Below are 57,058 nucleotides of genomic sequence, written 5' to 3' on the forward strand. Positions count from 1 at the left end.
CCGCGCCGACGGGGTGACGGTGATCGACGACGCCTATAACGCCAACCCGGAGTCGATGCGCGCCGGGTTGCAGGCCCTGGCCTGGATCGCTCACCGGGCCGGGCGCCCGCGACGCAGCTGGGCAGTGCTGGGGCAGATGGCCGAGCTCGGCGACGACGCGATAACCGAGCACGATCGCATCGGCCGGCTGGCGGTGCGCTTAGATGTGTCTCGACTGGTTGTCGTGGGAACCGGGAGGCTTATGAATGCCATGCACCACGCCGCGGTGACGGCGGGCCCGTGGGGCGGCAAGGCTACCGTCGTCGCCGGCGCCGACGCCGCCCTGGCGCTGTTGCGGGCCGAACTGCAGCCCGGGGATGTGGTGCTGGTTAAGGCGTCCAACGCGGCCGGTCTGGGAGCACTGGCTGACGCGCTGATTGCCGACGGCACCGGCTGAGGCATTCGGCGATGATTCAGATTCTCATCGCCGTCGCCATCGCGCTGACGGTGTCCATCCTGCTGACCCCGGTGTTGATCCGGCTGTTCACGAGGCAGGGATTCGGCCACGAGATCCGCGAAGACGGTCCGCCCAGCCACCGCACCAAGCGCGGCACGCCCTCGATGGGCGGGGTGGCGATCCTGGCCGGCGTCTGGGCCGGCTATGCGGGCACCCATCTCGCGGGCCTGGCCTTCGGGGGCGCGGGACCTTCGGCGTCGGGTCTGCTGGTGCTGCTTTTGGCGAGCGCTTTGGGCGCCGTTGGCTTCGTCGATGACCTGATCAAAATCCGCAGGGCCCGCAACCTGGGCCTGAGCAAAACCGCCAAGACGGCCGGCCAGATCACGGCCGCGGTGGTCTTCGGTGTGCTGGTGCTGCAATTCCGCAATGCCGCCGGGTTGACACCGGGCAGCCCCGAACTGTCCTATGTGCGTGAAATCGCCACCGTCACACTGGCTCCGGCGCTGTTCGTGTTGTTCTGCGTGGTCATCGTCTACGCCTGGTCGAACGCGGTCAACTTCACCGACGGCCTGGACGGCCTGGCCGGTGGCAGCATGGCGATGGTGACCGCCGCCTACGTGCTGATCACCTTCTGGCAGTACCGCAACGCGTGCGTCACCGCACCGGGCGTGGGGTGCTACCACGTGCGCGACCCACTGGACCTGGCGCTGGTCGCGGCCGCGACGGCGGGCGCTTGCATCGGTTTTCTGTGGTGGAACGCCGCGCCGGCCAGAATCTTCATGGGCGACACCGGATCGCTGGCGCTGGGCGGCATCATTGCGGGGCTGTCGGTGACCAGCAGCACCGAGCTGCTCGCTATCGTGCTGGGTTCGCTGTTCGTCGCGGAGATCACCTCGGTGGTGCTGCAGATCTTGACCTTTCGCACCACCGGGCGGCGGATGTTTCGGATGGCGCCCTTCCACCACCATTTCGAGTTGGTCGGCTGGGCCGAAACCACGGTGATCATCCGGTTCTGGCTCCTCACCGCGATCGCGTGCGGCCTGGGCGTGGCGCTGTTCTACGCCGAGTGGCTGGCCGCCATCGGTGATCGACCGTGAGCCCGCACGCCGCCCGCGGGGCCCCGGCGCTGGAGTCGCTGCCGCCCGGCGCCACCGTGCTGGTTGCCGGTGGCGGGGTCACCGGGCGGTCGGCGCTGGCAGCGCTGGCTGGCGTGGGGGTAAGCGCGACGGTGTGCGACGACGACCCCGCCGTCCGGCACCGGCACGCCGAGGCCGGGGTGGCGACCGTGCACCCGGCAACCGCGACGGCCCGGATCGCCGACTACGCCCTGGTGCTCACCAGCCCCGGGTTCCCGCCGAACGCGCCCGTGCTGGCGGCCGCCGCGGCGGCGGGCGTGCCGATCTGGGGTGATGTCGAGCTGGCCTGGCGGCTGGACACCTCGGGCCGCTGCGGGCCGCCGCGGCGGTGGCTGGCCGTCACCGGCACCAACGGCAAAACCACCACCGCCGCGATGCTGCATGCCATGCTGACCGCCGCGGAGCGGCGCAGCCGGCTCTGCGGCAACATCGGCAGCCCGGTGCTCGACGCCCTGTGCGAGCCCGCCGACCTGCTGGTCGTCGAGCTCTCCAGTTTCCAGCTGCACTGGGCGCCGTCGCTGCGCCCGGACGCCGGCGCGGTGCTCAACATCGCCGAAGATCACCTGGATTGGCATGCCTCGATGGCCAACTACACGGCGGCGAAGGCGCGGGTGCTGACCGGGCGGGTAGCCGTGGCCGGGCTGGACGACGCCCGCGCGGCCGCGCTGCTGGACACCGCGGCTGCCCCGGTTCGGGTGGGTTTCCGGCTGGGCGAGCCGGCGCCGGGGGAGCTGGGGGTGCGCGGCGGCTGGCTCGTCGACCGCGCCTTTTCCGGTGGCCTGGCACTGGCCCCGGTCGCGGCGATCCCGGTGCCGGGCCCGGTCGGGGTGCTCGACGCGCTGGGCGCCGCGGCGCTGGCCCGCAGCGTTGGGGTGCCCGCCGCGGCCATCGCCAGCGCGCTGGCATCGTTCAAGGCCGGCCGGCACCGCGGGGAGGTGGTGGCCGTCGCCGAGGGGATCCGCTACGTCGATGATTCCAAGGCCACCAATCCGCACGCCGCCGAGGCCTCGGTGCTGGCCTACCCGCGGGTGGTGTGGCTGGCCGGCGGCCTGCTCAAGGGCGCATCCATCGACGCGACGGTGGCCCGGATCGCATCCCGGCTGGCGGCGGTGGTGCTGATCGGGCGGGATCGCGGCGAGGTTGCCCGGGCGTTATCGCGACACGCGCCCGATGTCCCCGTCGTCCAAGTTGTGACGCGCGAGGATGACGATATGGATGCTACTTGCGTGGCATATGTTTCAGATGTGATCAAAGTTGTCTGTGAGCCAGGCAAGACTCGCGGTGCGTGTGTGATGAGTGCGGCCGTCGCCGCGGCTCGAGAGCTGGCGGCGCCGGGCGACACCGTGCTGCTGGCGCCGGCGGGCGCGTCGTTCGACCAATTCACCGGCTACGCCGACCGGGGCGATGCGTTTGCGGCCGCCGTGCGCGCGGCGATCGGTTAGACGCGGTGGCCGGCATGCTGACCCGGTTGCTGCGCCGGAACCCGGAGGTTGCGCGGACCGCCGAAGCGGCCTCGGGTGGTGCCGCGGCGGCGGCCGCCATCCCGACGGACGCCGCCGCGGCGGTGCGGCCGCCCGTGGGCATGGTCACGGGCGGGCCACGCACCCGTTTCGGCGCCTGGCTGGGACGGCCTATGACATCGTTTCATCTCATCATCGCCGAGGCGGCGTTGTTGACGACGCTGGGTCTGATCATGGTGCTCTCGGCCTCCGGGGTGCGCTCCTATGACGACGATGGATCGCCGTGGGTGATCTTCGGCCGGCAGGTGCTCTGGACCCTCGTCGGGCTGGTGGCGTGCTATCTGGCGCTGCGCGTGCGGGTGCGCGTCATGCGGCGGCTGGCCTTTCCGGGTTTCGCGGCGACGGTCGGCATGCTGGTTTTGGTGCTGATCCCCGGAATTGGCAAGGAGGCCAACGGTTCTCGTGGGTGGTTTGTGATCGCCGGCTTTTCGATGCAGCCTTCCGAGTTGGCTAAGATCACCTTCGCCATCTGGGGCGCGCATCTGCTGGCGGCCCGCCGCATGGAACGGGCATCGCTGCGAGAGATGCTGATCCCGCTGGTGCCCGCCGCCGTCATCGCGCTGGCCCTGATCGTCGCCCAGCCGGACCTCGGACAGACGGTGTCGCTGGGAATTATCCTGTTGGGTTTGCTGTGGTATGCCGGCCTGCCGTTGCGCGTCTTCTTGAGCTCGCTGTTCGCCGTGATCGTTTCGGCGGCAATCCTCGCGGTGTCCGCGGGCTACCGCTCCGACCGGGTGCGGTCCTGGCTGAATCCGGGAGCCGACCCGCAAGACACCGGCTATCAGGCCCGCCAGGCCCGTTTTGCGCTGGCTAACGGCGGCATCTTCGGCGACGGCCTGGGTCAGGGCACCGCGAAGTGGAACTACCTGCCCAATGCCCACAACGACTTCATCTTCGCGATCCTCGGCGAGGAGCTCGGCTTCATCGGGGCGGTCGCGCTGCTGGCGTTGTTCGGGCTGTTCGCCTACACCGGGATGCGGATCGCGCGCCGCTCCGTCGACCCATTCCTGCGGCTGCTGACCGCCACCACCACGACGTGGGTGCTGGGCCAGACATTTATCAACGTTGGCTATGTGATCGGCCTGCTGCCGGTCACCGGGCTACAGCTGCCACTCATCTCCGCTGGCGGAACAGCCACAGCCACAACACTTCTGATGATTGGCATGATGGCGAACGCAGCCCGCCACGAACCGGAGGCGGTGGCTGCGCTGCGGGCCGGCCGGGGCGACCGGATGAACCGGCTGCTACGCCTGCCGCTGCCGGATCCCTACTTGCCGACTCGTGCGCAGGCGCTGCGCGACCGGTGGCGCAGCGGCGCGCAATCGGTCAGGCCCCGGCGCGTGGCGGAGCGCGCGGTCAGCCCGGCTGCGCGCGCGGCACGACCTCCTCAGACCGATCGGGGCCGCTCAGGGCATCATGGAGCTGGTCGGCGCCCGGTGCGGCGCGCCCGCGCAGCGGAAGGTCAGCGTTACGGGTGAACGACGTGGTCCACAACTCAGCCGACGGTGCCGCGGTATCGGTCGTCCTGGCCGGCGGTGGCACCGCCGGCCATGTTGAGCCGGCCATGGCCGTCGCCGACGCGCTGTGTGCTTTGCAGCCACAGGTGCGGGTCACCGCGCTGGGCACCCCTCGTGGCCTGGAGACCGAACTCGTCCCCGGGCGCGGCTACCATCTCGAGCTGATCACGCCGGTGCCGCTGCCCCGCAGGCTCAGCGCGGATCTGGCGCGGCTGCCGCCGCGAATCTGGCGTGCGGTCCGGCAAGCCCGCGGTGTGCTCGACGCCGTCGGCGCCGACGTGGTGATCGGCTTCGGCGGCTACGTCGCGCTGCCGGCTTACCTGGCCGCACGCGGCATCCCGGGGTGGCGGCGGCGCGTCCCGGTGGTGGTCCACGAGGCCAACGCCAGCGCCGGGCTGGCCAACCGGGTCGGCGCCCGAGCGGCGGCCCGGGTGCTCTCGGCGGTAGCGGATCCCGGGTTGCGCCGCGCCGAGGTGGTGGGCGTGCCGGTGCGGGCGGCGATCACCACGCTCGACCGTGCGGCGTTGCGGGCGGTGGCGCGCGCCCATTTCGGCTTCGCCGACAACGCGCGGGTGTTGCTGGTGTTCGGTGGGTCACAAGGCGCGGTCTCCCTCAACCGGGCGGTCGCCGGGGCGGCGGGTGACCTGGCTGCCGCAGGTGTGTCGGTGCTGCACGCCTACGGCGCCAAGAACACCCTCGAGTTGCGCACCCCCGACCCCGGTGATCCGCCCTATGTGGCGGTGCCCTATCTGGATCGGATGGATCTCGCCTACGCCGCGGCCGACCTGGTGATCTGTCGAGCCGGGGCGATGACGGTCGCCGAGGTGTCGGCCGTCGGGCTGCCGGCAATCTATGTGCCGCTGCCCATCGGCAACGGGGAACAACGGCTCAATGCGCTGCCGGTGGTCACTGCCGGTGGTGGCCTGTTGGTTGCCGACGCCGAGCTGACACCGGGTCTGGTGGCGGCGCAGGTGTGCGGCCTGTTCGCCGACCCTCCGCGGCTGGCGGCGATGACGGCGGCCGCCGCGCGGGCGGGACACCCCGACGCAGCGCAGCGGGTAGCCCAGGTGGCGCTCGACGTGGCAAGAAAAGCAAAAAAAGCACAAAGCGGGGTGCGCGGGGCGCGTGACGGTCAACGCGCCAACAGCCGCTGGAGTGCGCTCGGCGTCGACCCCGGTCATCGCGCGGCACCGCTGAAGCCCGGAGAGCGACGGTGACCGCCGAGCAGTTGCCGCTCGAGCTGCGGCGGGTCCACCTGGTGGGCATCGGGGGAGCGGGCATGTCGGGCATTGCCCGCATTCTGCTGGACCGCGGCGCGCTGGTGTCGGGATCCGACGCCAAAGACTCCCGCGGCGTCCGCGCCCTGCGTGCCCGCGGCGCGCTGATCCGGATCGGGCACGACGCGGCGGCGCTGGATCTGCTGCCGGGCGGCGCGACCGCCGTCATCACCACCCGCGCCGCCATTCCCAAGACCAATCCCGAGCTGGTGGAGGCCCGCCGGCGCGGCATCCCGGTGCTGCTGCGCCCGGCGGTGCTGGCAAAGCTGATGGCCGGGCGGACCACGTTGATGGTCACCGGCACCCACGGGAAGACGACGACGACGTCGATGCTGATTGTGGCGCTACAGCACTGCGGACGAGACCCCTCCTTCGCGGTCGGCGGCGAGCTGGGGGAGGCGGGCACCAACGCGCACCATGGCAGCGGTGGCTGCTTTATCGCCGAGGCCGACGAGAGCGACGGCTCGCTGCTGGAATACACCCCGAACGTCGCGGTGGTCACCAACATCGAGTCCGATCACCTGGACTTCTTCGGCAGCGCGGGCGCCTATGCCGCCGTTTTCGACGCCTTTGTGGAGCGGCTCGCGCCCGGCGGCGCGCTGGTGGTTTGCGTGGACGACGCCGGAGCGGCCGCACTGGCGGAACGCAGCGCGGCACTCGGGATTCGGGTGCTGCGCTACGGCAGCCTGCCGGCCGAAAGGCTGACCGGCACCCTGCTGTCGTGGGAGCAGGAGGGCACCGGCGCGATCGCACACATCCACTTGGACGGCGAACGCTACCCGCGGGTGCTGCGGCTATCGGTGCCCGGACGCCATATGGCGCTCAACGCGCTGGGGGCGTTGTTGGCCGCCATCGAGGTCGGCGCACCCGTAGATGCCGTGCTCGACGGGCTGGCCGGTTTTGAAGGCGTGCGCCGGCGACTCGAACTGGTGGGGACCGCCGCATCGGTGCGGGTGTTCGATGACTACGCCCACCATCCCACGGAAATCAGCGCGACACTGGCCGCGCTGCGCCCGCTGCTGGACCAGGACGGCGGGGGCCGATTATTGGTCGTGTTTCAGCCCCATTTATATTCGCGCACACAGGCTTTTGCCGCCGAGTTCGGTCGTGCGCTGGACGCCGCCGACGAGGTGTTCGTGCTCGACGTCTACGGCGCTCGCGAACAACCCCTCGCCGGCGTGAGTGGGGCCAGCGTCGCCGAGCAGGTGAGCGTGCCCGCGCACTACGTGCCGGACTTCGCTGCGGTGCCGGCCGCGGTGGCGGCGGTTACCGGCCCGGGTGACATCGTCGTCACGATGGGCGCCGGCGACGTGACCATGCTCGCTCCAGAGATCATGACCGCGCTGCGGGCGCGGGCCAACCGCAGCGTGCCCGGGCGGTCGGAGGGGTGGCGGTGATGCAACCGGCCGCCGCGCCGGATCAACTCGGCGATGTGGAGGGGCCCCGCCGGCGGGCCCGCCGGGAACGCGCCGAGCGGCGCGCCGTGCAGGCCCGCGCCCGGGCGATCGAACACGCCCGCCGCGAGGCCCGGCGCAGGGCCCGCAGCGGCCCCGCCACCGAGCCCAAAGCCGTTCCCCGCGGCGCGGTGCCCGGCCTGACGATGATGCTGAGCATGGTTGTGCTGGCCGTGGTTGCGGTTGCGCTCGGGGCGATCCTCTACTTCACCCCGGTGATGTCCGCGCGCGGCATCGTCGTCACCGGGAATCAAGCGGTCACCCGCGACGAGGTGCTGGACGCGGCGCGGGTGCGCCCGGGCACACCGCTGCTGCAAATCGACACCGGCGAGGTCGCCGACCGGGTCGCGGCAATCCGCCGGGTAGCCAGCGCGCGAGTGCAGCGGCAGTACCCGTCGACGCTGCGGATCACCATCGTGGAGCGAATCCCATTGGTGGTAAAGGATTTTCCGGACGGTCCGCACCTTTACGACCGCGACGGGGTCGACTTCGCGACCGCCCCGCCACCACCGTCGCTGCCCTACATCGACGTCGATGATCCGGCACCGGCCGATCCGGCGACCAAAGCGGCGTTGGCAGTGCTCACCGCACTGCGTCCGGAAATTGCCGGGCAGGTGGGCCGCATTGCCGCCCCATCGGTGGCCGCCATCACCCTGACACTCGTCGACGGGCGCACGGTGATCTGGGGGACCACCGACCGCAACGCGGAAAAGGCCGAAAAGCTCGCAGCGCTATTGACTCAACCGGCACACACCTACGACGTGTCCAGTCCGGACCTGCCCACCGTCAAATAGAAATTGGCCGAAATTCGCCCGCCACGTGTCGGCGCGCCTGCACGCCTAGGGCGCGCCATGGCCATACCGTTCTGGTTGCGCAGAACTACTTGACATAACTCTAAGCCTCTGGTTGAGGTTGAGGGTTTGCCAACGATCGTGAAGGGTTGTTTACGTTTGGCCGACAGACCCGAGTCAAAAACGACGTCAGTCCCACCAGGGAGGAAGACGAATGATGACCCCCCCGCATAACTACCTGGCCGTCATCAAAGTCGTGGGGATCGGCGGCGGCGGCGTCAACGCCGTCAACCGGATGATCGAGCAAGGCCTCAAGGGCGTGGAGTTCATCGCGATCAACACCGATGCGCAGGCGCTGCTGATGAGCGATGCGGACGTCAAGCTCGATGTCGGGCGGGATTCCACCCGGGGACTGGGCGCCGGCGCCGACCCGGAGGTTGGGCGCAAGGCCGCCGAGGATGCCAAGGACGAGATCGAAGAACTGCTGCGCGGCGCGGACATGGTGTTCGTCACCGCTGGCGAAGGGGGCGGAACCGGCACCGGCGGGGCGCCGGTGGTGGCCACCATCGCCCGCAAGCTCGGCGCGCTGACCGTGGGCGTGGTCACCCGGCCGTTCTCGTTTGAGGGCAAGCGGCGCAGTCAGCAGGCCGAAGCCGGCATCGCCGCGCTGCGGGAAAGCTGCGACACCTTGATCGTGATCCCCAATGATCGCCTGCTGCAGATGGGAGATGCCGCGGTCTCTTTGATGGACGCGTTTCGCAGCGCCGACGAGGTGCTGCTCAACGGTGTGCAGGGCATCACCGATTTGATCACCACCCCGGGTCTGATCAACGTCGACTTCGCCGACGTCAAGGGCATCATGTCCGGTGCCGGCACCGCGCTGATGGGCATCGGCTCGGCCCGCGGTGAGGGCCGCGCCATCAAAGCTGCCGAGATCGCGATCAATTCCCCGCTGCTGGAAGCCTCCATGGAGGGCGCGCAGGGTGTGCTGATGTCGGTCGCCGGCGGCAGCGACCTGGGTTTGTTCGAGATCAACGAGGCGGCCTCGCTGGTGCAAGAGGCCGCCCACCCGGACGCCAACATCATTTTCGGAACCGTCATCGACGACTCGCTGGGCGACGAGGTGCGCGTCACGGTCATCGCGGCGGGCTTCGCGGCCAGCGGGCCGGGCCGCACCCCGATCCTCGGTGGTGGTTCGGGCCAGACCATCGCCTCGGGCAGGGCCGGCAAGCTCACCTCGACATTGTTCGAGCCCGCCGACGCCGTCAGCGTGCCGCTGCCCACCAACGGCTCGACGCTCAGCATCGGCGGCGAGGACGACGATGACGTCGACGTGCCACCCTTCATGCGCCGCTAGCCGCGGTGGCAACCAGACCGGATACTGGGCCGGTGGGGTATCGCATTCGCCGGGTGACGACCACGCGAGCCGGCGGGGTTTCGGCGCCGCCGTTTGACACGTTCAACTTGGGCGATCACGTCGGAGACGATCCGGCCGCGGTGGCGGCCAACCGGGCGCGGCTGGCCGCCACCGTGGGCCTGCCTCCCGCGAGGCTGGTGTGGATGAACCAGGTTCACGGCGATCACGTCGAGGTGGTCGAGGAGCCGCGCAGCGCGGCGCTCGACGCCACCGACGCCCTGGTGACCCGTGCCCCCCGCCTGGCGCTGGCAGTGGTGTCCGCGGACTGTGTGCCGGTGTTGCTGGCCGACGCCCGCGCCGGTGTGGTGGCGGCCGTGCACGCCGGCCGGGTGGGCGCGCAGCGGGGTGTGGTGGCCCGCGCCCTGGAGGTGATGCTGGCCGTGGGCGCGCACGTTCGCGATATCTCGGCTTTGCTGGGCCCGGCGGTCAGCGGGCGCAACTACGAGGTGCCCGCGGCAATGGCTGATGAGGTCGAGGCGGCGCTACCTGGCAGCCGCACCACCACGTCTGTTGGCACGCCCGCGCTGGATCTGCGCGCCGGAATCGCGCGTCAGCTCGTCGATTTGGGGGTCAGCGCCATCGATATCGACCCCCGCTGCACGGTCGCAGACCCCAGCCTTTTTTCCCATCGCCGTGACGCGCTGACCGGTCGGCTGGCGTCGCTGGTGTGGATGGAATGAGCGCGCCATGAGCCCGGCAATCGAGCGTCTAACGCGGGAATCCGAATTGTCCCGCGCCCTGGCGTCGGTGCACGCGCGGCTCGCCGCCGCCGCGCAGGCGGCAGGCCGCGCCGTCGACGAGATTGAGCTTTTGCCCGTTACTAAATTTTTTCCGGCGACCGATGTTGCGATTTTGGTGCGGTTGGGCTGCCACTCGATTGGCGAATCTCGCGAGCAGGAGGCGTGGGCGAAGATCGGTGAGCTCGCCGCGCTGCTGGGCCCCGAAGCGCAGCAGGTGCGCTGGCATATGGTGGGCCGGATTCAACGCAACAAGGTTCCCCGGCTGGCCCGCTGGGCGCACACCGTGCACTCCGTCGATAGCTTGCGCGTGGTGACCGCGCTCGACCGGGCGGTCGGCGCGGCCCTTGCCGACGGCCATCGCAGTGCCCCACTGCGGGTCTACGTCCAGATCAGCCTCGACGGGGATCCGGCTCGCGGCGGGGTAGACATTTCGCTGCCCCGCGCGGTGGACGCCATCTGCGCCGGGGTGGCGGCGTCGCAGACGCTGGAATTGGCTGGGCTGATGGGTATTCCGCCGTTGAGCTGGGACCCGGAGAAGGCCTTCGCGCGGCTGCACGCCGAGCACCGCCGGGTGCTCGAGTCGTACCCGAACGCCGTGGGGCTCTCGGCCGGCATGTCCGATGACTTCGAAATCGCCGTCAAACACGGTTCAACCTGTGTGCGTGTCGGTACCGCGTTATTGGGTCCGCGACCGCTACGGTCACCGTGAGCAGTCACTGTAGTCACACCTTCATCACAGACACCAAACTCCAGAAGGGGTCACGCGATGAGCACACTGCACAAGGTCAAGGCCTACTTCGGTATGGCTCCGATGGAGGACTACGACGACGAGTACTACGACGACCGCGCTCCCTCGCAACACGGTTACCCGCGTCACCGGTTCGACGATGGCTACGGCCGCTACGACGGGCGCGACTACGACGATCCGCGCGGCGAACCGGGCGACTACCCGCCGGGCAGCTATCGTGGCGGCTACGGTGACGAGCACCGGTTCCGGCCCCGCGACTTCGGCCGAGCCGAGTTGGCCCGGCCCCGATTCGGCCTGTTGCGCGGGTCTACCCGCGGCGCGCTGGCGATGGATCCCCGCCGGATGGCGATGATGTTCGACGAGGGCAGCCCGCTGTCGAAGATCACCACGCTGCGCCCGAAGGACTACAGCGAGGCCCGGACCATCGGGGAGCGCTTCCGGGACGGCACCCCGGTGATCATGGATTTGGTGTCGATGGATAACGCCGACGCCAAACGGCTGGTGGACTTCGCGGCCGGGCTGGCCTTTGCGCTGCGCGGCTCGTTCGACAAAGTGGCGACCAAGGTGTTTCTGCTGTCACCCGCCGACGTCGACGTATCCCCGGAGGACCGGCGCCGGATCGCCGAAACCGGCTTTTACGCCTACCAGTAGTCGCCACCGTGCTAGCAGTGAGCGCCTCGGCGGTAGTGCCCCGCTCTCTTGCGCCGGTAACGAGCGTGCACGTCGGCCACCCGAGTCGGTAGGCTGGCCATCGTCGCGCTAGGGCGCGGCGATGTCATCAAGCTCACATCGGTAAGGTCAGGCTTCAGGTGGCGCTGTTCTTTCAGGTCCTTGGCTTCGCGCTGTTCATGTTCTGGTTGCTGCTGATCGCGCGGATCGTCGTCGAATTCATCCGATCGTTCAGCCGTGATTGGCGGCCCCGCGGTGCCACCGTGGTCGTCCTCGAGGCCATCATGTCCATCACCGATCCGCCGGTGAAGCTGCTGCGTCGGCTGATACCGCAGCTCACCATCGGCGCGGTTCGCCTCGACCTCTCCATCATGGTGTTGCTGCTGGTGGCGTTCATCGGCATGCAACTGGCTTTTCAGGCCGCGGTTTAGGCGGTATGGGGGGCTGGGGCCCCACTCACATGTAAACGTGGGTTGCCGACAGGGTGGTCCTGGCCGGTAGAGCCACAAGATGTGGGAGGCCCCAGTGAAGCGTCAGCGTACGAGTGTTGGGTTGGATGTGCACGCGCGATCGGTTGTCGCGTGCGGGTTGGACGCTGAAACCGGAGAGTTATTCGAACGCCGGTTGACGCCAGATCATAGCGAGATCACGGGATGGATTCAGGCTCTGCCGGGGCCGGTGGCGGTGGCCTATGAGGCCGGCCCGACCGGGTTCGGGTGGGCGCGGTTTTTGCTGGCGGCCGGCATTGACTGCGTGGTGGCTGCGCGTCGAAGCTGCAGCGCCCGTCGGGGGACCGGATCAAGGCCGACGCCCATGATGCCCGGCATCTGGCGAGGTTGCTGCACTTGAATCAGGTCGCGGCGGTGGCGATTCCCAGCATTGAGCAGGAGGCGGCGCGGGATTTGGCGCGGGCGCGTGAGCACTGCCGCGGGGATTTGATGAGCGCGAGGCACCGGCTGTGAAAGCTGCTGTTGCGCCACGGGATCGTGTACTACAGCGGGGCTGCCTGGACGGCTAAACACGAGCTGTGGCTGCGCGGCCAGCCTTCGACGCGCCCGGTTTACAGTTGGCCTACGATGCCGCCTTCGATGCGATGCTGGCTTGCGTCGATCGTCGGGATCGGCTGGATCGGGCGATCTCAGCGATGGCCGCCGACTCGATGTTCACCCCGGTGGTGACCCGGCTGGGATGCCTGCGGGGGGTGTCCACGCTGACCGCGTTCGGGCTGGCCGTCGAGATCGGCGATTGGCGCCGTTTGACCGGCCGCTCGATCGGCGCCTACCTGGGGTTGGTGCCCACCGAGCACTCCTCGGGTGCCACCCGCAGCCAGGGCGGGGTCACCAAGACCGGCAACGGCCACGCCCGCCGGCTGCTGGTCGAGGCAGCCTGGCATCACCGCCCTCGGTACCGGCCCGGAGTCGACTTGCGGCGCCGCTGGGATATCGCCTCGCCGGCCGCTCGGGCCCGGGGCCAGGCCGCCAACCGGCGGCTGCACGCCCGCTGGGTCGGTTTCGACGAGCGCAAGAAACGCCCGGTGGTCGCCAACGCGGCGATCGCGCGGGAACTGGCCGGCTGGTGCTGGTCGCTGGCCGTCCTCGACGAGGACTGAACATCGCATAAACGCCCGGATGACAACCCGCCGGTGTCGGCAAGCGCCTGGCAGCGACCCGCGTTCCGCCTATGAGCAATCATGTTGCAGCGCAACTGATTATGCTCGACTTTAGACAAGCGGTCCGCTGCGACTCGAAAACCCGTCATTGCGGTAACCAACCCGCGTATATCAGAGTTGACCCGCGTCGATTACGACACGCTCGACACCCCCGCGAACTCATCCGGCCAACGAAGCGGCGGCCACGGCGACGGTCGTGGCCGCCGCTTCACCCTGCCAACTTGACAAACTTCACCCCATATCAGGCGGGGTTAGGCGGGCTTAGGCGGCTTAGGCGGGCTTAGGCGGCTTAGGCGGGCTTAGGCGGGTTAGGTAACCGCCCGGCGCACTCCCGCGCACCGGGCAGCCGAGGCCGCCCCGTTGGCCGATGGTTGCCGGCGTCGTTGCCGGGGAACCTGCCCCCCGGCGTCGGCTCACGATGGTTTGTCCCGGCCATTTCCGGAATCCCGCTGACGGCATTTGAGGTGCTCTTAAAATATCTTAAAATATGAAATTCCCTCTTAATTCTCGGGCTAATGGGCAACGGGCGGGTCTGATGTGACAGGATGGGCCACGGTTGCAGTGCAGCTACCGCAACGTCCTACACTTTGCAGACCGGTTTGACTCTCCAGACTCGAGGGGGCACCCAGAATGCCGCTTACACCAGCAGACGTCCACAATGTGGCGTTCAGTAAGCCGCCGATTGGCAAGCGAGGATACAACGAGGATGAGGTCGACGCCTTCCTCGACCTGGTGGAAAGTGAGCTGACCCGGCTTATCGAAGAGAATTCGGATCTTCGCCAGCGGGTCAAGGAGCTGGATCAGGAACTGGCCAGCGCCCGCGCGAGTGGCGGTGCCCAGCCCACCGAAGCCATACCGCTCTACGAACCACCGCGGGAAGTGCCCGCCCCCGCCCCCGCCGCGGAGCTGAGCGAGGAGCAGACCATCAAGGCGGCCAGGGTGCTGAGCCTGGCTCAGGACACCGCCGATCGACTTACCAGCACCGCTAAAGCCGAGTCGGAGAAGATGCTGGCCGATGCCCGCGCCAATGCCGACCAGATCCTCAGCGAGGCTCGGCGCGAGGCCGAAACGACGGTCTCCGAGGCCCGCCAGCGCGCCGACGCGATGCTGGCCGATGCGCAATCCCGATCGGAGGCGCAGCTGCGCCAGGCCCAGGAGAAGGCCGACGCGTTGCAGGCCGACGCCGAGCGCAAGCATTCCGAGATCATGGGCACCATCAACCAGCAGCGAACGGTCCTTGAAGGCCGCCTCGAGCAACTGCGCACCTTCGAGCGTGAGTACCGTACCCGGCTCAAAACCTACCTGGAGTCCCAGCTGGAGGAACTCGGCCAGCGCGGTTCGGCGGCACCGGTCGACTCTAGCGCAGAAAGCGGCGGGTTCAACCAATTCCACCGGGGCAGTAACTAGCCGGGCAGGGGACGAGTCGAGTAGGGCCCGGGTCCGTCACACAGAAAGCCACCGAGCAATTCTGGCGGTCCCGCCGGTGTGGCTGAAGGGTTACCGATGCTGATTATCGCGTTGGTGTTAGCGCTGATAGGCCTGGCCGCGCTGGTGTTCGCGGTCGTCACCAGCAACGAGTTGGTGGCATGGGTCTGCATCGTTGCGAGCGCCCTGGGGGTGGTGCTGCTGATCATCGACGCGCTGCAGGAACGCCGGGGCCGGGACAGCCGCGGGAACGCCGGGCGGCCGGTGGACGCTACGTCGCCGGTTGGCCAAGACACGGCACACGCCTCCGGGGCGGGCGCGAGCGCCACCGACACGGCCATAGACGCCGATACCGTCGACACCGGCACCGATGAGACGCCGGCACGAAAACCGGGTGCCGTCGCCGACGAGTGATTGATTGCTGCGTTACCGCGGGCCCCGTCGAATACCCCGTCTAGCCGTCGTCTAGCCGTCCCCCGTTGGTGTGGCCAAAAGCTCGCGGACCTCCTCATCGGTGACCTGATGAAAGTCCGCGTAGACCTGCCCCACCGCCTCGAATGCCGGAGGCATGGTGGCGCACACGACATCATCGGCTTCTTGCGCGAGCAGTTCACAGCCCGCGGGCGGCCCCACCGGGACGGCGACGACGATCGAGTGCGGATCCGCGGTTCGCACCGCGCGCACGGCCACCAGCATGCTGGCGCCAGTGGCGATTCCGTCGTCGACGAGGATCACGGTCTTGCCGGCCGGATCGGTGAGCGGCCGGCCACCGCGGTATGCCCGCTCGCGCCGGCTCAGCTCCGCCGTCTCCCGATCGATCACCGCATGCAACTGTTCCTCGCTGATCCGCAGGCTGGACACCACGTTGTCATTGATCACCACCCCGCCGCCGCTGGCCAGCGCGCCCATCGCGAGCTCGCTCCACTGCGGCACACCCAGCTTGCGAACCAAAAACACATCTAGCGGCGCATGAAGTGCGCGAGCAACCTCCCAGGCGACGGGCACACCGCCGCGGGCCAGCCCCCACACGAGCAGCCCCTCCGTACCGCGGTAGGGCGCCAGTTCGTGGGCCAGCACCCGGCCGGCGTCGTGGCGGTCGCGGAAGGTGCGGGCCGCGGTGCCCCGGAGAAAGCCACCCGATCGGTTCATTGGTGCCACCTCGCTACTGGCTATCCCAAGCCTACGACCGCAGGTGGGCCCCGGCTTGGCGGCGCTGCCCGCGCCGAGCACCGCCATCCCGGCCGGCACCGGGTGTCCGAGGGGGGACTTGAACCCCCACGCCCACTAATAGGGCACTAGCACCTCAAGCTAGCGCGTCTGCCATTCCGCCACTCGGACAACTCAACCAGGGGCTGGCAGCTAAGGCTATCGGATTGGCCGGCGCGGACCCAAACACCATGCACGCCTTCCCCACGGCCTTCCCAATGGTAGGAAAGGGGCCCAAGGGTAGGAAAGGGGCCCAAGGGGCCCAATGGTAGGAAAGGTGACGGTGACGCTTCCAGGTGAAGTCCCAGTCGACGAGGTGGTGGACGTCGTCAGCAGGCTGATCCAATTTGATACCACCAACACCGGCGAACCCGATAGCACCAAAGGCGAGGCCGAATGCGCGGGCTGGGTGGCGGCGCAGCTGGAGCAGGCCGGCTACCAGATCGACTACGTTGAGTCCGGCGCGCCCGGCCGGGGCAATGTGTTCGCCCGGCTGGCGGGCGCGGACAGTTCCCGCGGCGCGCTGCTGATTCACGGTCACCTCGACGTGGTGCCGGCCGAGGCGGCCGATTGGAGCGTGCACCCGTTCTCCGGCGCGATCGAAGACGGCTATGTGTGGGGCCGCGGCGCGGTCGACATGAAAAACATGCTGGGCATGATGATTGTGGTGGCCCGGTATTTCCGGCGTGCCGGGATCGTGCCGCCCCGCGATGTGCTGTTTGCGTTCCTCGCCGACGAAGAACACGGCGGCATATGCGGATCGCAGTGGCTGGTCGACAACCGGCCCGACCTGTTCGACGGTGTCAGCGAGGCGATCGGCGAGGTCGGCGGGTTTTCACTGACTGTGCCGTGCCGCACCGGCGGCGAACGTCGCCTCTATCTGATCGAGACCGCCGAGAAGGGGGTGCAGTGGATGCGGCTGACCGCGCGCGGGCGGGCCGGCCACGGCTCGATGGTGCACGACCACAATGCGGTCACCTCCCTCGCCGAGGCGGTAGCCCGGCTGGGCCGGCACCGATTCCCGCTGGTGGTCACCGAGCCCGTTGTCCGGTTCCTGGCTGCGGTCAGCGAGGAAACGGGTTACGCCTTCGATGCCGCGGCGCCAGACCTGGAAGGGGCATTGGACAAGCTCGGCCCGATAGCCCGCATCGTGAAGGCCACTCTGCGCGACACCGCCAACCCGACCATGCTCAGGGCCGGGTATAAGGCCAATGTTGTTCCCGCGACGGCGGAAGCGGTGCTGGACTGCCGCGTGCTTCCCGGTCGGCAAGCGGCCTTCGAGGCCGAGGTCGACGAGTTGATCGGCCCCGATGTGAGCCGGGAATGGATCGCCAACCTGCCGCCGTATGAGACCGGATTCGACGGCGATCTAGTCGACGCCATGAACGCCGCGCTGCGCGCGGTAGACCCCGATGCCCGTACGGTACCCTACATGCTTTCCGGCGGAACAGACGCGAAAGCCTTTGCGCGCTTGGGTATTCGCTGTTTCGGTTTCATCCCCCTGCGGTTGCCCCCGGAATTGGATTTCGCGGCGTTGTTTCACGGCGTGGACGAGCGGGTACCCATCGACGGGCTCAAGTTCGGTACCCGGGTGCTGGCACACTTTTTAACACACTGCTGATCGACACGAGAGGACCGAGGATGATCACCCGACCCGACCCGTATGCCGCGCTGCCCAAGTTGCCGTCGTTCACCCTGACGTCGAAGTCGATCACCGACGGGCAGCCGCTGGCCACCGCCCAGATCAGCGGGATCCTCGGTGCCGGGGGCCAGGACCGCAGTCCGCAACTGAGCTGGTCCGGGTTTCCCGCGGACACCCGCAGCTTTGCGGTCACCGTCTACGACCCCGACGCCCCGACGATGTCGGGATTTTGGCACTGGGCGGTGGCCAACCTGCCCGCTTCGGTCACCGAGTTACCCGAAGGCGTGGGCGATGGCCGTCAGCTGCCGGGCAACGCGCTGACCCTGGTCAACGACGCCGGAATGCGCCGTTACGTCGGGGCTGCGCCACCCCCCGGTCATGGTCCGCACCGCTACTACGTCACGGTGCATGCCGTCAACGTTGAGAGGCTCGACCTCAACGAGGACGCCAGCCCCGCGTTTCTCGGATTCCAGCTGTTCCAGCACGCGATCGCACGGGCATTCATTCACGGCACCTACGAGCAGCCGTCGGACTGATCGCCCCCGGGACCAAACGAAACGGGGCGGCGCGTACCCGGCCGCTCACCGTCTACGAGCAGCCGTCGGACTGATCGCCCCCGGGACCCGGTTAACGTGCGGTGGATCTTGCCCACTGTGGTTGCGCTCGGGTGGCCCCTAGGGTCGGGCCGCTGCGGACCCGACGGCCTCGCGCAGCGACGCGAAGCCGCCGTCATGCAGCCTGTGGGCGATCCCGTCGTGAATGTGTTTGGCCCACAAAACCCCTCCGTAGACGAAGCCGGTGTAGCCCTGCAGCAGCGACGCGCCTGAGGTGATTCGCTCCCATGCATCCTCGGGTGTTTCGATGCCGCCGACGCTGATCAGGGTCAACCGATCGCCGGCCCTGCGGTAGAGCCGGCGCAGCACCGCGGTGGCCCGGGGTGCCAGCGGCGGCCCCGAGACGCCGCCCGCGCCGAACTTGTCGACCCCAGGGGTGCGCAGACCGTCGCGGCAGGCCGTGGTGTTGGTGGCGACGATGCCCGACAGCCCCAATTCGACCGCCAGGTCAGCGATGTCGTCGATATCGGTGTCGGCGAGATCGGGCGCGATCTTCACCGCCACCGGCGTTGAGGTCTCGGCCAGCACGGCCGACAGGATCGGCTTCAGGGACTCCACGGCCTGCAGATCCCTCAACCCCGGCGTATTCGGTGAGCTCACATTGACCACCAGATACGCTGCCAGCGGGCCGAGCAGGCGGGCGCTGGCGCGGTAGTCGTCGGCTGCCTGTGCCAACGGGGTTGATTTCGTCTTGCCGATGTTGACCCCGATCGGTATGTCGGGGCGGTGACGGGCCAGGCGCCTTGCCAGCGCGGCGGCCCCGTTGTTGTTGAACCCCATTCGGTTCAGCAGCGCGCGATCGGCGGGCAGCCGGAAAAGCCGCGGGGGCGGATTGCCGGGCTGGGGGTGCGCGGTAACGGTGCCCAACTCGGCGTAGCCGAAACCCAGCGCGCCCCAGGTGTTGAGCCCGGCACCATTTTTGTCGAAACCGGCGGCCAGCCCGAGGGGCCCCGGGAAGCGCACCCCGAACACCGTGTTGGTCAGCACCGGGTCGCTGGGCGCCAACAGCCGCCGAAGCAACCCGCGCAGCGGGGCGGGTCCGGTGACACCGCGCAGCACCGCGAAAACCATCGTGTGCGCGTACTCCGGCGGCACCAGAAACAGCACCCGGCGCGCCAAATCATAGATCCGATGCCGACCGTCGCGGGGGCCGCTGGCCCTCACAGTTGCGGCCGGTCGGGTGGCTGGCCGACCGGCGACTTCTTGCGGCGCAGCAGCACTCGCCTGCTGCCATCGGTGTACAGGCGCACCCGGGTCAACTCCCAGCCGCGGTACTCCGCCTCGATGGACAGCCGGGTGGAGGCGCTGACCCTGGTCACCTCGGGCGGCAAGTGCAGCGGTACCCACTCGTAGTCGTCGGACATCTCGGAGTCCCACCCCGCGGGCAGCTGCCGCCACCGGGGCGCAGTCAACGGGAACCCGCCGTGTGGCCGATGACCCGGGCACCGGCGCTGGATCCCGGCTCAGAACGTGACCCGCGCGAGGCTTTCTCGGCGGCCGGCGCGTTAGTGTGCCGCACGGTTGGGTACCGTACCTTCTTCACGGGGACTGCGGTGACCAAATGGTAACCATTGAGCATATGCGCCGTGGTCGGGGATGCCTAGCCGGCGTGTGGTGTTTACTACCCCGACAACAACAAGGGCGCGCTCGACCGCCCACACGGGATGGGTCGAACGGCGGCGCGGGTCCGCACCGTGGTGGGGCGCAACCCGGGTATACTGCGCCGTCTCGCCGGCCCGCCGGAGTATTGTGCCCGTGTGACCGTCACCGAAGACCGTTTCGCCGACCCGAATTTCGCGATCGAAGACATGTGGATCGAGGTCTTTTCCAGCAGGGTGTGCGCCAGTGGCTTCGGGCAGGTCGGTGACGGCCGCAGTTTCGCTTTCCGAGTCGAACGCCGGCGGCTTGAGGTGGAGATCTACCGTCCCCGGATAACCGGGCCGGTGCCCCAGCCTGAGGACGTGGTCGCGACATCGAGCCGCGACCTCGTCAACGTCGACTTCATCGACGAACGCAGCCTCACCGCAGCCGTCCGGGATGCGGTTGCGGTGGCCGTGCCGGTTTGCCGGTAGTTCTCCGCGGATCCGGCCGTGCCGGAGGGCTCGACAAGCCGCGCGTGCTGGCGCGTCCGCTGCGTCAATTCGGTACGGTCGTCGTCGTGACCGTGCCCGCAGCGATGTCCTGGTGGCAGGTCGTCGACCTGGCCGTGGTGCAGGGTCTCACCGAATTTCTGCCGGTGTCCTCCTCCGGGCACCTGGCGATCACCTCGCGGGTGCTCTTCGGCGGCGACGCCGGCGCCTCGTTTACCGCGGTCACCCAGCTGGGCACCGAGGCGGCCGTCCTGGCCTACTTCGCACGAGACATTGCGCGGATCGTCACTGCCTGGTGCCGCGGCCTGGGCGGGGGCCCGGTCTCGGCGTGGCGGCGCAGCGCCGACTACCGGCTGGGCTGGTACGTCATCATCGGAAGCACCCCGATCGGCGTCGCGGGCCTGGCGTTCACCGATCAGATCCGCTCGGACGCCCGCAACCTCTGGGTGGTGGCGACGGCACTGGTGGTGTTCTCGGTGGTGATCGCCCTCGCCGAGCGCCTCGGCCGCCAGCGTCGTGGGACCGAGGAGCTGACCTGGCGTGACGCGGTCATCGTGGGCCTGGCTCAGACACTGGCGCTCATCCCGGGTGTTTCGCGGTCCGGAGCGACCATCAGCGCCGGGCTGTCCCTCGGCTTGCACCGCGAGCCGGCGGCTCGATTCGGCTTTCTGCTGGCCATCCCGGCGGTGTTCGCGTCCGGGCTGTTTTCGTTGCCGGACGCCTTTCACCCGATCCGCGAGGGCATGAGCGCCACCGGGCCCCAGCTGCTGGTGGCCACGCTGATCGCGTTCGTCGTCGGGTTCGCCACGGTGGCCTGGTTCCTCCGGTTTCTGGTGCGCCACAGCATGTACTGGTTCGTGGGCTATCGGATGGCGGCCGGCATTGGAGTCCTGATTCTGTTGGCCACCGGGGGGGTGGCGGCGACATGACCGTCATCTTGCTACGACATTGCCGGTCCGTCTCGAATACCGCGCACATCCTGGCCGGGCGCTCCGCGGGGGTCGACCTCGACGACACCGGCCGCAAGCAAGCCGCCGAGCTCGTGGACCGCATCGGCGAACTGCCGATCCGCGCCGTGGTGTGCTCGCCGCTGCTGCGGTGCCGGCGCACCGTCGAGCCGCTCACCGCCGCGCTGGGCCTTGAGCTCATCGTCGACGAGCGGCTCTCGGAAGTCGACTACGGCGAGTGGACCGGCCGCAAAATCGCCGAGCTAGTCGAGGAGCCGCTGTGGGCGGTCGTGCAGGCCCACCCCAGTGCGGCGGTGTTTCCCGGGGGCGAGGGCTTGGCGCAGGTGCAGTCGCGGGCCGTGGCGACCGTCCGCGAACACGACAGCCTGCTGGCCGATCAACACGGCTCCGGCGCGTTGTGGCTGGCGTGCACCCACGGCGATGTCATCAAGGCCTTGGTCGCGGATGCGCTCGGCATGCATCTGGACAGCTTTCAGCGTGTCACCGTGGATCCCGGATCGATGAGCGTGATCCGCTACACGCGGCTGCGGCCGTTTGTGTTGCACGTCAACCACACCGGTGAACGGCTGGCGCCCACGCTGGTGGAGCCCTCACCGGATGGCCCCTCACCGGATGGCGAGCTGCCGCCCGGGGACGCGGTGGTCGGCGGATCTTCGGGCTGACGTGCCCGCCGGTGTTATCGGCGCGCATCCTCGCGGTGAAACGGGTACAACTAAAGAATTACGAAGCACACGGCAACTGCCGGTATTTTGGAGATGCCATGCCTCGCGCCATCCATGTTTTCCGCTCACCCGACCGGTTCGTGGCCGGGACGGTGGGCGAACCCGGAAATCGCACGTTTTACCTGCAGGCCGTGCACGAGTCTCGCGTGGTCTCGGTGGTGCTGGAAAAGCAGCAGGTCGCGGTGCTTGCCGAGCGTATCGGCGCGCTATTGTACGAGGTGCACCGCAGGTTCGGCACCCCGCTGCCGCCGGAGACGGCCGAAGTCGAGGATCTCAGCCCGCTGATCACCCCGCTCGACGCCGAGTTTCGCGTGGGCACCATGGGGCTCGGCTGGGATTCGGAGGCCCAGACCGTCGTGGTCGAGCTGCTGGCCGCCACCGACCACGAGTTCGACGCGTCGGTGGTGCTCGACGACACCGAGGAGGGGCCCGACGCGGTGCGGGTGTTTTTAACGCCGGAGTCGGCGCGCCAGTTCGCGAGTCGCTCCTACCGGGTCATCGCCGCGGGCCGCCCGCCGTGTCCGCTGTGCGACGAGCCGCTGGACCCCGAGGGACACATCTGCGCACGCACCAACGGCTATCGGCGCAGGGCGTTGCTCGGGTCCGACGATGATATCGGGGCCTGACGATCGCGAGGTGTTGCGGCGCGGCGAGCTGACGGTGCTCGGACGCATTCGCTCGGCGAGTAACGCCACATTTTTGTGCGAGTCGACGCTGGGTGGGCGCCGGGTGCACTGCGTGTACAAACCGATCGCGGGGGAGCAGCCGCTGTGGGATTTTCCCGGTGGGACCCTAGCCGGCAGGGAACTGGGCGCCTACCTGGTGTCGACGCAGCTGGGCTGGGATATTGTGCCCTATACCATAATCCGTGACGGCCCGGCCGGCGCCGGCATGCTGCAGCTGTGGGTGGACCAGCCCGGCGATGCCGCGGACTCGCAGCGCAAGCCGGGGCCCGACCTCGTCGATGTGTTTCCCGCCGGCAAGGTGCCCGCAGGCTATCTACCGGTTCTGCGGGCCTATGACTACGCCGGCGACGAGGTCACGTTGAGCCACGCCGACGACGTCCGGCTGCGGCGGATGGCGGTGTTCGACGTGCTGGTCAACAACGCGGACCGTAAGGGCGGCCACATCCTGCTCGGTGCCGACGGGCACGTGTACGGCATCGACCATGGGGTGTGTCTGCATGTCGAGGACAAGTTGCGCACGGTGCTATGGGGCTGGGCCGGCAAACCCATCGACGCCGAGACGCTAGCGGCGGTCGCCGGGCTTGCCGACGCGCTCGGCGGCCCGCTCACCGACGCGCTGGCCGGCCAGATCAGCCGCCGCGAGATCGCGGCGTTACGCCGGCGTGTGCAGGCGCTGCTGGACCACCCGGTGATGCCGTGCCCGAATCGGCATCGGCCCATCCCCTGGCCGGCGTTCTAATGCGGCTGGGCTCGGATCGCCGAGGTGGGTGGTACCGGGATCTCAGGCTCCTAAAACAGATATGGCGTCGCTGCGCCTATCATCGGGCGTCTGCAAACAAGGGGGTCTTCATCACACCGGCACGCCTGCCGCTACACGCCGCTATACACCGCACTGCTATACACCGCACTGTGATACGTGTACCTCTTGGTGTGTCATCGCTGGTTGTACCTAAGTACCTAAGGGCATTACCCCAGATCCTGGGGTCGATATTGGCAAGTAGTCTACCGCATGTATGGTAGGACCACAGGAGCTGAGGGAGTGGCGAGGGCTTACTCATGACAGAATTTGGAGGATCTGGGGCGCCCATATCCCCGATCCGGGTGTTGCTTGCCAAGGTCGGCTTGGATGGCCATGACCGGGGCGTCAAAATCGTGGCCCGTGTACTGCGCGATGCGGGGATGGAAGTGATCTACACCGGCCTGCACAAGACGCCGGAAGAAGTCATCGAGGCGGCATTGCAGGAAGATGTCGACGTCCTCGGCGTGAGCTTGCTCTCCGGGGCGCACATGCCCATTTTCGAACGGATTTTCGAACTGATCGATGAGCTGCCCGAACCACCAGGATTCGCGCTGGTGGCTGGCGGAGTGATGCCCGAAGAGGATGAGGAGGAACTGCTGCGCCGGGGGGTGGCGGCGGTCCTGGGGCAGGATAGCTCACCCGAGCTCATCATCGAGACCATTCGCGCGGTTGCGCGCACGGCGGAACCTAGACGATGAGCCGGGTCGACAGGGCGGACAGCATGGAGTGCTGGAACTGGCCCCCGAGATACCCGCGTTCTTACCGGCCGGCGAACGGGCAGACTCATTGGTTCCCGGTACGGGAGACGATGGATCCAGACGACCGGGAACAGCGGATCCTTGAGCGCATTCAGCAAGTGATGGCCTACGCCTGGCAGCGCTCCCCGTTTTACCGGCGGAAGTGGAAGGCAGCCGGATTGGAACCCGGCGACATCCGGACGCTGGAGGATTTTGATCGCGTCCCCGTGGTGGTGAAGGAGGAACTCCGGCGTGATCAGGAAGAGAACGCGCCGTTCGGCAGCTATCTTTGTGTTGGCCAGGAGCAGGTTGCGCACATCCACGGCACGTCGGGCACAACCGGACGGCCGACCGTGTTCGGCATCAGCGCCGCTGACTGGGAGGCAGTGGCAAATGCCCATGCCAGGGTGATGTGGGCGATGGGCATCCGGCCCTCGGACATGGTCCTCATCGGCTCACCGCTCAGCCTGTACTTGGGCTCATGGGGGGCTTACATCGGTGCGCAGCGACTGGGTGCCACCGTCTTCCCATTCGGTGCCGGCATCAGTGGCCAGGCCCTGCGCACCCTGCACTGGATGCGGCAGGTTCACGCCACCGTCTTCTACGGTACGCCGTCATATGCGCTGCGGCTGGCGGAAGTGGCTGCGGAAAATGGCATCGACACTCGCACCCTGGGCCTGCGCATAATGTTCTTCTCCGGTGAGCCCGGCGCCAGCATTCCCGCCATCAGAGAACGGATCACGGATGCGTTCGGCGCCAAGGTGTATGACTCGGGCAGTATGGCCGAGGTTACCCCCTGGATGGCAGTGAGCTCAGATGCTAACCAGCCAGGCATGCTGTGCTGGCAGGACCTGGTCTACACACAGGTGTGTGATCCGGTGACGCTGCGGCGGCTGCCCTACGGCTCGGAAGGCACCCCGGTTTACACAACACTCGAGCGGCTCAGCCAGCCGATGGTCAGGCTGCTGTCGGGCGATTTGACCACGTGGGAGGCGCCGTCGGCGGATCGCGGCAGAACCTATCCGTTCCTGCCCCGAGGAGTTTACAGCCGGATCGACGACATGTTTATAGTCCGCGGCGAGAACATCTATCCGAGCGCGATCGATGACGTGGTGATGCAGGCACCGGGATACGCCGGCGAACACCGCACCATCATCACCCGGGAAACCGCTATGGACATGCTGGTCGTGCAGGTCGAACACGAAGGCGCGTCCCCGTCCGGGCATGGGCTTGAGGACTGGTCCGAGCAGCTTGCTGAGCGGCTGCGCACGGTGCTCGGCGTCGGCGCGGTGGTGGTGCCTGTCCCGCGTAACACCTTCGACCGGACCGACTTCAAAAGCCGCCGGGTGATCGATGACCGTCAGCTACTGCACCATCTGGCGAACAGGGCAGGCCGGACATGACCGGTGCAAAGGAGAGCCGCATTCACGTGACCGATGCCGATGACGAACTGCACCGGCGGGTGCGGGCAGGCGACCACGTGGCGGTCGCGCGGGCCCTCACCCGGATCGAGCGCTCTGGCAACAGCGCCGAAGGGCTAATCGCCCGCTTCCTTGCTGACCCTGGACAGGCTCGGGTTATCGGCATCACTGGTGCGGCAGGAAGCGGCAAGAGCACGCTGGTAGCGGCGCTGACTGCGGTATACCGAAGGCGTGGCGCCAGCGTCGGCATTCTGGCCGTTGACCCATCAAGTTCCTCGTCGGGGGGCGCCATACTGGGCGACCGGATCAGGATGTCATCGCTTGCGGGAGACAGCGGTGTGTTTATCAGATCCTTTGCTACGCGTGGTGCGCAGGGCGGGCTCTCCCGCGCGGTGTTCGGCGGGATCGCAATTCTCGACGCGGCCGGGCTGGATGTCATCATCATCGAGACGGTTGGCGGCGGCCAAGCCGATGTGGACGTTGCCGCCCTCGCGCAGAGTGTCGCGGTGCTCAGCGTGCCTGGGATGGGCGATGCTCTCCAGGCCATGAAGGCTGGGATGCTCGAAATCGCCGACATTCACGTGGTGAACAAAGCCGATCGGCCGGGAGCCGACGTCGCTATAGCGCAGATCCGCGAGGTGCTCCGGCTGGCTAAGCGCAAGCCACGCCAGTGGAACGTGCCAATCCAGCCAACGGTCGCGACAACGGGAGCCGGGATCGAAGAACTTGCGGACCTGCTCGCAGCTCACCAAGCCTGGCTGGCCGAATACGGCGACAGCGACGCGCGTGTTAGGCGTAACGCGGCGACCCGGATCCGGTGGGCCGCCGAGGAGCTGATGATGGCCAGGCTGCGGCCAGGTGTCCCGGAGTTCGAGCACGCCGTCGGACAAGTGGCCAGCCACGACACAGACCCCGCCACCGCGGCCCGCCGTCTCCTCAAGGGTGGTTAGGCCTGTTCACCGAGCAAAGGACCCGGGATGACTAGATCGACTAACACACAATCCGATGACAAGACCGGCATCCTGGCCGGCGATGAGCTGGTCCGGAAGGTTCTCGCCGACATCGCCGACTGGGAGTCCGCCGAACTCGCTGAGTTCACCGCCAGGCAGCCGGAGGCGAAAAGTGAGTACTACAGCGGCAGCGGATTGCCACTCAAGCGCGTCTACACTCCCGCCGACCTGCCGGAGAGCTGGGACGAGATCGGCCTGCCGGGGAGGTTTCCCTTCACCCGCGGCCCATATCCGACAATGTATCGCGGCCGGGTCTGGACTATGCGCCAGATCGCGGGTTTTGGGCAGGCTGAAGAAACCAACAAGCGGTTCAAATACCTGATAGCCCAGGGGCAGACCGGGCTGTCCGTGGACTTTGACATGCCCACGTTGATGGGGCTGGACAGCGACCACCCGATGTGCCGAGGCGAGGTCGGTCGGGAGGGGGTGGCCATTGACGTTCTGCCGGACATGGCCGCGCTCTTCGAGGGCATCGACTTGGAAAAGATCAGCGTGTCCATGACCATAAATCCGTCGGCCTGGATCCTTCTCGCGATGTACATCGCCGTTGCGCAGGACCGTGGCTTCGATCTCGGAAAATTGTCGGGGACCATCCAAAACGACATCCTCAAAGAGTTCGTTGCGCAAAAGGAATGGGTGTTCCCAATCCGCCCGAGCATGCGGATCGTTCGCGATTGCATCGCATACTGCGCCAGCCACATGCCGCGGTATAACCCGGTCAACATCAGCGGTTATCACATCAGCGAAGCAGGTGCGAACGCCGTGCAGGAAGTGGCTTTCACAATGGCGATCACCCGTGCCTACGTGCAGGATGCTATTGCGGCCGGCCTGGACGTCGACTCCTTCGCGCCTCGGCTGTCGTTCTTCTTCGTCAGCCAAGCCGACTTCTTCGAGGAGATCGCCAAATTCCGCGCGGTCCGCAGGTTCTACGCGAAGATGATGCGCGACGAGTTCGGCGCCAAAGAGCCCAACTCGATGCGGTTGCGATTCCATGCGCAGACGGCGGCGGCGACACTGACCAAACCGCAACCCATGAACAACATCATCCGCACTACACTGCAGGCCCTCTCGGCCGTGCTCGGCGGTGCCCAATCATTGCACACCAACGGGTTGGATGAGGCCTACACCATCCCCAGCGAAGCTGCGGCCCGAATCGCACTGCGCACCCAGCAGGTGATCGCCGATGAGACCAACGTGACCAGCGTGATCGACCCGCTCGGCGGATCCTACTACGTGGAGTCGCTGACCACCCAGATCGAACAGGGAATCCGTGACTATCTGCGGCGGATCGACGACATGGGCGGCGTGGTGGCAGCTATCGAACAGGGCTTCCTGCAGCGGGAGATCGCGAATTCAGCCTATGATTTCGCGTTGCGCAAGGCAAGTGGCGAGCGAACCGTGATAGGCGTCAACAAATACGTCGATGACGGCGAGCAGGAGAAAATCGAAACTCATAAGCTCGATCCGGAGTCCGAAGGTCGGCAAATCCGGCGAGTCAAGGCGGTCCGCGAGGCGCGAGACCCCGTCAGGGCACACGCCGCCCTTGCCCAGTTGCAGCGCACCGCTCGTGACCCGCACGCGAATCTAATGCCGGCGACGATTGAAGCCGTCCGCGCCCACCTGTCAGTTGGCGAGATCACTGGCGCGCTAAAGGAGGTCTTCGGCACCTACACCGAGGTGCCGGTCTTCTGAGACCGCTCCTGGCAGAAGCACGACGCGAGCTAGGCTCGCTTGGGTATCGTGTGGGTGTTGTGATGAATTATCCGCAGACCATGGGGCCTATGGTCGCAGGGCATGCGCACGTGGGGCGAACCCTGGCCCGAGGGAGGCGCCGGCATCTGGCAGCGGTGCCGGGTCTTGAAAGCACGTGACTAGGCTTCGTGCCCATGAGCGCGTACTAGCCCACATAGAGGAGCAGATCGTGCAGGGCCGGCTGCGGCCCGGTGATCATCTACCCGGCGAGCGCCAGCTTGCCGAGGCCCTGGGGGTCAGCAGAGGCGCGGTCCGCGAGGCGTTGCGGGTCCTGAAGTCGATGGGCGTGGTCATGGCTGGGCCGGGATCGGGGCAGACCGCTGGATCAATCATCGTCGGACAAGGAACGACGGCGCTTGCTAACATTCTCCGACTGCACCTCGCGCTGGCCACATTCAGCCGTAGGGAGCTTATCGAGGTGCGCACTCAACTTGAGGTGTGGGCCGCACACGAGGCCGCCCAGCATGCGACCGATATGGACTTCCGCGCTCTGCGCGGCATCGTAAACCGGATGCGCGAGCCCGGACTGGCACATGCCAAGTTCAACGAACTCGACACCGAGTTTCATGTCACCGTCGCCACCATGTCAAGCAATAGCTTGCTTGCTCTGCTGATGCGCGCCCTGCGCGATGCCATTCACCGGGAGATAGTCGCTGTCTTTGAGACGATACCCGATCCGACCGCTGTGGTCGAGGGCTTGTGCAGCCAGCACGCGGCCATCCTGGCCGCGCTTGAACATCGCGATGGCGAAGGTGCGGCCAGACTGGTTCGAGACCACATTGATCGCTTCTACGGGGATATCGCGGGCGGCGACTGGGTTGGCCAATCCCACCCTGCCTGATTTCCGGCGCCGAGGGGCCGGCTACAGCGTCAGGCCCATTATCGGTGGGCTCTCATGCCCGACCGCAGATCCTGGACAGGTAGTGCGGTAGCGCACCGTCGTGCCACGTAGCCGCTGCGCGGAGTTTTAATGTCAACGCCTTGTTACGACGGATGTATCCAGCTATGGTTCGACCATATAGCATACCGGCCCTCAGATCAGCTTGACGGAGATCAGCGTGCTGCTCAAAGTTCTTCCGGGAAAAGGGGGTTGGGGCAGGTCTTGTCGGAGCGTTTCGATAGGGCGTCGCCCCAGCGCGCCGAGCAGCGACCACGGATATCAGTAGCGAGGTGACATGCGAAAGATACAGACTTCTGGGCGACGCCGGCGGGCCCTTAACCTCGGCCCGGTGCTTTCGGTCATCGACTGGAGCAATGTTGAGTTTCTTCAACGAATCCCTAACCGCACCCTCGGAGTGGGGTGCGGCGCGCCTGTCAAAGGGTCCTATCTGACCGGCGCCGGGATATGCCCCCACCGTGCCACCGGACCGTCATCCTCCACTTGAATATTGGGACCGAGGCAGAGCTGAACCGGGAAACTGACATGACAGACGCTCCACGATCGTCGCAAAGCGAGGTGCCGATTGTCGTCACGGACCCACGGCGCGGATGGGCCAAGACCAAGGCACGGCTTGGCGGCAACGCTATCCCCGTCGAGTTCGACGAGCTACAGAAAAACGTCATCAACGCCATCGCCGACGAGATTATCCCGCCCGCGCCCGGCTGGCCCGCGCCGAGTCAGGTGCGGATCGTGGACTTCGTCGCCCGCTACGTGACTCCCGCGGGTGAACCGGCCAGGTACTATCCATTTGCTGGCGAGGATCAGTTCAAACGCGACCTCGACGAACTTGGGCAGGCGTTCGTCGTCGCGTCGCGAAACGAGAAAGTGGCCAGGCTAAGGGAACTAGAGGCAAACGGCTCCGAGTTCTTCGGCCAGATAAAAGCTCTAACCTACTACGGCTATTACGCACAGGCTGAAGTCGTCAAGGCAATCAGGGAAAATCTCTCAGCCGGGCGGGACTACCACGGCCCACCACAGCCGTACGGCTACCTGGATGTCACCGAAGAGTGGGGAGATACCGCATTCCCGCATGGCCGGGGTTCGTACGTGCCCACCGATCAAGTGCGCGCGGTGGCAATCCCGGAGAGTCTGCGCGTGCTGTACACATCAACCGATGGCGGGTACCGCCGGTGAGCACGGTGCGCGCCGTGGAGACCGACGTCTTGGTCATCGGATCAGGTATGGGCGGGGCTGCGGTGTCCAAGCGGCTCGTCGACGCCGGATTCGCGGTGACGTGCCTGGAACAAGGCACGTGGATACACCCGGTGGAATACCCCCACTTCCATGCGGAGTTCGACATCGAAAGGCAGCGCGGCTGGTCTTACAACCCGAATGTACGACAAGGCGCGGAGGATTACCCCATCACGGGAGTGACCACGCCGTACTTGATCAACGCAGTCGGCGGCAGCACAATCCACTACGCTGGTCACTGGCCACGTTTCAAGCCGGTCGACTTTCGGAAGGGCACAGAACACGGCATAGCCGGGAGCATAGACTGGCCGATCAGTTACGAGGAACTCGCGCCGTATTACGACATCAACGATGCCGAGGTGGGAATATCCGGATACCTCGGCGATAGCGCTAACCCGCCGCGCCCCAACGCCCTACGACAGCCACCAGTCCGCCCGGGAAAGCTGGGCAAGAAATTCGCCAGCGGCCTGGACAGCCTTGGCTGGCACTGGTGGCCGTCGGACAATGCGATCATCACCGAGACACGAGACGGTAGGCTGCCATGCAACGCCTGCGGCAACTGCCTGAGCGGCTGTCCACGCGGCTCGCTCGGGAGCATGGACAACACACTGTTGCCCAAAGCCATCCGGAAGGGCCTGGATCTGCGTACCTACGCACGAGTAAGCAGGATCGAGGTCAAAAACGGGCGCGCCACCGGCGCCGAATACATCGACAGGCTCAACGGTTCGATGCACTTCGTCAAGGCGAAAATCATCGTTGTCGCGGCTGGCGGCATAGGCACACCCCGCCTGCTACTCATATCGGCGCAGAAAGGACATCCCGATGGGCTCGCTAACGGCAATGGGCTCATCGGCACGCACCTTATGCACCACAGTTTTGCGTTCGTAGACTGCTGGTTCGACGACCCGATCGAAGGTTTCAAAGGCGCGTTCGGAGCTCCGCTCGCCTGCCAGGAATTCTACAACACCGACACACGCCGGGGTTTCGTTAACGGACTCATGATGCAGGTGGGCCGCAGTTTTGGCGCTGCATACACGGCGATGGGTACGCATACCGCTGCCATCGCACCGTGGGGGGAAGACCACCGCCAGTTCTTCGATGAACGGTTTGGCCACCACCTCCTCGTGTTCATGCTTGGTGAGGATCTGCCGGTCCGGGAAAACCGGGTGACGTTGGACCCCTCCGTAACCGACTCAAGCGGCTTACCCGCTGCCCATATTGAGTTCAACGTCACCGAGAATGATCGGCGGCTCGGTGATTTCGGGATCGCAAGAATCACCGATGTCGCAAACGCCCTGGGCGCCAAGACCACGCGCCACACCGGAGTGTTGTCACCACCACCCGGATGGCATCTGATGGGTACCGCCCGGATGGGCAATTCCCCCGGTGACTCCGTAACCAATAAGTACAACCAGACGTGGGAAGTGCCAAACCTCTTTATCGCAGACGCAAGCTCGCTTACGACAGGTGCCGCCGTCAACCCCGCGAGCACAATCGGTGCTGTCGCAACACGCGCAGGCGAATACATCAAGACCCATTTCGGTGATATCGTATCGCAGCGCAAGACGCCATCTAATGCCAATGCGCCCGAACTGTAAACACCGATACATGTCAGGAATGGGGTTGCGCCAGCAACCCACTTCAGGTCACAGCGGCTAATACAAAATATTGCTACAACGCGAGAAAGGACATGCCATGACGATCAGGCGCCCAGAGGATTTCAAACACTACGAAGCTAAGCTACCTGAAGTGAGAGTCCACTACGTGCGCGAGGGTTCGGGTCCACCACTGGTGCTGCTGCACGGCTGGCCAGGGTTCTGGTGGGAGTGGAGCAAGGTCATCGGCCCGCTGGCGGAAAATTATGATGTCATCGTCCCTGACCTGCGCGGGTTTGGTGACTCCGAGAAACCAGACCTAGCCGATCTGGCGAAATACGCGCTCGAACGCACCACTGACGACCAGGCATTCCTGCTCGATTCCCTCGGCATCGATAAAGCCTATATTGTAGGCCACGATTATGGGGGAATCGTCGTGCACAAATTCATCCGTAAATACCGGGACCGCGTAATTAAAGCCGCAATTTTCGATCCAATCACACCGGATTTCGGTCCATTTTATCTCGGCTTCCCGCATATCGCAGAATCCTGGTACTCACAATTCCACCAGACCGACATGTCGGTCAAATTGGTGACCTTAAATCGCGACACGTGCAGGATTTACTTCAAGCACTTCTTTGATCATTGGTCCTACCAGGCGCCGCTGCTCACCGACGAGGAAATGGAGATCCACGTCGATAACTGCATGAAGCCGGACAACGTCCATGGCGGTTTCAACTATTACCGAGCCAACCTCTCCGTCAACAGCAACCCATGGACGGCTCTCGACCAGACGGTCAGCGACCTCCCAGTGACGATGCTATGGGGAGTCGGCGACCCGGTGGTGCCGTCCACGCTTGTAGATCAGGTCCCGAAGTACTACTCCAACTACACCATGGAGCTGATCGAGGATGGCGGTCACTTCTTGATGGTCGAAAAACCCAACGTTGTCATAGCCCGGCTCAAGGACGCCTTCCGTTGAACCTCCCATCGCTGACACCCGCCATCCGCCGCCGAAGAGTGTTTCCCCACACTGCCCTGGGCGGTGTCATCCCAGTCGTGGTCGGCTTCTGGGAGATCGCGTGGACACAGTTGTCCCCGCTGGGTAAGGGTGCTACCTGTCTGAGAAACACCGATGGCATCCGACACGGTCCCCACTGACGTATCCAGGCCACGGGCGGGTTCGTTCACGTGGCGCGGAGGCACTGGTGGCGAACTCGTCGCGAGCTATCTCGCCTGGCGCGGAGTTCGACGGGTGTACGGCCTGTGCGGTGGCCATATCCAGCCGATATGGGACGCGCTCGCCAGGCTGGGGGTGTCGATCGTGGATGTAAGGCACGAGTGCGCCGCGGTCTACATGGCGCACGCGGAGGCGGATCTGACCGGGAATCTGGCTGTGGCGCTCGTCACCGCAGGCCCCGGCCTGACGAATACAGTGACAGGAATCGCCAATGCCTCACAAGCACGGGTGCCCCTGCTGCTGCTGTCAGGACGACCACCCCGCCCGCAGGCTGGCCGCGGCGCTCTGCAGGAGATCAACCAGGCCGCGATCCTCACCCCGCTCTGCCGTGCGACCCTTACCGCCGAAGCGCCCCGGCAGGTGCTGCCCCGGCTGGATGAGGCGATGATGGCCGCGTACGGATGGGACGCACCCCCGGGTCCCGCATACATGGACTTCCCTACCGACCTGCTCACCGAACAGATGGCGCCTGGTGACCTCTCAATGTGGCGTCCCACCAGCATCACGCCGCCAGAAGTTCTGCCAGCCGCTGAGGATCTGGCACGTGCCAGGAAACTCATTGCCGAGGCGCGACGGCCTATCATCATTGGGGGCCGTGGCGCTCGCGCAGCCGGCCGCGACCTTGCGACGCTGGTAGAGAACTCGGGCATTCTTTACCTCGACAGTGGCGAGAGTCGGGGTGCCCTGCCGATGGACCATCCCAACGCCGTGTCGGCCGCCCGCGGGCGCGCAATGCGGGAGGCCGACCTGGTCATCACCCTTGACCGGAGCCTGAACTATCAGCTTGCCTACGGATCGGCTGCCGTATTTCATCCCGGTGCCCGCTTTCTTCGAGTTGGGCGCCACAGCGCCCAGGTCACTGACAACCGCCGCGGGGATGTGGAGCTGATCTGCTCGGTGCCGGCCTTCCTCGCCGCGCTGAGCGGTGCGGACCTTGCACCCGACCTCGATACCGGATGGGCTGACTCGCTGCGCGCCTCGCACCGCGCCGCCGTCCACCGCTTGGCCGAGCATGCGCGGACAGTGCCCGCAGGGGCCGACGGCCTAATGCACCCTTACCGGCTGCTGGCTGCAGTCAACGATCTGATTACGGACGACACCGTTGTCGTTGCGGATGGCGGAGACATCCTGTCCTTCGCACGGGTGGCGTTGGCGGCGGCTTCGACGTACCTGGACTGTGGCCCGTTCGGTTGCCTGGGAGTGGGGGTGCCATTCGCAAACGCGGCAGCCCTCACGCACCCCGGACGGCGGGTCTTAGCGGTTGTCGGCGACGGTTCGTTTGGGTTTACCGCTATGGAGATCGACACCGCGGTCCGGCACCAACTCGGCATTGTTTGCATTATTGCCAACAATCAGGCGTGGAACATCGAGAAGACCGACCAGCTCAAACGCTTCGCCGGAAACGCCGTAGGTGTCGACCTGCCCGGCTGCCGATACGACCTGCTAGCCCGCTCGCTCGGCGCCGCGGGGCGCCGCATCACCGATCCCACTGACCTGCAAGAAGCCCTTGCCTGGGCGCTAGGCACCACTCCTGCTGTCCTCGATGTGCTGGTCACCCAAGATGCCGAGTCTCCCGATTCCGCGGCCGGTCTGGCAACCGTTCCTTCCCTGCAGCCCCTAACCAAGTGGCAACAGGCTGAAGAAATCCACGCGCGTGCCAGGTAAGCCTCGGGAACATGGCCGGGCCGTTCGAAACATCGGCATCCCACTCCTGGTGGATACGATCTCGCTGATCGCGCTTGGTCGAGTGTCCGCTTTGCTGTCATACTCGCCCCGCGAGCGCCTGACAACCCGCCCGGACTCCGTTGGCGCACAGCGCCGGGGGTCGGCCGGAGTCGACTTGAATCCACGAACCGCACACGCCGAGAACGACATTCGATGCGACCAGCCTCGCCAACACCGTCGGCGACGAACTTGTGGGCTGAGGCCGCCCCAACCGTTGAGACAAAGCCGATCCAGCCATTAGCGTGCATTTAGGGGAAAGGACCGGGCAGATGACGATGGTACTGCCGGCATTCATTGACGGACGCCCGCTGGTGTGCGCAAACACCTACGACAACATCGATCCCTCCTCGGGCAGCTCGCTAGGGCCGGTAAGCCAGTGCGGTGTCGCCGAGGTGGACGAGGCGGTCGCCGCGGCCCGCCGTGTGCAGCCGCAGTGGGAACACACCAGCCCCGAGGACCGCGCGCGGCTGCTCACGAAGTTGGCCGACCTGATCGAACGCGATGCCGAATCGCTGGCGCTGCTGGAATGCGAGGACACGGGCAAACCCTTGAGCCAGGCCCGCGCCGACGCCCTGGTCTGTGCCCGCTACTTTCGGTTTTACGGCCATGCGATCGACTCGTATTACGGCGTGACTATCCCGCTTGGACCTGGCGTGCACGCCTACACCCGCCGCGAGCCCTTCGGTGTCACGGGCCACATCGTGGCCTGGAATTATCCGATGCAGCTGTTCGGACGTGCAGTCGCGCCGGCGATCGCGACCGGCAACTGCAGCGTGGTCAAACCCGCCGATGAAACACCGAGGACCGCCGTGGCCATCGCCGAGCTGGCCACCGGTGCAGGTCTGCCCGCCGGCGTGCTCAACGTGGTGCCCGGAATCGGCCCCGAGGCCGGCGCGGCGCTTAGCACCCATCCCGGCGTCGACCACATCGGGTTCGTCGGCTCAACCCAGATCGGCATGGTAATCGCCCACGCCGCCGCCGAGCGGGTAGTGCCAGTGGTGCTGGAGTTGGGCGGCAAGTCGGCGCAGATCGTGTTTCCCGACGCTGACCTGAACACCGCCGCGACATTTGTCGTCAAGGCGATTCTGCAAAACGCGGGGCAGACCTGCTCAGCGGGATCGCGCCTGCTCGTGCACGAGTCGGTGCACGACCAACTGCTGTCGCGGGTGGCCAAGAAGTTTGCTGCGGTACGTATTGGGCCAGGTCGTTCGGATCCCGACCTCGGCCCGCTGGTGTCGCGCAAGCAGCAGTCGCGCGTCAAAGCGTTTCTTGACAATCTCACCAAAGGTGAAGTTGTGGTTGGCGGTGGTATTCCGCAGGCACCGGAGCTCAGTGGCGGGGCCTATTTCGAGCCGACGTTAATCGACGGTGTCGACCCGGAGGCCGAGATCGCCCAACAGGAGATTTTCGGTCCAGTCGTGGTGGCCAACACGTTCACTAGCGAAGAGGAGGCCATCAGCCTGGCTAACGGCACGCAATACGCACTACTGGGCGCAGTCTGGACCGCCGATGTGTCACGCGCGCACCGACTTGCCGCGCAGATCCGCGCCGGCCAAGTGTATGTCAATACCTACGGCGCTGGCGGCGGCGTGGAACTGCCGTTCGGGGGCTTTCAAAAATCAGGGTACGGGCGGGAGAAAGGTTACCAAGCGCTGGACACCTTCACCGCAACCAAGACAATCGTTATCAAACTTTGATCTCATCGAGCCCTGCCCCCCTGCCCATCGGGTCCGGGCTAGCCGCAGCGCCCAGTGCCGAGATCGAACACACGGAACGATTGCGTCGCACCGATGCGTTCATTTACTTACGGGTCAATGACAGCCCACAGCCGAGGACCCGTCCAGAGTCGACGGCGCCGGGGATCACTTTGCCCGGGTCCTTGGCCGTAATGCACGTTTGGTGCGCTCCGGCTCGCCGGTAAGCTGATACCCCCCGGTTTTGCATTCGCCCTCAAGTTCTTCTTCGTGGTCTTGGCCTTCACGCTGATCACCGGGTTGTCGCCGAACCTCGCCCACCCCGTCACTGGGCAGTTTCCCATGCCCCTTTACAAACGAGTGAAGAATAATGGTTTGCGTCTGACCCGACTTTCGCAGTTTGTAGGCACATTTCGGGGTGGCGCGGAGCGATTGCGCTGGTAGGAGCGTTGCGGGGTCACCTAAACAGCGTGTTGGTGTAGGCACATGAATCTTGGCGTGTCGCTGGATTTCATCGGTCGTTTCCCTGCGGCGGTGTAAAAGGGTTCGGACGTAGGTTCCCTCCAAGACGGGAAGTCTGAGGAAAGGAGCCTACGTCCGTGTCGACAAGGTTATCGCCTGCGCAGCGGTTGCAGGCAGAGATTGATGGGGTGTTCGCCGGCGGCGAGGACCTGGCGGGCGCGATCGAGCAGGTCGCGGTGCTCGGCGCCCGGTTGCTGCTGCAGTGCGCGTTGGAGGCCGAGGTGAGCGCGTTTTTGGGGCGGGATCGCTACCAGCGGGCCGCTGCGGCTGATGAGGACGCCCGCGTCGGGATGCGCAACGGCTATTGCCCGACCACGGTGATTATCTTGAGCCGGCGAATTGATCATGACTTTGACCAGCGGTTTTGCGTTGAGGACGGTGTGTTCGACGCATTGGTCAACACGGGCCGATGATGGCGGTGGGTGTTCTTCTCGGCGTGTCGCGGTGTTCGCCGTGAACGGCTTTGGCCCGTTGTTCGCCGAGTGCGAGCGCCAACGCCTGGCGGAGTCGCGTGTTCTCTTCTTCCAGGTGGTTGATGCGCTTGGCCGCCGCCTCGAGACGCTGGAGCAACGAGGGGTTGGAGGCGCGCTGCCGGTCCGGCACCGGCGTGTGCTGTGTCGGGAGGTGCCGACGTGCGCGGAGGCGCTCGATCTCGCTGCGTGGCTCCGGCTGGTTGTATAGCCAGGAGCGAGAGACGCGGGCTTCGCGGGCTACAGCGTCGAAAGTGATTGGGATGCCGGCCTTGTCCATCCGCCGCAGTGTCGACACGGCGCGTTTGTGGGTTGCTTTGGCCCTGCGGTGGGCGGCGGCGATGACGAAGCGGGAGTTGTCAGCTCGTGGCATCGGCGGCACCTTCGTGGTCATCTTTCTCGATTTCGCCGATCATGCGTTCCAGGTTGGTGAGCACCTGCTGGTTCATTTCGACCATCCTGGTGTTGCCGTCGCGGGTGGAGACATCGATGAGGGTGAGCGTGCGCTGGTGCTGGGCCCGCAGCTCCGGTAGGAACTCGGTTCCGGTCAGGAAGGCCGGGCAAGTCAGACACGCGTTGGCGTGCGGGCAGGACCGTTGCAGCGGAAGCCCGCAGTAGCCGTTGGACAGAGTTTGGGTGGCGATGCCGTAGCGGGTCTTGGCCCATTCCGCTTGGCCCAGTGGGCCTTCCGGGTCTAGCGTGACTCGCTCGCCCTTGATGTTGACCTTGGTCGCTTGTTCCCATTGTCGCCGAGCGGTTTGATCGGTGATTCGAGCGTAATGCGCTGTCATTTGGTGTGATTCGTGATCATTATGCGGGTGATATTCGGCGTGTCTGCCGTGATCCAGCGGGGCTGACGCGGATGCTGGCGGCGGGAGGTTGTCGTGTTCATGCCGTGCCTGGTTCGTCACCATCGTGGGGCGGAGCTGGTCGCGATCACCCTGGGGCATTCGCTGCTGGATGACTACCTGGCCTTCGTTGCGGCGCGAGCCCGGACCAACACATGGCTGGCGGTGGCGTCGGATTTGAAGATCTTCTTCGGTGTAGTTGCCAAGCAACCGGCTCAGGTGAACGCCGCAGATGTCTTCGCGTTCTTGGCTTCTCAACGCACTGCCCGCTTGGGCGAGCAGGTGGTGCGGTTGGAGGACGGCGAGCCAGGGTTGGCGTCGCGCACGATCGCCCGCCGGTTGTCCAGTGTGCGTGGCCTGTATGCCTACCTCGCGGCCCGCGGTGATACCGGCGTCACCTGCAACCCCGTCCCGACAAGCCTGGCGGCGCGTCGCCCCGGTGCTCGGCGCGGCAAGGGCGGCGTGCCGTTGATCCGCACCCCGCGCACGCTGCCCCGGGTGCTGGTGCCAAGCGAGGTCGACGCGTTGCGGGCGGCGCTGCGCACCCACCGCGACCGGGCCATGGTCGAGGCGATGCTGCTGGGTGGTCTGCGACGCTGTGAGGTGCTGGGACTGCGCCTCGACGATGTCAACGCCGGCGAGCGGCGGGTGTTCGTGGCCGAAGGCAAGGGCGGTCGGCAGCGGATGGTGCCGGTATCGGCGCGGTTCTTCGCATCGCTGGGGGACTATCTGGATCAGGAGCGCCCGCAGACGTCGACCGATCGAGTGTTCGTGGTGTTGAAGGGATCCCGGCGTGGCGAGCCGTTGTCGGCTGCCGGTCTGGACGAGATCCTCGAGGGTGCGCGCGGTCGCGCCGGGCTGACCCAGGCGACGTGCCATCAGCTGCGGCACACCTGTTTCACCCGGCTGCGGGAGGCGGGGATGGCGCTGGAGGCGATCCAGGCTCAGGCCGGCCACGCATCGATCGACTCGACCCGCATCTATCTGCATCTGGCCAACGACTGGCTGGAACGGGAGTACCTGCGGGCCGCCGAGGCGATCGAGGCGCAGGTCGTCGCGTCCGGTGAGGCGGCCGAGAAATGAACCGGTCACCGGCACCTCGCCCCGACATCGAGGAGCTCGTCGAGGCGTATAGGGCCGACCTCGTTGCGGCCAGGATGTTCGCGGGACACCCGGTGACCTCGGTGGCCCGCACGTTCTTCACCCGCGTGGGTGTGGCGGGCTGGTCTGCGTTGCCGCTGGCAACCCAGTGCGCTTTGCCGCTGAAGGATCGACGGGTGGTCGGTTGGCTGATCGTGACGGGACGGCTGCGGCCCAGCCCGGACTATCTCGTGGCGTGCCGGCCCTACCTCGGCGAAGTCGCCGCTCACCATCACCGCAGGTTCCACCAACGGTTCGTGGCGACCTCCACTGAGCTCGGGTTCGGTCCCGTCGTGACCCGCCTGCAGTGGTCCGCCCTGGCCAAGGTGGCCGCGCTGGCCGGGCTGACTCCAGAGAAGCTGACCCAGCCGGTGATCGATACGCAGCGAAAAGCGTTGATCAGCGCGATAACTCGCCACCGACCCGGCAGCCACGGCGCCAAGGCACTGAGCGCGGCGCTGTTCGGTGCGCAGACCACCCTGTTCCACCTCGGCGTCCTGGACACCGCGCCCCGCAAGACCAGCCCAAACCGCTCGGCTGAACGGGCCGCCCAGTGGGCGGCGGTCCCGCCGCGGCTGGCGGCCACCCTGACCGGTTACATCGCCCAGACACGGCTGTCGCTGCGGGCGTCGACGATGGTGCGCGTCGAAGGCGTGCTGCGGGAGTTCGCCGGTTGGCTGGCCGCGAACGCCCCCGAGGTGGTCTGCGTCGCCGACCTGCGTCGGACACACATCGAGGCCTACAAGCTGCACCTGAGCACCCGGCCCTCGGCCCGCGGTGGGCGGTTGTCCAAGATCAGTCTCGCCGAACACCTCGGTACCCTGCGCACCTGCTTCGACCGGCTCACCGAATGGTGCGGCGACGACATTCCCGCCCGCGTGCTCATGTTCACCGGCGACCTGCCGCTGCGCGACGACCCGCTGCCCCGCTTCCTCGACGACGCCGCGTTCACCAAGCTGCTGCAGGCCACGCGCACCGCTGATGATCCGTTCGTTCGACTGTGTGTGGAGTTTCTGGCCCGCACCGGGCTGCGCAAGGGCGAATTCCTCGATCTCACAGTTGATTCCGTGGTGCAGATCGGGGCGGCATACTGGTTGCACGTGCCGCTGGGGAAACTGCGCACCGACCGCTACATCCCCTTGCACCCCCAACTCAAGGACCTCCTCGACGCCTGGATCGCCAACCGACCCACCAGCTTGCGCAGCCCCTACCTGTTTATCGAATACGGCCAACGCATCGGCGAGGGCCGCGTCGATCGGGCAGTCGCTGAAGCCGCGAAAGCGGCTGGCATCGGCCGTGTTTCGCCGCATCGTCTCAGGCATACCTTGGCGACCCAGGCGATCAACCGCGGCATGTCCCTGGAAGCGCTGGCCGCGCTGTTGGGTCACCGATCTATGCGTATGACGCTCGTTTACGCCCGAATCGCCGATCGCACTGTCGCCGACGAATACTTCTCCGTCAGTGAAAAAGTCGAAGCCCTCTACGATCAGCCGCGCGCACTTCCCGCCGACGCCGAAGGCGCTGAAATGCGCAAGCTCCGTGCCGAGATGCACCGCCGCATGCTCGGCAACGGCTACTGCGCCCGACCCGTCGGCCTGGACTGCCACTTCGAATCCATCTGCGAATCCTGCACTTTCTTCCAGACCACCATCGAATTCCGCCCGACTCTGCAGGCACAACGCGACGACGCCGCCGAGAAAGGACAACTCGGGCCGCCAGAAAGTGTTCGACGGACTGCTCGCCCGCCTCGACGATGCCGCCTCCTGACCGCACCCACTTGACAAGATCACCCGCATAATGGTCAAGCAGGACTCGGACCACCTCTTGCGGGACGTCACGGTTGATCAGTCGGCAGGCGAAGGTATGCCGCCATTGATGCGGTGTGAGGCGTACCGGTCGACCGTGTTCGTCGCGGATGTCGCAGGTGTCGAGCCAGCGTTGCAGCTTCGCGCGGTACGCTTTCGCGCCGCATGGGCGCTGACCGTTGGCGTTGGAGGTTGTGCGTGGGAACAGGTGCGGGCTGCCGTTCGGCCAGCGCCGCCGGACACGATCTTGCTGGGTGCGGATCTCGCGTTCGAGGTCCTCGTCGATGGGGACCGAGGCCTCGCGGTTCATCTTGTTGTTGCGGTAGCGCAGATATGGGGCACCGCGCCCGTCGTGGATCAGGCAGTCGAACGGCAGCGTGCAGGTGTCTGTGACGCGGAGCCCGCAGCCGATCATGATGATCGTTATGAGCCGTGCCTGCGGATCGTGCCAGCGGTCGAGGTTGGCAGGTTGCTCGATCTGGTTCATGACGTGTTCGGCGACTCTGCGAGTCTCGTGGGGAGGCCGCTTCGGGTGGTTGTCGGAGAAAAATACTGCGGTGGTTGGTAATTGGTCGTTCCATCGGTGACGTCGGATGGCTTCGAAGAACAGCTGCAGGCCGCCGATCTGTGCGGATCTGGTGACCGCCGCGATCGGCTGGGTGGCCAGCCAGGCGAGAAACCGTTCCAGCGTGGCGCGATCGATATCGGCGAGGCTGGTGATATCGGTAGTGGTGGCGAGGAACTCGCTGAATCGGGTGAGTGCGTTCAGGTTGCCGACGACGGTTTCGACGTTGCGTCCGCCCGATAGCCGCAACCGGATCCAACGTTTGGCGAGTTCCCGTAGCCACGGTTGGGTGATCCGGTCGAACCGGAGCTGGGCATGCCGACGTGTCTCGCCTGCCGTGAGCACCAGCCCTGGCAGCCGGGACAGTCGCCAGATGTCGCGAGGCTATTCGGCGTCCCAGCCGGTTTCCTCACACAGGGCGTCGAGCGTGTCGCGGACGAAGACGAGGAACGCGGCCGCCCGGCGGTACTTGCCGACATCGCGCCGCTTGCCGGCGACGCCGCGCCAATGCTCACGACTACGATCCAGCAGCGACGATACCCCGGCGGCGAGCAGGTACCGGATGGCGATCGTCACCGCAGTCGTCGAGATACGGGTAGTGGCAGCGTCGACGCGAGACTGTACGGCGTATTGCAGTTCCAGCCTCAGCTGCGGGCTCAGGCCGCGAAAGTCGATGAATGCTTTGCCGAGACGCTCGCAATCGCCGACGAACTCATCAAGATACGGTAAGGCGCGGTGGCGCCACCGAGCTTGGTGCGACCTGCAAAACGGGCTGCCGAACTCGGCCCACAGGTCGCAGTACGACAGGCGGCACGTAGTCTGCTCGCCGGGATCGGCGACTGGTGCGGCGGTGCTCGCCCACGCGACTGGATCCGGATGTCCGTCACGTTCCCATCGACCGCGATGCTTGCTGCACAAGCCTTTTCCGGCGGTGCCGTAGCGGCAGCCGGTGACGGCACAGCGGCCCAACCGCGACCGGCCCCGCAGCGGGGGTCCCGGATTGGTCAGGAACTCGGTCAGCGGCGGCCGGCCGAGGTCGCGCCAGCGCAGCCGATGCCCGTTGCAAATCCCGTGATCGGCGACCGGGTAGTCGCAGCCGGGCACCGCGCAGTCCGCAACCCCAAGGACCGGGTCGGTGGTCGCCGGAACCAGCACGTCAGCACGAAATTCCGGTCGCACCACCGCCATCAGGTGTTCGAGCAGACTCGCTCGGCCAGTGGCCCGGCTGCTCGAGGCGGTCACAGCCGCACCTGCCGTCCAGTGAACCAGCCCGCGGCCTCCAGGGTCTTTCGCGCGTCCTCGACGCTGAGGTGCAATGGTGACGTCGGATATTGGAACTGTCCGAATCCCTCCCCTCCTTGTTGGGCAATGGCGAGCACTCGGGTGCGGGTTCGGGTCGGTCAGTATCGCTCTCAGCTGTGGGCGATGTGGGCGAGGATCGCGGCGACGGCAGCAGGGTTTGCGACGTGTGGGCAGTGACCTGTACGGATGTCGGTCGTGGATACGCCCAATCGATCTGCGGCGGCGTGGCGCATCCAGTCGGGACGCAGCGTTTGGTCGGCGGTCGGCAGGATGTAGGTCGACGGGATGTTCGGCGGTGTCGGCGGTGGTTTCTGGCCGTAGGCCGCGGTGGGAACGAATTTGCGCAACGTGCGCATAGCCCACGGCATGGTCTGAGCTGGGCAGTCGTGGAAGAGGAATCGTTGCGCGAGTTGGGGTTCGCCGACCGGGTCGGCTCCGATCCAGTCAGTATTGAAGACTTTGGTTGGATCGGATTCGAGTTCCTCGATCAAGCTGCGGCCGCCGCCGAAGTCAGGGACGTAAGCGGCCAGCCACACCATGGCAGTAGCCTCGATTGACTCGGCGATCGCCGACAGTAGGATGCCGGACCCGGAATGCGCGACGGCGATCCGGCGACGTTCGGGGCGGCCGGCCTGTTCGGCGGCGACTCTCGCGTAGTCGTCGACGGTGAATTCGGGGTGGTTGTTCGGTAGGTCGACCGTCACTGGCTGGTGCCCGAGTCGCGTGAGTTCGTCGCCCAGGCGCTGCCAGCCGGCCGATGACTGCGTCGTCCCGTGAATCAACACGAATTCCACTGGATGTTCGCCCCGTTCGCTCACGGCGCAATCCGATATGCGCGCTTGCACCTCGTTTCGTGGTGACCCGCTTCCTCGTCGGCTGACCTCGGCGGCGTAGCTGGACCAGTCTCCTGCGGAGAGGCGTTGCCAGGAAACGGCGACGTCGGTGTGGATGCCCAGGGTGCGTGCCAAGATCGCGGCGGGGATCTCGGTGGCGAGCTGGAACAGGGCAGTGCTGCGAGCGGGGCCGGGGCGGATCCCGAGTCGGTTGAGTCGATGGGTCAGCTGGCCGGTGCTGATCGGTCGTGTGGGCTGGCCGCCGGGAAGAAGCCAGGGCGAAGGTGCCAGAGCGCCGATTGTGGCGTGGCCCTTGCGGTTGGCGACGACGGATCGGGCGATCTCGGCGACGGGCTCGGGGAGGTGGATGGGTGCGCGGCCTAGTTGCAGGCTGACCGGGTCGCTGGTGGTGTCGATGTCAGTGACGACCATTCGGCAGATGCTGGCCGGGTTCTGGGCGTAGAGGAGGACGAGTAGGCCGGCGAGGCGGTCTTCGGGTTTGAGGTTGGTGTCGTGCAGGAGGCGTCGCGCGGTGTTCCAGCGGTGCTGCTCATCGAGGGATTGGGTGGGGCCGGTTCCATCGGTGGGCGCGCGCTCGGACGCTGGTCAGCTTGTTGTTGTGGGCCCAGCGGATGAAGTGCCCGGCAGGACCGCGATATGTCGCGGTGTGGTCGGTCAGCCAGCGATCGAGGTCGGCTTGCCCACAGCTGCTGAGCGTGAGCCCGTTGACGGTCAGCCAGTCCAGGAAAGCGACAGCTCCGTAGGTGCGCTGACGGACGGACGCAAACTGCTGGATGGTGGTCGGGCGGCCGTTGTTGCGTTGCCGCAATCGACGAACAGTGCAACACTTTCCGCGGTTCGGGGTCGACTTGGGCAGCCAATGTCTGGCTGACGAATCGTTCGATCCGGATCATTTGTTCATCGCGGGCGGGCAGGGCGCCAACGCCGACAAGGACCTCGCGCAGGTGCGCCAGCGGCTGGCTTTGGGGCAGTTCGTCGAGCGCGTCGTGTGTCAAGTCGCGGCGACCGGCAGCGAGATCGGCCAGGACCGGAGCGACGGCCTTCTTCTTTAGCCATCGCATGGCGGTGATGGGGTGTTCGGCGGTAGCGATGTTGTGCCGTAGCGCCTGCAGCCCGGGGTGAAGCGATGCCGACGGCGGGCCGAGGATCTCGTTGAGTGACTTGTTGATCAGGCAACGACCGCATTGGCCGGGATGCGGGTAGGAGGGGTCGTTGCAGGTTGGGCAGTCGTGCCAGACTTCGCGGGTGGTGCAGTCCTGGCAGCGTGGCTGGGTATGGGTGCCCGAGATGATGGGCGCCGTCTGTCCGCAAGAACAGCATCGTGCTGTGTGGTGCTGGCAGTCCGGGCACCACGGCCGCCCGGTGATTCGAGATGTGCCGCACGGTCTTTCCTTACCGCAGATCGAGCAAGTCGTGATCGGCAGTGGGCGGGCAGCATCCGCAGATCGGCCCGTCCAGTGTTCGGAGGCTGACCGGGCGTCGTCGACCGCAGTTGAGGCAGACTTCGAGGTTGTCGGGGTCGGTGATCAAGCAGTTCGGACACAACGGCCGACCGTTGTGGTCGCGGGTCGCTGGTTCGCGATGCGCGCCGCAGCGTGCGCATTCCTCGATGCGGGTATGCGCGATGCAGGTGCGGCAGACCCGCTGCCCATCGAGGGGTTTGTCGATCGTGACGACGCGACGACACCGCGGACACGCCGGCCGCACGATGCCGCCGATACCCGCGGCGCGAAGCGCGCCGATCAACGGAACGATCGCGCGCACGGGCGCGAGATAGCCGGCGCCAGTGAGCAATTCGGGTTGGGCTTCCAACGCCCAGCCGATCTTTCGTTGATGTGTCGGCCGGGATGCCAGCTTGCGGACCGCCGTCGCGATCACGTCGCGGTCGGCAGCCGGATCCAGCTGGGCGATCACGGCGTAGATGACCGAGATCGGATCGCGTTCATCGCGATCGGGACATTGCGCGCATCGAGGCCCTCCAGCGCGATCACGGGTCGCCACGCGTTGCTGTTGACCGCAGGCGGCACATGCAACCGGGCGCAGGCTGCACGACCCGCAATACCAGTCCTGACCCACCCGCTGCAGAGTCCGCAACTGCTTCTCGCATCCGGCGCACACCGGCGCCGACACCGCCGCACCGGCAGACCGCAGTGCGATCAATAGATCACCGACCGCCCGGGGTGCCGGAAAGCGCCCGTCGCGCAACACAGCCGAATGGTCAGCGAGAAAGGCTGCCAGACGCCGCGACTTTGCCCGACCGCCGGCGATCGTCGAGACGATTGCGCGGATCTCCTCGCGAGCAAGCCGATCATCGACCGCCACGACCAGCTCGGTGATGAACTCGACCGGATCGGTCACCGCGCGGCCGTGATCGATGTGAATCACCGCAGCTTGGCGCCGCGAACGCGTGCCCGCTTGGGCCGCAGACTCCCGATGCCGGCTTCAGCTCCCGCGGCTTTCTTCCGGTGTGTCCCGGCCGTGGCGGGCGCGACCGGCTCGATCAGATCGTCCAAGGTGCAGTCCAGGATGTCGAGCAGCGCCATCAGAACCTTCAGGCTCAGCCGTTCGGGACGTTCGACGACCAGCCGGTAGACCTGGCTCGAGGACAAGCTGATGCCGCGCTGCTGCAGCGGAGCGATCAGGTCGGTGGTGGCGAACATGCCGCGGTCGGCCATGACCTTGCGCAGGTGCCATTGATAATCGAGCTTGGCAGGCATCAGCTGTCCTTGCCTGCCGGGATGCCCGCATCGAGCGCGGGCGCCAGCGCTCGCTGCAGCATCGTGTTCACGTAGTCGGTGCTGACGTGGGTGTAGATGGCCGTCGAGCTGTCGCATTCGTGCCCAACCTGGGACTGAATAAATCGCCGATCGACACCATCCTCGGCGAGATGTGTAACGTAGGAGTGGCGGATTGAGTGCAGCACAAGCGCTTTCGGTAACTTCAATGCGTCGCGGTAGGCCACGAGCCGAGCGTTGATCTCCACGGATTTGATCCGCCCGCCCCGCTCGGTCACCCATAGGGCTTGGGTGGTCGTCACACCCGAACTTCGGCCGGGCATTCTCGACGTAGTCGGCGACCGCCTCCACCGCCCAATCCATCACCGACAACACGTTCCGACGCCGCGGCGGCTGGCCCCTCTTGGCCTTGCCGTAGCGGACATTCAGCATCCCGTAGCGCTCGAACTGCGGAGTCTTCGGATTCCGGCCGAAATCAACCAGGTCAAGCTTCGCAGTTTCCGTGCGCCGCAAACCCCAGCCGTAGATGACCTGGAAGATCGTCGCGTCGCGATAGGCAGCGAGGGCCCCTTTGCGTTTCGCCCGAACAGCGCGCTCGACCTGATCGTCGGCGTAGTCGAGGAACCGCTGGATCTCCGCACGCGTGAACGCGCGCGCCTCCGGGCGGCCCCCATAATCGTTCAGGTGCGCGATCGTATTCCACTCGTGACAGATCGGCACAGGATGATTACCCGGCCCGAACTGTTTCTCGCACACTGCAATCCAGCCGTAACGGGCGTCGCAGAGGTACTCGTTGAACAACCGCAGTTCGGTCTGGTAGTCGCGGATCGTCGACGGCGCCAGATGCGCCTCGGCTGTTAACGATTGGGTCTACTCATCGACGTGGCCGGGCAGCCAGTGCCACGGATACTCGTTGGTGAACTCGACGAAGCGGCGCACCAGCCGCTCCCGCGGCGCGACGGTCTCTTCCCGCAGCCCGCGCGCGGTCTGCTGGGCCCGCCAGCCGCGCAACATCGCCTCCACCGTGGCGTCCTCTGGGCGCAGTTGTACCACCCCGGAAACCAGCTCCAGATGCGCCGCACCGGCCAGATCCTCTTGTCCCACACCCGCCTCCAACCCCGAATCGACGCGACCCTCTGAGGCAAGGATCGTGCATCAAACGGGTTAGCGATTCAAGCAATGCACGTGATCCGGCGTGTCGAGCTAGCGGCTTGGAACCATTCCCGCACCTTGCTCAGCTGGCGACCTGCGGAACCGCGCCCATCTGATGCAATTCCCGAGCTTTCCCGTAGGTGTCGACCGTGGTGGTGATCGACGCTTGGCCCAGAAGCTGTTTGACGCTTTCCATCCCCGTGCCGCGCCGCAGCAGCCAGGTCGCATACCTATGCCGGTACTGGTGGGGCCCGAAATCGATGCCGGTGCGCACCCGCAGGCGACGCACCAGGTCCTAGACCGCGGGGTAGGCCCACGGGTGTCCCTTCGGCTCCGACCACAGGTTGACGAACACGTAGTCCGAATCCAGGGCGCCGTACTCGCCGTTGAGATAGTCGACATAACAGGCGCATCAGCTCCGGGCTGGTCGGGATCGTCCGGCACACGCCGGTCTTGGCCCGGGCGCCGTTGTCGTTGGGTCGCGGCCGGACGGTAAGCGTCCTGGCCGCGATGTCGAGATCCTCGTGGCGCAGCCCCAACGGCTCACCGATGCGGACGCCGGTGTCGAGCAGCAGGGCGAACAACAGCCGATCCGCAGATGCTCGCACGCGTCAAGAATCCTCTGAGCCTTTTTCGCGGTAAGGACTTTCGGCCGCGGCCGAGGATGCGTCAGCGTGACCGCGCGGCGCCGTCGGGGTTCATTCTTGGTCACATGGTGCAGAAACGGTTTGTACGCCGTTGCCGACCGGCCGCGCCCGCTGGTCGGTTGCATGCCGATTAGCAGCCCGGTCAACTCGACGCCATGGCGGGCGTGGAACCCGCAGAACGACGTCAGGGCAGCGAGCTTGCGGTTGACGCTGGCGGCCCAACAGTGATGCGCGACCGTCGGCAGCACCGCGACCGTCCCGTCGCGGGCCGGCGGTGACAGCCGCAGCCACGCCACGAACCTAGCGACATCCTCCAGCGTCGCCGACCGCCAGTCACGGCCGTGACCACCCAGATACGTGAACCAGTCCTTCAGATCATGCGCGTAGGCCTTGATCGTGTTCGGCGACTTCTCGATCGACGCCAGATAGGCCAGGAACCGCTCTACCGGCTCGACCGGCAACTGATCATCACCAAGCACCGTCCACGACTCGAACTCGGTCTGCGGCATCACAACACGCCGCACCCGCAACTGGCACCTCCCACTCTCCGTGATGGACAGCACAAGGTAATCCCATCCACCACGCCGGATCGGGGATTTCCGACATCCGTCATGCACGTGGCGGACGACCGGCTAGCAGCTCCACATAACGGTGAAGACCACCGCCGGGCCCATCACTTTGCAGCGGCCGAAGGTGCGTGGCGCCACCGAGCGGTTCGGCGCCCAGTTGTTGGGCACGGGGGTGACCAAGACCAACGCGTTGGAGGCGCTGGTGATCGCCGGGTTCGTGCGCGGGTTGTCGACCCGCGACGTGGAGGCCGCCCTGCTCGAGGCGGCCGGTGAGGCCGCCGCGGTGTCCCAGTCGACGGTGTCGCGGATCTGCGAAGACATCAAGACCCAACTCGAGGCCTAAACCGAAGTTACTGGTGGTGAGCGGGGGAAATGGGGCGCTGAGCTGGAATTTGTGATGATCGGACATAAAAAATGTAGCCACTAAATTAGGTGTGTCTATGCCGCTGCTATTACGAATTCACTTTGTAGCATTGGGATGTGACAAAACCAGCCGGCATGCATGTAGCCCGGACGTCGAGTAAGTATGTGGACAAGGGGGGCAATGTTCGCCACTACGAATCGATCTTGGTGCGCCGCACGTTCCGCCAGGGCGGCAAGGTGCGTCACGAAACGCTGGCCAACCTGTCCAAGCTGCCGGCCGAGGCGGTCACCGCGTTCGAGGCCATCTTGAAAGGTCAAACATTGGTGGAGGCCGGTACTGAGTTCGCCATCACCCGCGCCTTGCCGCACGGGCATGTGGCAGCGGTAGCGGCAATGGCCCGCAAGGTGGGTATGCCCGCCCTGCTGGGGCCTTCTGGCCGGTCACGGGATCTGGTGTTGGGGTTGATCATCTCCCGAGTGGTGCGACCAGCCAGCAAGCTGGACACACGGGCGTGGTGGGCTGAGACCACCTTGGGCACCGACCTGGGTATCGCCGACGCCTGCACCGACGAGATCTACGCCGCGATGGACTGGCTCGTGGGCGCCAAGACGCTATAGAGCGCAAGCTGGTCGCTCAACATCTTGGGCCGCGGGTTAACCCGTCGAAGATGGCGTTGTTCGATCTGTCGAGTACGTGGATGACCGGGCGTCACTGCGAGTTGGCGGCACGCGGGTATTCCCGTGACGGTAAAAAAGGGTTGCCGCAGATCAACTTCGGGTTGCTTGGCGACCGCGAGGGCCGCCCGATAGCGGTGCGGGTATTCCCTGGCAACACTGCTGATCCCAAGGCGTTCACCACGATCGTGGGCGATCTGCAAGACACGTTTCGATTGGACAATCTGGTGATGGTCGGTGATCGGGGAATGATCACCACCGCCCGCATCAACGCCCTGCGCGAACTCAACAATGCCGGAGCCGATTTCGGGTGGATCACCGCGTTACGCGCACCAGCGATCGCCGCGCTGGCCGCCGACCGGGGCCCTTTGCAGATGAGCCTGTTCGACCAACAGGATCTGGTCGAGATCAACCACCCCGACTATCCCGGCGAACGGCTGATCGCGTGCCGCGACCCACTGTTGGCCGCCCAGCGTGCGGCCAAACGCACCCAGCTGCTGGCCGCCACCGAAAAACTGTTAGCGCCCATCGAAAAGCGGGTGGCGGCCGGCCGATTGTCCGGGGCCGCTGACATCGGCAAGACTGTGGGCAAAGTGTTGGGAAAGTACAAGATGGCCAAACATTTTGACACCACCATCAGCGATGAGAGTTTCACCTACCGCCGCAACCAAACCGCCATCGATACTGAAGCCGCCATCGACGGCATCTACGTGATACGCACCAGCGTCGATGCCGCAGAACTCACCCCGGCCGCTGTGGTGCAAAGCTACAAAGACCTGGCCAACATCGAACGCGACTTCCGCAGCATCAAAACCGACGACCTCCAAGTGCGGCCCATCCGCCACCGCCTCGACGACCGTGTCAAAGCGCACCTACTAATCTGCATGCTGGCCCGCTACCTGGTATGGCATCTCCGCAAAGCCTGGGCGCCATTGACTTTCACCGATGAAAGCCCACCAGCCCGCGACAATCCCGTAGCCCCCGCCCAACGCTCAACCGACGCTGACACCAAAGCCGCCCACAAACAAGACACCGACGCTAACCCCATACGCAGCTTCGCTGGCCTGCTCGCACACCTCAAAACCCTTACCCGCGATAGGATCCGCTACCAGGACACCGACATCGAGATAGACAAACTCGCCGACCCAACCTCTCAACAACGTCGGGCTTTCGACCTCATCGAAGCCACCATCCCCCTGACCATCACCGCGTAGCCACAAACACAAACCAGAAAACCAGATCGCGGTAGGGACCGCTCTTGCGAGCGGCCCCCCGCACAGATCCCAGCGTGCGGGATTACCGCACTGGGCTCCTGCCTTGGATTCTGGCGTCGAATCGCACGTTGGGAAAGGGGTACCGCACGCGGGCGGGTGGCAGCCACCTCGTGGTGAGAGGACCCATCTGTGTCCAGTTCAGTCGCTTTCGTTGGCTGCGGCGCCGAAGCGCGTTAAACCACAGCTGACTTACCTGAGCACGAAAGGCCGCTACCGCATCGGTGTTGCCGGGCACGGCATAGTAGGCCATATGGCCGGTCACCACACTTCGTAACCACTTGCCTTGCACCGGTATGGGCTGATGCCGGCGCCGCTTGAGTTGGTCATTGACCTCTTTGAGCTTGGCCCGCATCCGTTTACCGATCGTGATGCGCCGCAACCAGAACCGTCCACGCTTGGTGGTCCCGCAGAAATGCGTGAAACCAAGGAAGTCGAACGTCTCCGGCTTCCCCAGACCCCGCGCCTTTCGCCGCCGAGCGGCATGCCGCCCGAACTCGATCAACCGGGTCTTATCGGGATGAAGTTCCAACCCGAACTTCGCGAACCGCTCGCGAAGACCAGCCCAGAACCGTAGCGCATCCTCTTGATGTTCGAAACCAACAGTGAAATCGTCGGCGAACCTGACAATGACCACGTCACCCTCGGCGTACCGATTCCTCCACCATTGAGCCCACAAGTCGAATACGTAGTGCAGGTACACGTTAGCCAGCAACGGCGAAACCGATGCCCCCTGCGGTGTCCCTTCTATGTTTTTCGACCACTGCCCGTCCTCGATGACACCTGCGTTCACCCACTTCTGGATGAGCCGCAGGACCCGCTTATCCGCAATACGGTGCTCGAGAAACCTTTCTAACCAACTGTGATCGAGTTGGTTGAAAAAGTCGCGGACATCCGCGTCAAGCACCCAGTTCACTCTCTTCCGCTCGATTCCGACCGTCAGCGCGTCCAACGCATGATGCGGGCCGCGTCCCGGCCGAAACCCATAAGAAAAGCCCAGGAAGTCCACCTCATAGATCGCGTTGAGTACCTCGACGACGGCCCGCTGGACGATCTTGTCTTCCAACGAGGCGATACCGAGCGGCCGCAACCGCCCGTCCGCCTTCGGGATATACATCCGCCGCGACGGTTTCACCCGGTAACGCCCTGCGTGCAGCCTGCCGTGCAGGTCATGAAGGTTAGCCTCCAAATCCTGCCGGTAGGCTGCCCACGTCACACCGTCAACCCCCGGAGCAGCCCCCGGGCGGATCGCCCAAAACGCTGACCTGAGACGGTCGACGCTGACGTGGTGCAGCAGCGCTGTGAACCGTGCTTCCTTATCTCCTTGTGCCACCCGGCGCACACGATCCAGCGCACTTGACGCGCCTGACCCGGCTCTGCGTCCGAGACGCGTTTTGCTGGCCGTGTTCTCCTTGGCCAGCCCCCTTTCCTCCACCACCTCCGCCGCCGCTGTCACGGCTTTGTTCGGCAGCTTCGCAGGTACTACGGGGCTGTCAGACTTCCCACGCTCGTACATCTCAGGCGTACCGCCTTGGCGTTCCCGGAGCGGCCCGCCCGGTGATCAGCCAGACGGGCAAGACATGGGACCTCCCGGTTCTCGCGCATGAAGATTCCGTACATGCCCTGGTTCTCTGACCGCGCGGGATCCCCTGACGGCTCGCGATAACGCCGCCAGCGATGTTGCCTTCCACGTGTTTTGACCGTGTCGGCATCCCGAACTCCTTGATTTCGCGGCTCAATAGCCCGGCCTGCACGTGCCCCTTCCAACGCTTCGCCAGTGCCCTCACGAGCACCCACGCATGGTTGGGGTCATCGTGGATCGCTAGTCCTTCGATGTAGAGCTGTCTCATCTCCTTCTTCATGCCGGTTTATCCCGGCGCTCCAAAACCCCAGGTCAAAGCCAAAAACCCCTACCCAAACAGCAGTAACTTCGGCCTAAAGCGCCCGCCGCCTCGACGACGTCGAGCTCGATTACTTGTTCCTGGATGGGTCGCATTTCCAGTACCACGCCAACGCCTCGGCCGAGCCGGTGCTCGCGGCGTGGGGCATCGACACCGACGGCAAACCGGTGTTCGTCGGGCTCGACACCGCCTGCAGTGAGTCCGGGGATGCCTGGGAAGGTTTCCTCACCGGGCTCGGTGAGCGCGGCCTGGCGTGTCCGCTGCTGGTGATCTCCGACGGCGCACCCGGGTTGATCGGCGCGGTGCAGACCACCATGGGCGGCGCGCTGCGCCAGCGGTGTGTGGTGCATCGCGCCAGAAACCTCCTGGCCACGGTGCCCAAGAACGCCCACGCCGAGGTCAAGGCCGACTACTGGGCGATCTTTGACCTGCCCGACAACATCCAACCCGGCCTGGATGCGGTCACACTCGCCCGAAACCGCATCGACGCGTTCGCCAAACGCTGGCGCGACTCCTATCCGGCGGCGGTGCGGGCCCTGCTCGATGACCGTGACTCGCTGACGGTGTAGCTGCAGTTTCCGCGTGAGCACTGGACCAGGGTGCGGCACTCAAATTTTATCGAGCGGACGTTCGGGCAGACCCGCCGTCGGGTCAAGGTGATCGGTCGGCTGCCCGGCGAGCACTCCTGCCTGAAGCTGGTGTGGGCCGTACTCGACCGCGCCTCGGCCGGCTGGCGCGGGTTCACCATGACGCCCGCCGGGCTGCGGCTACCGCAGGAGCTGCCAAGGTCGTTGCATGACCCACCGACTCAACTGCCGCAACGGGACTCGGAACTACACATCGAAACCGGAGCGGCGCCGGCCGATTCTGTCGGCGCCATCGCATAGCATCACAACCGCAAGTCAGCGGAATCTGTGTCCGAACTTTTACACCGCTGTTGGGACGCCACCCAGCGCGCCCGTGTCCTAATTCGTGGCGAATGGGTGGTTGGGGCCTGCGCAGCGGCGAGCACGTCCGGCCGGTACGTGGACAGTCGGCGTATGCTGGCATACATGAAACGGACGACGGTCAAGATCCCCGACGCGCTGGATGCCCGTCTACGGCATGAAGCCGCGCGACGGAATATGACTATCTCGGAACTCAGCCGTAAAGCGCTCGAGACGTATCTCGGCGCGGACAGGGGCCGTCGGCGCCTGAATGCGGCGGCCGCCGGCCGTAGCGGCCGTAGCGATGTCTCCGAGCGCATCGAGGAGATTTTGGCGGCGGAGGTTGAACCATAGGGGCAATTGTCGTCGATGCGGGTCCGCTATATGCCTACGTCGACGCTGACGATGCCCACCATGCGTCGTCGCTGGAGCTTCTGCACAGCCATCCGGGTCCGCTGGTCGTCCCGACACTCGTGATCACCGAGGTGGTCTACCTACTGGGTACCCGACTGGGCGTCGAACCTGAAGTGCGGTTCCTCGGCGACCTGGCCGATGGTGCGTTCACCGTTGAGCCGGTAGCAGCGGGGGATTGGCTGCGGATTGCCGAACTTGTTGCACGACACCGAAACCTCCCGCTTGGCACCGTCGACGCCTCCGTGGTGGCCGCCGCAGAGCGGTTAGGCATCAATGAGATCGCGACCGTCGACCGCCGCCACTTCAGCGTTGTCCGACCACGCCATGTCGAGGCCTTTGCTCTTCTTCCGTGAATCCGCGGTCTCGGCGGGGTCGTTTCGTGCCGGCGACTGGCGTCTTCTTCTACTTCTTCTACTTCTTCTACCGCTTTTCCAGGCTCTCGGTGTGGGCGCTGGTTGAACGACCGAGCGCGGCGACCTCGGCGTCCATGCGCGGCAGCAGATCGGGCACGAACCGCCGCACCGGGGCCTCGGCTACGGGTGTTGACAGCACTGGCCGCAGCCAGCGGAGCAGGCCGACCCAGCCCGGGCTGTTGATGCGGCGCTTGCGCCCCTCGATGCCCTTGACGAAAGCCCGCGCGCATTTCTGCACCGATGTGGTGCGGTTGAGCGGGTAGGGCAATTTCGCGAGCATCTCGGTGAAGGTGGTCAGATCGGCCTTGCTGTCTCGCACCATTGGCGTGTCAATCCACGACATGTGGGCCGACCCGACGTCAACACCCAAATGCGCGACCTCCAGCCGCAGCGCGTTGGCAAAATGCTCTACCGCGGCCTTCGAGGCGTTGTATGGCGCCAGGCCCGGGGCGGCGGCGTAAGCGGCCAGCGAGGAGACGATCAGGACATAGCCGTGCCGTTGGATCACCGAGGGCAAAGCAGCCCGAACGGTGTGATACACGCCGAGCACGTTGACGTCGATGAGCCGTGCGAACGCCTCCGGATCGACCCGCAGCACCGACCCGTAGGTCGCGATCCCGGCGTTGGCCATCACGACGTCGATGCCGCCGAAACGCTCGACGGCCAGATCCGCGGCGGCTTGCATCGCCGACAGGTCGCGCACGTCGGCGACCATCGTCAGCACCCACTCGTCACCCAACTCGCTGGCCAGCACGTTAAGCTGCGCCTCGTCCAAGTCGGTCAGCACCAGCTTGGCTCCCCTGGCATGGAGCCGACGCGCCACCTCCGCGCCGATCCCCCCGGCGCTGCCCGTGATGAAAACCACCTTGCCGCTCACCGAGCCCATGGCGAAAACGTATCGCCACACCGATTACAGGTCCACCCCCAGCAGCGCGTCGATAAGCGTGGCAACCGCCGCCGGTGCGGTGCTGTCGTGACCACCGTATTCGAGCGCCTCGCTGGCCCAACCATCCAGCGCGGCAAACGCTTTGGGCGTGTCCAGGTCGTCAGCCAAGTAGCGCCGGACCCGGGCGATGGTGTCGGTGGCATCCGGACCGGAGGGCATCGCCGTCGCCGTGCGCCACCGATGCAGCCGTTCGATTGCCTCGTCGAGAACCTGGGCGTCCCAAAACCGGTCCGCACGATAGTGCCCGGCGAGCAGACCCAGCCGGATGGCCGCAGGCTCGACGGCTTCGCTGCGCAACCTTGACACAAAGACCAGGTTGCCGCGGCTCTTGGACATCTTGTGACCGGCCCAGCCGATCATACCGGCATGTACGTAGTGGCGGGCGAATCGCCGCTCCCCGCTGACGGATTCGGCGTGCGCGGCGGTGAACTCGTGATGCGGAAAGATCAAGTCGGCGCCGCCGCCCTGAATGTCCAGGCCGGTGCCGATACGGTTGAGCGCGATCGCGGCGCATTCAACATGCCAGCCCGGTCGGCCGGGGCCGAACGGCGATGGCCAACTGGGCTCGCCGGGCCGCGCCGCCCGCCACATCAGGGCATCGAGCTCATCGGCCTTGCCCGGTCGCTGTGGATCCCCGCCGCGCTGCGCGCACAGCCGCAGCATGGTGTCACGGTCATAGCCCGATTCGTAGCCGAACTGCGGCGTGGCG

57 protein-coding genes, 1 tRNA gene and 5 pseudogenes (2 of these 63 cut by a window edge) are annotated in these 57,058 nt (G+C 66.0%); 44 read left to right on the forward strand and 19 right to left on the reverse strand.

Annotated features, from left to right (window positions below; all coding sequences use genetic code 11):
* The 15 genes and pseudogenes from murF to MSM1_RS19365 all read left to right on the forward strand — a co-directional run.
* Window positions 1–436 carry the end of a UDP-N-acetylmuramoyl-tripeptide--D-alanyl-D-alanine ligase gene (gene murF / locus MSM1_RS19295; RefSeq protein ID WP_213445406.1) on the forward strand. It extends 1,064 nt beyond the left edge of the window, so the window shows 436 of its 1,500 coding nt (coding positions 1,065–1,500); its start codon lies off the left edge, out of view; its stop codon occupies window positions 434–436.
* 11 nt (window positions 437–447) lie between these two features.
* Entirely contained in the window at window positions 448–1,533 is a 1,086-nt protein-coding gene (gene mraY, locus MSM1_RS19300; protein ID WP_213445409.1) for a phospho-N-acetylmuramoyl-pentapeptide-transferase, read from the forward strand.
* A complete protein-coding gene (gene murD, locus MSM1_RS19305; RefSeq protein WP_307857442.1) occupies window positions 1,530–3,014 on the forward strand; it encodes a UDP-N-acetylmuramoyl-L-alanine--D-glutamate ligase in 1,485 nt (494 codons plus the stop codon). Before mraY ends, murD begins: the two co-directional genes overlap by 4 nt.
* Before the next feature lie 5 nt (window positions 3,015–3,019).
* Window positions 3,020–4,570, forward strand: coding sequence for a putative lipid II flippase FtsW (gene ftsW, locus MSM1_RS19310; protein WP_374101746.1), 1,551 nt, complete (start codon window positions 3,020–3,022; stop codon window positions 4,568–4,570).
* Window positions 4,567–5,703: pseudogene (gene murG / locus MSM1_RS19315) on the forward strand (undecaprenyldiphospho-muramoylpentapeptide beta-N-acetylglucosaminyltransferase); the annotation flags it as partial. The gene ftsW and the pseudogene murG, both read left to right, overlap by 4 nt.
* A gap of 119 nt (window positions 5,704–5,822) precedes the next feature.
* A complete protein-coding gene (murC, locus tag MSM1_RS19320; RefSeq protein WP_213445413.1) occupies window positions 5,823–7,283 on the forward strand; it encodes a UDP-N-acetylmuramate--L-alanine ligase in 1,461 nt (486 codons plus the stop codon).
* Window positions 7,283–8,134, forward strand: coding sequence for a cell division protein FtsQ/DivIB (locus tag MSM1_RS19325; RefSeq protein WP_213445785.1), 852 nt, complete (start codon window positions 7,283–7,285; stop codon window positions 8,132–8,134). The genes murC and MSM1_RS19325 overlap by 1 nt, the downstream gene beginning before the upstream one ends.
* A gap of 214 nt (window positions 8,135–8,348) precedes the next feature.
* A complete protein-coding gene (gene ftsZ, locus MSM1_RS19330) occupies window positions 8,349–9,488 on the forward strand; it encodes a cell division protein FtsZ (RefSeq protein ID WP_213445787.1) in 1,140 nt (379 codons plus the stop codon).
* A gap of 32 nt (window positions 9,489–9,520) precedes the next feature.
* Window positions 9,521–10,228: a peptidoglycan editing factor PgeF gene (gene pgeF / locus MSM1_RS19335; RefSeq protein WP_213445416.1), complete on the forward strand. Its 708-nt coding sequence runs from the start codon at window positions 9,521–9,523 to the stop codon at window positions 10,226–10,228.
* 7 nt (window positions 10,229–10,235) lie between these two features.
* The gene (locus MSM1_RS19340; protein ID WP_213445418.1) at window positions 10,236–10,997 is read left to right on the forward strand and encodes a YggS family pyridoxal phosphate-dependent enzyme; all 762 of its coding nucleotides are present in this window, start codon (window positions 10,236–10,238) and stop codon (window positions 10,995–10,997) included.
* A 57-nt stretch (window positions 10,998–11,054) separates the two neighbouring features.
* Complete coding sequence (locus MSM1_RS19345; protein WP_213445420.1) at window positions 11,055–11,687, forward strand: cell division protein SepF; 633 nt, start codon at window positions 11,055–11,057, stop codon at window positions 11,685–11,687.
* A gap of 158 nt (window positions 11,688–11,845) precedes the next feature.
* Complete coding sequence (locus tag MSM1_RS19350) at window positions 11,846–12,136, forward strand: YggT family protein (RefSeq protein WP_213445422.1); 291 nt, start codon at window positions 11,846–11,848, stop codon at window positions 12,134–12,136.
* A gap of 79 nt (window positions 12,137–12,215) precedes the next feature.
* Window positions 12,216–13,314 (forward strand): annotated as a pseudogene (locus MSM1_RS19355) (IS110 family transposase).
* 690 nt (window positions 13,315–14,004) lie between these two features.
* Entirely contained in the window at window positions 14,005–14,781 is a 777-nt protein-coding gene (locus tag MSM1_RS19360; RefSeq protein WP_213445424.1) for a DivIVA domain-containing protein, read from the forward strand.
* A 96-nt stretch (window positions 14,782–14,877) separates the two neighbouring features.
* Complete coding sequence (locus MSM1_RS19365) at window positions 14,878–15,213, forward strand: hypothetical protein (protein ID WP_213445820.1); 336 nt, start codon at window positions 14,878–14,880, stop codon at window positions 15,211–15,213.
* A 51-nt stretch (window positions 15,214–15,264) separates the two neighbouring features.
* On the opposite strand, the gene MSM1_RS19370 is transcribed toward MSM1_RS19365, so the two are convergent.
* Complete coding sequence (locus MSM1_RS19370) at window positions 15,265–15,948, reverse strand: phosphoribosyltransferase (protein WP_213445426.1); 684 nt, start codon at window positions 15,946–15,948, stop codon at window positions 15,265–15,267.
* A 103-nt stretch (window positions 15,949–16,051) separates the two neighbouring features.
* Window positions 16,052–16,137, reverse strand: a tRNA-Leu gene (locus tag MSM1_RS19375).
* 133 nt (window positions 16,138–16,270) lie between these two features.
* Here MSM1_RS19375 and MSM1_RS19380 point away from each other — a divergent pair.
* Entirely contained in the window at window positions 16,271–17,626 is a 1,356-nt protein-coding gene (locus MSM1_RS19380) for a M20/M25/M40 family metallo-hydrolase (protein ID WP_213445429.1), read from the forward strand.
* A gap of 20 nt (window positions 17,627–17,646) precedes the next feature.
* Complete coding sequence (locus MSM1_RS19385) at window positions 17,647–18,183, forward strand: YbhB/YbcL family Raf kinase inhibitor-like protein (RefSeq protein ID WP_213445432.1); 537 nt, start codon at window positions 17,647–17,649, stop codon at window positions 18,181–18,183.
* 138 nt (window positions 18,184–18,321) lie between these two features.
* Here the strand turns inward: MSM1_RS19385 and MSM1_RS19390 are convergent, their stop codons facing one another.
* Together MSM1_RS19390 and MSM1_RS19395 are read right to left on the reverse strand one after the other, a co-directional pair.
* A complete protein-coding gene (locus MSM1_RS19390; RefSeq protein WP_213445790.1) occupies window positions 18,322–19,389 on the reverse strand; it encodes a quinone-dependent dihydroorotate dehydrogenase in 1,068 nt (355 codons plus the stop codon).
* A 32-nt stretch (window positions 19,390–19,421) separates the two neighbouring features.
* Window positions 19,422–19,673, reverse strand: coding sequence for a DUF5703 family protein (locus MSM1_RS19395; RefSeq protein WP_213445434.1), 252 nt, complete (start codon window positions 19,671–19,673; stop codon window positions 19,422–19,424).
* Between the two features lie 345 nt (window positions 19,674–20,018).
* Here MSM1_RS19395 and MSM1_RS19400 point away from each other — a divergent pair, with 345 nt between their 5' ends.
* The 16 genes from MSM1_RS19400 to MSM1_RS19475 all read left to right on the forward strand — a co-directional run bounded on the left by MSM1_RS19400 (window position 20,019) and on the right by MSM1_RS19475 (window position 37,766).
* Entirely contained in the window at window positions 20,019–20,333 is a 315-nt protein-coding gene (locus tag MSM1_RS19400) for a hypothetical protein (RefSeq protein WP_213445436.1), read from the forward strand.
* A 104-nt stretch (window positions 20,334–20,437) separates the two neighbouring features.
* Complete coding sequence (locus MSM1_RS19405; protein ID WP_213445792.1) at window positions 20,438–21,280, forward strand: undecaprenyl-diphosphate phosphatase; 843 nt, start codon at window positions 20,438–20,440, stop codon at window positions 21,278–21,280.
* Window positions 21,277–21,981 carry a histidine phosphatase family protein gene (locus tag MSM1_RS19410; protein WP_213445439.1) on the forward strand — a complete coding sequence of 235 codons (705 nt, stop codon included), beginning with the start codon at window positions 21,277–21,279 and terminating at the stop codon, window positions 21,979–21,981. The genes MSM1_RS19405 and MSM1_RS19410 overlap by 4 nt, the downstream gene beginning before the upstream one ends.
* Before the next feature lie 98 nt (window positions 21,982–22,079).
* Entirely contained in the window at window positions 22,080–22,667 is a 588-nt protein-coding gene (locus MSM1_RS19415; protein WP_213445441.1) for a DUF3090 domain-containing protein, read from the forward strand.
* Complete coding sequence (locus MSM1_RS19420; protein WP_236056914.1) at window positions 22,651–23,466, forward strand: SCO1664 family protein; 816 nt, start codon at window positions 22,651–22,653, stop codon at window positions 23,464–23,466. The genes MSM1_RS19415 and MSM1_RS19420 overlap by 17 nt, the downstream gene beginning before the upstream one ends.
* A 362-nt stretch (window positions 23,467–23,828) precedes the next feature.
* Window positions 23,829–24,224 (forward strand): cobalamin-dependent protein, encoded by a 396-nt coding sequence (locus MSM1_RS19425; RefSeq protein ID WP_213445443.1) that lies wholly within the window; start codon window positions 23,829–23,831, stop codon window positions 24,222–24,224.
* A gap of 110 nt (window positions 24,225–24,334) precedes the next feature.
* Entirely contained in the window at window positions 24,335–25,666 is a 1,332-nt protein-coding gene (locus tag MSM1_RS19430) for a phenylacetate--CoA ligase family protein (RefSeq protein WP_213445446.1), read from the forward strand.
* Between the two features lie 26 nt (window positions 25,667–25,692).
* A complete protein-coding gene (gene meaB / locus MSM1_RS19435) occupies window positions 25,693–26,634 on the forward strand; it encodes a methylmalonyl Co-A mutase-associated GTPase MeaB (RefSeq protein ID WP_213445448.1) in 942 nt (313 codons plus the stop codon).
* Window positions 26,635–26,661: 27 nt separating this feature from the next.
* On the forward strand, window positions 26,662–28,386 hold the full coding sequence (locus tag MSM1_RS19440; RefSeq protein WP_213445451.1) for a methylmalonyl-CoA mutase family protein: 1,725 nt from the start codon (window positions 26,662–26,664) through the stop codon (window positions 28,384–28,386).
* A gap of 175 nt (window positions 28,387–28,561) precedes the next feature.
* Window positions 28,562–29,287 carry an FCD domain-containing protein gene (locus MSM1_RS19445; RefSeq protein WP_307857443.1) on the forward strand — a complete coding sequence of 242 codons (726 nt, stop codon included), beginning with the start codon at window positions 28,562–28,564 and terminating at the stop codon, window positions 29,285–29,287.
* Between the two features lie 582 nt (window positions 29,288–29,869).
* Window positions 29,870–30,520: a gluconate 2-dehydrogenase subunit 3 family protein gene (locus MSM1_RS19450; RefSeq protein WP_213445455.1), complete on the forward strand. Its 651-nt coding sequence runs from the start codon at window positions 29,870–29,872 to the stop codon at window positions 30,518–30,520.
* A gap of 14 nt (window positions 30,521–30,534) precedes the next feature.
* Complete coding sequence (locus tag MSM1_RS19455) at window positions 30,535–32,175, forward strand: GMC family oxidoreductase (RefSeq protein ID WP_307857444.1); 1,641 nt, start codon at window positions 30,535–30,537, stop codon at window positions 32,173–32,175.
* A 97-nt stretch (window positions 32,176–32,272) separates the two neighbouring features.
* On the forward strand, window positions 32,273–33,154 hold the full coding sequence (locus MSM1_RS19460; RefSeq protein WP_213445459.1) for an alpha/beta fold hydrolase: 882 nt from the start codon (window positions 32,273–32,275) through the stop codon (window positions 33,152–33,154).
* Between the two features lie 153 nt (window positions 33,155–33,307).
* The gene (locus tag MSM1_RS19465) at window positions 33,308–35,077 is read left to right on the forward strand and encodes a thiamine pyrophosphate-binding protein (protein ID WP_213445461.1); all 1,770 of its coding nucleotides are present in this window, start codon (window positions 33,308–33,310) and stop codon (window positions 35,075–35,077) included.
* 329 nt (window positions 35,078–35,406) lie between these two features.
* Complete coding sequence (locus MSM1_RS19470) at window positions 35,407–36,834, forward strand: aldehyde dehydrogenase family protein (protein ID WP_213445463.1); 1,428 nt, start codon at window positions 35,407–35,409, stop codon at window positions 36,832–36,834.
* 596 nt (window positions 36,835–37,430) lie between these two features.
* Window positions 37,431–37,766 carry a hypothetical protein gene (locus MSM1_RS19475; protein ID WP_213445465.1) on the forward strand — a complete coding sequence of 112 codons (336 nt, stop codon included), beginning with the start codon at window positions 37,431–37,433 and terminating at the stop codon, window positions 37,764–37,766.
* Here MSM1_RS19475 and MSM1_RS19480 read toward each other — a convergent pair.
* On the reverse strand, window positions 37,750–38,196 hold the full coding sequence (locus tag MSM1_RS19480; protein WP_213445467.1) for a DUF6262 family protein: 447 nt from the start codon (window positions 38,194–38,196) through the stop codon (window positions 37,750–37,752). The genes MSM1_RS19475 and MSM1_RS19480 overlap by 17 nt on opposite strands.
* Window positions 38,183–38,614 carry a hypothetical protein gene (locus tag MSM1_RS19485; RefSeq protein ID WP_213445470.1) on the reverse strand — a complete coding sequence of 144 codons (432 nt, stop codon included), beginning with the start codon at window positions 38,612–38,614 and terminating at the stop codon, window positions 38,183–38,185. Before MSM1_RS19485 ends, MSM1_RS19480 begins: the two co-directional genes overlap by 14 nt.
* Window positions 38,615–38,713: 99 nt before the next feature.
* On the opposite strand from MSM1_RS19485, the gene MSM1_RS19490 reads away from it, so the two are divergent.
* Both MSM1_RS19490 and MSM1_RS19495 read left to right on the forward strand, forming a co-directional pair.
* Entirely contained in the window at window positions 38,714–39,754 is a 1,041-nt protein-coding gene (locus MSM1_RS19490) for a tyrosine-type recombinase/integrase (RefSeq protein WP_213441018.1), read from the forward strand.
* A complete protein-coding gene (locus MSM1_RS19495) occupies window positions 39,751–41,592 on the forward strand; it encodes a tyrosine-type recombinase/integrase (RefSeq protein WP_236056920.1) in 1,842 nt (613 codons plus the stop codon). The genes MSM1_RS19490 and MSM1_RS19495 overlap by 4 nt, the downstream gene beginning before the upstream one ends.
* Before the next feature lie 73 nt (window positions 41,593–41,665).
* Here MSM1_RS19495 and MSM1_RS23095 read toward each other — a convergent pair.
* A pseudogene (locus MSM1_RS23095) lies at window positions 41,666–42,103 on the reverse strand (tyrosine-type recombinase/integrase); the annotation flags it as partial.
* A 96-nt stretch (window positions 42,104–42,199) separates the two neighbouring features.
* Here MSM1_RS23095 and MSM1_RS19505 point away from each other — a divergent pair.
* Window positions 42,200–42,424 carry a hypothetical protein gene (locus tag MSM1_RS19505; protein ID WP_213445473.1) on the forward strand — a complete coding sequence of 75 codons (225 nt, stop codon included), beginning with the start codon at window positions 42,200–42,202 and terminating at the stop codon, window positions 42,422–42,424.
* Window positions 42,425–42,565: 141 nt separating this feature from the next.
* Here the strand turns inward: MSM1_RS19505 and MSM1_RS19510 are convergent, their stop codons facing one another.
* Together MSM1_RS19510 and MSM1_RS19515 are read right to left on the reverse strand one after the other, a co-directional pair.
* Window positions 42,566–43,423 carry a hypothetical protein gene (locus tag MSM1_RS19510; RefSeq protein WP_213445475.1) on the reverse strand — a complete coding sequence of 286 codons (858 nt, stop codon included), beginning with the start codon at window positions 43,421–43,423 and terminating at the stop codon, window positions 42,566–42,568.
* Between the two features lie 170 nt (window positions 43,424–43,593).
* The gene (locus tag MSM1_RS19515; protein WP_213445477.1) at window positions 43,594–44,748 is read right to left on the reverse strand and encodes an alpha/beta hydrolase; all 1,155 of its coding nucleotides are present in this window, start codon (window positions 44,746–44,748) and stop codon (window positions 43,594–43,596) included.
* Window positions 44,749–45,155: 407 nt separating this feature from the next.
* On the opposite strand from MSM1_RS19515, the gene MSM1_RS19520 reads away from it, so the two are divergent.
* Window positions 45,156–45,389 carry a hypothetical protein gene (locus tag MSM1_RS19520; protein ID WP_213445479.1) on the forward strand — a complete coding sequence of 78 codons (234 nt, stop codon included), beginning with the start codon at window positions 45,156–45,158 and terminating at the stop codon, window positions 45,387–45,389.
* A 340-nt stretch (window positions 45,390–45,729) separates the two neighbouring features.
* On the opposite strand, the gene MSM1_RS19525 is transcribed toward MSM1_RS19520, so the two are convergent.
* Genes MSM1_RS19525 through MSM1_RS22190 form a run of 3 tightly spaced genes read right to left on the reverse strand, consistent with a single transcriptional unit; the run spans window position 45,730 to window position 47,350 of the window.
* Complete coding sequence (locus MSM1_RS19525; protein WP_213445481.1) at window positions 45,730–46,695, reverse strand: hypothetical protein; 966 nt, start codon at window positions 46,693–46,695, stop codon at window positions 45,730–45,732.
* Between the two features lie 23 nt (window positions 46,696–46,718).
* The gene (locus tag MSM1_RS19530; protein WP_213445483.1) at window positions 46,719–47,054 is read right to left on the reverse strand and encodes a helix-turn-helix transcriptional regulator; all 336 of its coding nucleotides are present in this window, start codon (window positions 47,052–47,054) and stop codon (window positions 46,719–46,721) included.
* Entirely contained in the window at window positions 47,054–47,350 is a 297-nt protein-coding gene (locus MSM1_RS22190) for a tyrosine-type recombinase/integrase (RefSeq protein ID WP_307857445.1), read from the reverse strand. Before MSM1_RS22190 ends, MSM1_RS19530 begins: the two co-directional genes overlap by 1 nt.
* Window positions 47,351–47,363: 13 nt before the next feature.
* Between MSM1_RS22190 and MSM1_RS22195 the strand changes: the two genes are divergently transcribed.
* Complete coding sequence (locus MSM1_RS22195; RefSeq protein ID WP_236057278.1) at window positions 47,364–47,933, forward strand: hypothetical protein; 570 nt, start codon at window positions 47,364–47,366, stop codon at window positions 47,931–47,933.
* Between the two features lie 9 nt (window positions 47,934–47,942).
* Here MSM1_RS22195 and MSM1_RS22200 read toward each other — a convergent pair whose 3' ends face one another.
* The 4 genes and pseudogenes from MSM1_RS22200 to MSM1_RS23105 form a co-directional block, all read right to left on the reverse strand.
* Window positions 47,943–48,176 carry a hypothetical protein gene (locus MSM1_RS22200; protein WP_236056929.1) on the reverse strand — a complete coding sequence of 78 codons (234 nt, stop codon included), beginning with the start codon at window positions 48,174–48,176 and terminating at the stop codon, window positions 47,943–47,945.
* A 130-nt stretch (window positions 48,177–48,306) separates the two neighbouring features.
* On the reverse strand, window positions 48,307–48,513 hold the full coding sequence (locus MSM1_RS19540; RefSeq protein ID WP_307857446.1) for a tyrosine-type recombinase/integrase: 207 nt from the start codon (window positions 48,511–48,513) through the stop codon (window positions 48,307–48,309).
* On the reverse strand, window positions 48,455–48,832 hold the full coding sequence (locus MSM1_RS23100; protein ID WP_374101747.1) for a tyrosine-type recombinase/integrase: 378 nt from the start codon (window positions 48,830–48,832) through the stop codon (window positions 48,455–48,457). Before MSM1_RS23100 ends, MSM1_RS19540 begins: the two co-directional genes overlap by 59 nt.
* Window positions 48,833–49,041: 209 nt before the next feature.
* Window positions 49,042–49,380, reverse strand: a pseudogene (locus tag MSM1_RS23105) (site-specific integrase); the annotation flags it as partial.
* A 142-nt stretch (window positions 49,381–49,522) separates the two neighbouring features.
* Between MSM1_RS23105 and MSM1_RS19550 the strand changes: the two are divergent.
* The 3 genes from MSM1_RS19550 to MSM1_RS19555 all read left to right on the forward strand — a co-directional run bounded on the left by MSM1_RS19550 (window position 49,523) and on the right by MSM1_RS19555 (window position 51,692).
* Window positions 49,523–49,783, forward strand: a complete 261-nt coding sequence (locus tag MSM1_RS19550) for a transposase (protein ID WP_213445489.1) — start codon at window positions 49,523–49,525, stop codon at window positions 49,781–49,783.
* A 137-nt stretch (window positions 49,784–49,920) separates the two neighbouring features.
* Window positions 49,921–50,421, forward strand: a complete 501-nt coding sequence (locus tag MSM1_RS22205) for a hypothetical protein (protein WP_236056932.1) — start codon at window positions 49,921–49,923, stop codon at window positions 50,419–50,421.
* Between the two features lie 50 nt (window positions 50,422–50,471).
* A complete protein-coding gene (locus MSM1_RS19555) occupies window positions 50,472–51,692 on the forward strand; it encodes an IS1634 family transposase (protein WP_236056935.1) in 1,221 nt (406 codons plus the stop codon).
* Between the two features lie 82 nt (window positions 51,693–51,774).
* On the opposite strand, the gene ltrA is transcribed toward MSM1_RS19555, so the two are convergent.
* Window positions 51,775–53,205, reverse strand: coding sequence for a group II intron reverse transcriptase/maturase (ltrA, locus tag MSM1_RS19560; RefSeq protein ID WP_307857447.1), 1,431 nt, complete (start codon window positions 53,203–53,205; stop codon window positions 51,775–51,777).
* Between the two features lie 501 nt (window positions 53,206–53,706).
* Here ltrA and MSM1_RS22210 point away from each other — a divergent pair.
* The 3 genes and pseudogenes from MSM1_RS22210 to MSM1_RS19580 all read left to right on the forward strand — a co-directional run.
* Window positions 53,707–54,537: pseudogene (locus tag MSM1_RS22210) on the forward strand (transposase); the annotation flags it as partial.
* A gap of 165 nt (window positions 54,538–54,702) precedes the next feature.
* Window positions 54,703–54,930 (forward strand): CopG family transcriptional regulator, encoded by a 228-nt coding sequence (locus MSM1_RS19575; protein WP_236056940.1) that lies wholly within the window; start codon window positions 54,703–54,705, stop codon window positions 54,928–54,930.
* A 5-nt stretch (window positions 54,931–54,935) separates the two neighbouring features.
* Window positions 54,936–55,343 carry a type II toxin-antitoxin system VapC family toxin gene (locus tag MSM1_RS19580; protein WP_213445797.1) on the forward strand — a complete coding sequence of 136 codons (408 nt, stop codon included), beginning with the start codon at window positions 54,936–54,938 and terminating at the stop codon, window positions 55,341–55,343.
* A 67-nt stretch (window positions 55,344–55,410) separates the two neighbouring features.
* Here the strand turns inward: MSM1_RS19580 and MSM1_RS19585 are convergent, their stop codons facing one another.
* Window positions 55,411–56,289, reverse strand: a complete 879-nt coding sequence (locus MSM1_RS19585; protein ID WP_213445498.1) for an SDR family oxidoreductase — start codon at window positions 56,287–56,289, stop codon at window positions 55,411–55,413.
* Window positions 56,290–56,313: 24 nt separating this feature from the next.
* On the reverse strand, window positions 56,314–57,058 hold the 3' portion of the coding sequence (gene mshC / locus MSM1_RS19590) for a cysteine--1-D-myo-inosityl 2-amino-2-deoxy-alpha-D-glucopyranoside ligase (RefSeq protein ID WP_213445500.1). 491 nt of this gene lie beyond the right edge of the window; the window shows 745 of its 1,236 coding nt (coding positions 492–1,236); the start codon falls outside the window, past its right edge; its stop codon occupies window positions 56,314–56,316.

Origin of the sequence: Mycobacterium sp. SM1, from assembly GCF_018361265.1 — a bacterium.
Taxonomy (GTDB): Bacteria; Actinomycetota; Actinomycetes; order Mycobacteriales; family Mycobacteriaceae; genus Mycobacterium.

Coding starts and splice junctions, on each gene's coding strand:
- MSM1_RS19485 (WP_213445470.1), bottom strand. CDS start 38,614: ATGACAGCGCATTACGCTCGAATCACCGATCAAACCGCTCGGCGACAA.
- MSM1_RS19405 (WP_213445792.1), top strand. CDS start 20,438: ATGTCCTGGTGGCAGGTCGTCGACCTGGCCGTGGTGCAGGGTCTCACC.
- mraY (WP_213445409.1), top strand. CDS start 448: ATGATTCAGATTCTCATCGCCGTCGCCATCGCGCTGACGGTGTCCATC.
- MSM1_RS19410 (WP_213445439.1), top strand. CDS start 21,277: ATGACCGTCATCTTGCTACGACATTGCCGGTCCGTCTCGAATACCGCG.
- MSM1_RS19515 (WP_213445477.1), bottom strand. CDS start 44,748: ATGGTCGTCACTGACATCGACACCACCAGCGACCCGGTCAGCCTGCAA.
- MSM1_RS19585 (WP_213445498.1), bottom strand. CDS start 56,289: ATGGGCTCGGTGAGCGGCAAGGTGGTTTTCATCACGGGCAGCGCCGGG.
- MSM1_RS19365 (WP_213445820.1), top strand. CDS start 14,878: ATGCTGATTATCGCGTTGGTGTTAGCGCTGATAGGCCTGGCCGCGCTG.
- MSM1_RS19555 (WP_236056935.1), top strand. CDS start 50,472: ATGGCGTTGTTCGATCTGTCGAGTACGTGGATGACCGGGCGTCACTGC.
- MSM1_RS19420 (WP_236056914.1), top strand. CDS start 22,651: ATGATATCGGGGCCTGACGATCGCGAGGTGTTGCGGCGCGGCGAGCTG.
- MSM1_RS19495 (WP_236056920.1), top strand. CDS start 39,751: ATGAACCGGTCACCGGCACCTCGCCCCGACATCGAGGAGCTCGTCGAG.
- MSM1_RS19340 (WP_213445418.1), top strand. CDS start 10,236: ATGAGCCCGGCAATCGAGCGTCTAACGCGGGAATCCGAATTGTCCCGC.
- MSM1_RS19430 (WP_213445446.1), top strand. CDS start 24,335: ATGGATCCAGACGACCGGGAACAGCGGATCCTTGAGCGCATTCAGCAA.
- MSM1_RS19450 (WP_213445455.1), top strand. CDS start 29,870: ATGACAGACGCTCCACGATCGTCGCAAAGCGAGGTGCCGATTGTCGTC.
- MSM1_RS19345 (WP_213445420.1), top strand. CDS start 11,055: ATGAGCACACTGCACAAGGTCAAGGCCTACTTCGGTATGGCTCCGATG.
- MSM1_RS19415 (WP_213445441.1), top strand. CDS start 22,080: ATGCCTCGCGCCATCCATGTTTTCCGCTCACCCGACCGGTTCGTGGCC.
- MSM1_RS19460 (WP_213445459.1), top strand. CDS start 32,273: ATGACGATCAGGCGCCCAGAGGATTTCAAACACTACGAAGCTAAGCTA.
- MSM1_RS19325 (WP_213445785.1), top strand. CDS start 7,283: ATGCAACCGGCCGCCGCGCCGGATCAACTCGGCGATGTGGAGGGGCCC.
- ftsZ (WP_213445787.1), top strand. CDS start 8,349: ATGACCCCCCCGCATAACTACCTGGCCGTCATCAAAGTCGTGGGGATC.
- MSM1_RS19380 (WP_213445429.1), top strand. CDS start 16,271: ATGGTAGGAAAGGTGACGGTGACGCTTCCAGGTGAAGTCCCAGTCGAC.
- MSM1_RS19470 (WP_213445463.1), top strand. CDS start 35,407: ATGACGATGGTACTGCCGGCATTCATTGACGGACGCCCGCTGGTGTGC.
- MSM1_RS19530 (WP_213445483.1), bottom strand. CDS start 47,054: ATGCCTGCCAAGCTCGATTATCAATGGCACCTGCGCAAGGTCATGGCC.
- MSM1_RS19465 (WP_213445461.1), top strand. CDS start 33,308: ATGGCATCCGACACGGTCCCCACTGACGTATCCAGGCCACGGGCGGGT.
- MSM1_RS19385 (WP_213445432.1), top strand. CDS start 17,647: ATGATCACCCGACCCGACCCGTATGCCGCGCTGCCCAAGTTGCCGTCG.
- MSM1_RS19360 (WP_213445424.1), top strand. CDS start 14,005: ATGCCGCTTACACCAGCAGACGTCCACAATGTGGCGTTCAGTAAGCCG.
- MSM1_RS19480 (WP_213445467.1), bottom strand. CDS start 38,196: ATGCCACGAGCTGACAACTCCCGCTTCGTCATCGCCGCCGCCCACCGC.
- MSM1_RS19370 (WP_213445426.1), bottom strand. CDS start 15,948: ATGAACCGATCGGGTGGCTTTCTCCGGGGCACCGCGGCCCGCACCTTC.
- MSM1_RS19490 (WP_213441018.1), top strand. CDS start 38,714: ATGCCGTGCCTGGTTCGTCACCATCGTGGGGCGGAGCTGGTCGCGATC.
- MSM1_RS19440 (WP_213445451.1), top strand. CDS start 26,662: ATGACTAGATCGACTAACACACAATCCGATGACAAGACCGGCATCCTG.
- MSM1_RS19575 (WP_236056940.1), top strand. CDS start 54,703: ATGAAACGGACGACGGTCAAGATCCCCGACGCGCTGGATGCCCGTCTA.